The sequence below is a fragment of the Tateyamaria sp. ANG-S1 genome (genome assembly GCF_000814025.1).
Lineage (GTDB): Bacteria > Pseudomonadota > Alphaproteobacteria > Rhodobacterales > Rhodobacteraceae > Tateyamaria.
Map to the genome: position 1 here is coordinate 951,929 of NZ_JWLL01000006.1, position 56,313 is coordinate 1,008,241.

The following is a 56,313-nucleotide window of genomic DNA, read 5'->3' on the forward strand; positions in this document are numbered from 1 at the left end:
GCAGTTCCATGAAACTGCCGATGGTGACCCTGCACGGCGCGGGGTCCGTCCGCCCGACCCTGTTCCGGGTTGCCTTGCTGCGCTCAAGCACGCTCGGACAACGGCTGTATCTGCTGACGCAGGATCATCTGAAGGCGGCGGCGGAAGCGCTTGAGCAGATGAACCGCCGCCGGGTTGCCGCACGGGATGATCTTGCCGCGATCGAAGAACGATTTGTTGATCTGAACGCCTCTCTGATTGCGATGGAGGCCTTTGCACATCAGGCGTCACATGACCTGAGAACCCCGCTCAGCACAATCTCGGGGATGCTGCAGCTGTTTGCCTCGCGGTTTGGCGACAACCTACCCGAGAAGGCCCATGAATATCTGGATGTCATGCGCCGCGCGGCAGGGCAGATGGACAGCCTGACCTCGGATTTCCTGGAACATGCCCGGTCAGTGTCTGCCGAGGTCGCGGCGGAGCCCATTGACCTTCGCATCGCGCTGGAGGACGTTCGCCGGGACGTGCTGATCGGGATGACGGCCGACGAGATAGAAGTAAACATCGCGTGCCCCACCTGGACCGTGATGGCAGAACCGACATTGCTGCGCATGATGCTACAAAATCTGCTGGGCAATGCTGTGAAATATCGACATCCGGACCGTAAGCTGCGGATTGAGGTCGCGCTGGAGGCTGGTGTGGACAGCGCGCCACTGCTTACCATTTCGGACAATGGCAGCGGATTCGATCCCGGTCAGGCCAAGGGCATATTCCTGCCATTTCGACGGCTACACGCATCGGTTGAAGGCACAGGTATGGGGCTATCGACCTGCGCCGAAGTGTGCAGGCGGCACGGATGGACCATTTCAGCTTCCTCGGATGGCGAAAGCGGATCCGAATTTCATATTACTTTCAATTCTTTAAATAGAGCGTGTAACGAATTCTGAATTTTGCGATATTTTTAGAAAACATGGACTTCTTACCGCAATGGACGGTGTGTTAAACATTTTTTTAATCTGTGACACCTAGATGTCTGTTGTACGAAAGCGGAGTTGTTCATGGCTGTAGTTCTGGTGCTTGAAGATGACCCCGGCTTGCAATTCACGTTCAGCGAAGCATTGGAAGATGCGGGGCACGAAGTGCACATTGCCTCCGACAACGAACAAGCCATGAATGCGTTGCGCCGTTGCAGTCCCGATGTTCTGCTGCTTGACCTGATGGTGGATGGTGGGTTGTCGACCGATGTCGCGAACTACGCGGGCTACTCCGCCCCGGATGCCGAAGTGATCTATGTCACGGGCAGCGGGCTTTTTGCCAAGGGCGAGTTGTTCACCATGACCCGCAATGCACGGATGGTTCTACGCAAACCCGTGGATCTGCGTGAGCTGATCACCATGGTTGGCCATGTGGTGCCCGAGCCCGCCGTCCTGAGCGCGACAGCCTAAACCTGCGCTATTCCGCGGGCGTAAACCCGGAAATCAGCTGCTTCAGCCCCAGACTTGCCCCAATGAAGATGGCAACGAACGCAACCGGCGCGCTGAAGGCCAGCGTTGAGAAGGCAGAGAGCCCCTGCCCCACGCTACATCCCACAGCGAGTATGGCACCCGGTCCCATCAGCGCAGCCCCCCCGATCTGACGCCGCAACTCGCGCGGGTCTTCGCAGGCCTCCCAACGGAAATGCCCCTTGGAGTAAGAGCCCAGCGCCGCACCGATCATAACGCCAAATACCGATCCAACGCTGAAAGACAGCGTATTGCCGGACGCCGTCATCATGTAGATCAACGTGTCGCCAATGGGGGCGACGAAGCTGTGGGTCTCGATCGGTTCAGCCTCAAAGCCGGTTGTGGTGACCCAGTAGGTGCCGATCCAACCCGACACTACGGCAAGCCCAACAACCGTACCCCAGAACAGGTGCTGCGGCGACCGGCGCATGTGCGCGCTCGAAAGGCCAGCCGCGATCACAAGGGCTCCGATCACGATCCCGGTCATGGCCGCTGACAGACCGAACTGCGCCTCGATCAATTGGCTCAGCCCTTGCGGGCCGGTTGCATCCAACTCAACCGGAAACAGCCAGATGCGGGCGTGTGCCAATGGCCCTGACATCACGAAATAGGCCGACAGCCCCATGACGATCACAATGACAAAGGACCGCAAATCGCCGCCGCCCAGCCGTGCCAGAGCGCCGTAGCCGCAATTGCCGCTCAGCGCCATGCCGTAGCCGAACATCAGCCCGCCGACGATGGTACCAGCCGGGTTCCAGACACGGTCGAGATAGGCCGCTTCGGACGCCTCAAACAGCCCAAACGCCATGGCCAGATGCGTGCCGATGATGGCGACACCGATGGCCAGCGCCCACATACGCAAACGTCTGTCATCCGAGCCGTAGAGCACATCTTCGAACGCGCCGAGCGTGCAAAATCGCCCGATACGGGCAGCGAGCCCCAAGGCGATCCCGCCAAAAAGTCCAATCAAAACAACGGTGTTCGCTTCTCCAAGCGTGTCCAGCATAACGGCTTCCTCCCGAGGACCGTACGCTGGCGAAGCGTGCGATCAGTCGTCCCTGCAGAACAGGTCATAGACGACTTCCATGATTTGCTTGGGTCGGTCATCTGTCAAGCTGTAGTAAATCGCCTTGCCCTCGCGGCGGGGTTTCACGAGCCCTTCGAGCCGCAGACGGGAGAGTTGCTGGGACACCGCCGCCTGCCGCGCAGACAGCAAATCCTCAAGCTCGGTCACCGATTTTTCGCCCGACACGAGGTGGCACAGGATCATCAACCGCCCCTCATGGCTGATCGCCTTGAGGAAGTTCGACGCGGCCTGCGCGTTGCGCATCATCTTGTCCATGTCCTCGGGACACATGTCCGGGTCAAAGACAGGAAGGCGCGAAGGCGTGGTGGTCTGCGTGTCAGGTTCCGTTGACATAGCCAGCGACATACCGTGTTAACCTCTGTTGTCCAAGGGAATGTTCGCGCGCTCGAACATCATCGTGAGCAGGCCCCAGAAGAAATCCTCTCCCGGATAGCCCTCGATCCGGCCCACCTCTGCCCCGTCTTGCACCAGCACGAAAGTGGGCGTGAAATGCACCCGCTGCGTAAACGCCACATCGGGCGTTTCGGCATGCAGGTCATAGCGTTGCAGGGGGGCCGCCTGCCCCTCCACCGTCTTGGGATAGATGTGCGCAATCTCTTCGTTCCACTTGCCGCACCAATAGCACCCGTCCTCTTCAGCCATCAGCAGATAGGTGTCCGCCCACCCCCCCAGCGGCAGGCCGCCGAGGGCCGCCACTGCCATCATGCGCAAGAGTTTCAACAGACTGCTCCGATTGACGCCGTTCGACAATTAATCATAATCTAATTCTTGAATATCTCAAGACAAGGGACGCAGGGGCAATGTTTGATGTGACATTTTTGGGCGCCCTGCTGGCCGGTCTGCTGTCTTTTCTGTCGCCCTGTATCCTGCCCATCGTGCCCTTCTATCTCAGCTATCTTGCTGGCGTCGGCATGAACCAGATCTCGGCAGAGGCCGAGATTTCCCGCGAGGTGCGGATGCGTGCGTTTCTGGCTGCTTGCTGTTTCGCGCTCGGCGTCATCACGGTTTTCATGGGTCTCGGCGCCACGGCCACCGCCTTCGGCCAGATGGTCCGCGAATACTTCGACGTCCTGCGCTGGATCGCGGCGGCCGTCATCATCGCGATGGGGCTGCATTTCCTTGGCGTGATCCGCATCGGGTTCCTCTACCGCCAGTTCCGCGCTGATGCGGGCAACACGTCGAATGTCGGTCTGCTTGGCGCCTTCGTCATCGGCCTCGCCTTCGCCTTTGGCTGGACACCCTGTGTCGGCCCTGTGCTGGCCGCCATCCTGTTCACTGCCGCTGGTCAGGATACCGCGAGCCAAGGGGCGAGCCTGCTCTTTGTGTACGGGCTGGGAATGACCTTGCCCTTCATTGCTGCCGCCCTGTTCATCGGTCCGTTCATGTCGTGGATGGCCCGGTTCCGCCGCCATCTGGGCCTGATCGAAAAGACGATGGGCGCATTGCTGATCCTGTTCGGCGTCCTGATCGCCACGAATTCCATCAACTACATCGCGCAATGGATGCTGGAACACATCCCGTGGTTCAGCACCGTTGGGTAACTCTGGGAGGAGACCATGAAACACCTGATTGCACTGCTGACCACGCTCGCACTTGCCCTGCCAATCGGTGCTGCCGAACTGGGCGATGACGGCCTGCACAAAGCGCCCTGGATGCGTGACACGTTCAAGGATCTGACCGAGGATCTGGAAGAGGCAAACGCCGAGGGCAAGCGCCTGATGATCCTGGTCGAACAACGCGGCTGCATCTACTGCACCAAGATGCACGAAGAGGTGTTCGTCATCCCCGAGATCGAACAGTACATCGAGGACAACTTCTTTGTCGTGCAGATCAACATGTTCGGCGATGTAGAGGTGACGGATTTCGACGGCACCACCCTGCCCGAGAAGGACATGGTGAAACGTTGGGGCGCGCTTTTTACGCCAAACATCTATTTCTTCCCCGAGGAAGTTGCTGCCGATCAGAAGGCGAACGAGGCGGCTGTTGCCAACATGCCCGGCGCCTTTGGCCGCTGGACCACCTTCAACATGCTGAACTGGGTGGTCGAGAAAGGGTACAACAGCGACGAGCCGTTTCAGAAGTACCAAGCCCGCAAATTCGAAGCGCAGAAGGGCTGAACCCTTTCTGCACCTGCAGCCAAAATCTTGCGCCAAATGCTGCGCCTGCGAACAAATATAAAAATTCAAGTAGTTGAATTTGATGTTGCGTACACGAGAATGTGTACGATAGTGTGCAGAAAAATAAAGCCAAGAATCGACCAAGGGAGGGCGCATGAAACATGCACTTGGAGGGGTCTTCGCTGCACTGATGGCTGGAACGGTTGCCATCGCAGAAGACGTGAAACCAACCGCTGTGGCGTTTGTGGACGGCACCGTCGAACAGTCGCTGACCGGCCAGCCCGGTGATGCAGCGGAAGGCCGCAAGGTGTTCGCAAACCGCAAGCAGGGCAATTGCCTCGCCTGCCACATGAACGCCGATCTGGCCGAGGAAAGCTTTCACGGTGAAGTCGGCCCGCCCATGGACGGCGTTGCGGATCGTTGGACCGTGGCCGAACTGCGCGGCATCGTCACCAATTCCAAGATGATGTTCGAGGGCACGATCATGCCCGCCTTCTACGTCGATGCAGGATACAACCGTCCGCTCGACGACTTTGCCGGCCAATCCATCCTGACCGCCCAACAGGTCGAGGATGTGGTCGCCTACCTGATGACGCTCAAAGAGCAGTAATTTCCCGAGACCTGAGGAGACATGACATGAAACTGACACGGCGCAACCTGCTGATCCTCAGCTCCGCCGGGGTGGCCGCGACGGCCATGGGCTCCCTGCCCGCCTTCGCCTCACTGACCGATGACGCGATTACAGAACTGACGGGCGGCGCAGCCCTGGGCGAAGGGGCAATCACCCTGACCGCCCCCGAGATTGCCGAGAACGGCAATACTGTCCCGATCGAGGTCGATGCACCCGGCGCTGTGGCCATCACGCTTTTTGCCGACGGCAATCCAGTGCCCAACGTGGCGACCTTCAAGTTCGGACCGCTCAGCGCCTCGCGCAGCGCCTCCACACGCATCCGTCTGGCCACAACCCAGAACGTCGTCGCCATCGCGCAGATGGAGGACGGGTCGTTCCAGAAGGCATCGGCCAACGTCAAAGTGACCATCGGCGGCTGCGGCGGCTGATCCCAGAGATACGCGCCCTCAAACGGCGCTCAGACAATCGGAGAGAACACATGGCATCCGGCGTAAAACCCCGCGTTAAAGTCCCGAAAACAGCCTCGGCTGGCGAAACGATCACGATCAAGACCCTGATCAGCCACAAAATGGAAAGCGGTCAGCGCAAGGACGATGATGGCAACATCATCCCCCGCTCGATCATCAACCGCTTTACGGCTGACTTTAACGGCCAGAACGTCATCGACGTGACGCTCGAACCCGCGATTTCGACCAACCCGTATTTCCAGTTCGAAGCGGTCGTGCCGGAATCCGGTGAGTTTACCTTCACATGGTACGACGACGACGGCGACGTCTACGACACATCGAAAAAGATCGAAGTCTCCTGATCAACAAGGGGCACGATCCAGCCAGGCCCGCAGGGGTCAGCCAGGGAGGGACAACATGAACATGAAACCATGGATTGCCGTGGTGGTTGCAGGCATCGCCAGCACCGCCGCAGCCCAGGACCAAAACAGCCTGACCATCGAGGGTGAGGATATGGTGACCGAGGCCGCAGCCCCGGCCCATATGGAGAACCTCGACACCATCTATTCCGGCTGGCGCTTCCGCTCGGGCGAGACGCAGGCGTTGGAAACCGACGATTTCGACAACCCCGCCTTTGTCTTTGTGGATCAGGGTATTGATCTCTTTGACAAAGTTGACGGGACCGAAGGCAAGGCGTGTTCGTCCTGCCACGAGAATGTCGAGGATTTCGCGGGCCTGCGCACGCAGCTTCCCCGCGTTCAGGACGGCGAATTGGTCAGCATGGAAAACCTGATCAACGACTGCCGCACCGAACGTATGGGGGCGGAACCATGGAAGTGGTCCAAGGGCAACATGACCGCGATGACCGCCTTGATCGGTCTGCAATCGCGCGGAATGCCCATGGATGTCGCCATCGACGGTGACGCCGCCCCCTACTGGGAAAAGGGCAAAGAGCTTTACTACACCCGCGTCGGCCAGCTGGATATGTCCTGCTCGAACTGTCACGAAGACAACTACGGCATGATGATCCGCGCCGACCATCTGAGCCAGGGCCAGATCAACGGCTTTCCGACCTACCGTCTGAAAAACGCCAAGCTGAACTCGATCCACGGGCGCTTCAAGGGCTGCATGAAGAACATCCGCGCTACCCCCTTTGCCGAGGGCGGCGACGAGTTCAAGGCGCTGGAACTGTACCTCGCCTCGCGCGGTCAGGGCCTGTCGGTCGAAACACCGTCGGTGCGCAACTAACCAATCCAAGGGCCTCGCGTTTTCCAGCGCGGGGTCTTTTCTTCGCGTATAAATTCAAACATACGCATATGTATAAGGGGATAGATCACACATGATCTCGCGGCGTGATTTTCTGCAGGTGGGCATGGCGGCCTCGGCCCTTCTGGGCACATTCGGTTTCGGCAACTGGGCGCGGCTGGCCGCACAACAGACGCTGACGCAAGACCAGCTCTTGCAATTCGACACCTTCGGCAATGTGTCTCTGATCCACGTCACAGACATCCACGCGCAACTCAAGCCCATCTATTTCCGCGAACCATCCATCAACATCGGCGTCGGCGGCAACAAGGGGGCCGTGCCCCACGTCACGGGCGCCGAGTTCCGCAAGCTCTACGGCATCGAAGACGGCAGCCCCAGCCACTACGCGCTGTCGTCGGGCGACTTCTCCGCCCTCGCCCAAGGCTACGGCCGCGTCGGCGGCATGGACCGGGTCGCCACGGTGATCAAGGCAATCCGCGCCGACCGACCTGACGCCCTCCTGCTCGACGGCGGCGACACGTGGCACGGCTCCTACACCTGCCTCAAGACCCAAGGGCAGGACATGGTCAACGTCATGAATGCGCTCGAACCCGACGCCATGACCTTCCACTGGGAATTCACCCTCGGCTCCGACCGGGTAAACGAGTTGGTGGAAAACCTGCCCTTCGCCGCCCTCGGCCAAAACATCTTTGACGTCGAATGGGACGAACCGACCGACCTGTTCCCGCCCTACAAGATGTTCGAACGCGGCGGCACCAAGATCGCTGTCATCGGCCAGGCGTTTCCGTACATGCCCATCGCCAACCCCGGCTGGATGTTCCCCGAATACGCTTTCGGCATCCGGGACGAAAACATGCAGGCCATGGTGGACGAGGTCCGCGCGGCTGGCGCCGAATGCGTCGTCGTGCTCAGCCACAACGGCTTTGATGTGGACAAGAAGATGGCAACGGTTGTCAGCGGGATCGACGTGATCCTGTCGGGCCACACCCATGACGCTCTGCCCGAACCCGTATTGTCAGGCGAAACACTGATCTTCCCCTCCGGCTCGAACGGGAAGTTCGTGACGCGCATTGACCTCGATATCCGCGACGGTCGGATGATGGGCTACCGGTCCAAATTGATCCCGATCTTCTCCGACGTCATCTCTCCCGATGCCGACATGGCCACGCTGATCGACGAGCAGCGCGCGCCGTTGCAGGCCGACTTGTCAGAGGTGATCGGCCAGACCGACAGCCTTCTCTACCGTCGCGGAAACTTCAACGGCACGTGGGATGACCTGATTTGCGACGCGCTGCTGTCCGAACGGGATGCCGAAATCGCGCTGAGCCCCGGCGTCCGCTGGGGCCCGTCCCTAATCCCCGGTCAGGACATCACGCGCGAGGATATCTTCAACGTCACCTCCATGACCTATGGCAAAGCCTACCGCACGGAAATGACGGGCGAATTCCTGAAAGTCGTGCTGGAGGACGTGGCCGACAACATCTTCAACCCCGACCCCTACTACCAACAGGGCGGCGACATGGTCCGCACCGGCGGGCTTGGCTACAGCATCGACGTCAGCCAGCCACAGGGCAGTCGGATCAGCGATATGACACTGCTTTCCACCGGCGAACCCATCGACCCGGCCCGCAACTACGTGGTCGCAGGCTGGGCCTCGGTCAACGAAGGCACCGAAGGGCCGCAGATCTGGGATGTGGTCGAGAGCCACATCGCCAAGATGGGCACCGTCACCGTCAAACCCGACAATAACAGCGTAACCGTCACAGGCGTTTAACCAACGGATTCAACACCATGGATGACACATTTAAACCTTCCCGGCGAGCATTCCTGCGTGGCAGTGCGGCGGTCGCCGCAGGCACAGTGGCCGGTGCCGCCAGCGCAAACGGCCCGGACCCGCTGATCACTGAATTGCAGGACTGGGCCAGCTACACCGGCGTCGGCGTGGATGAAACACCCTACGGCATGCCGATCAGCTTCGAATCCCACGTGGTCCGCCGCAATGTCGAATGGCTGACCGCCTCGCCCATCTCGTCCATCAACTTCACACCCATCCACGCGCTCGACGGCACGATCACGCCCCAAGGCTGCGCGTTCGAACGGCACCACTCGGGCGCGATCGAGCTGTCAAAGCCCGACTACCGCCTGATGATCAACGGCCTTGTCGATCAGCCCTTGGTCTTCACCTATGACGACCTGATGCGCTTCCCGCGTGAAAACCACGTCTATTTCTGCGAATGCGCCGCCAACACCGGCATGGAATGGGCGGGCGCGCAGCTCAACGGCGTGCAGTTCACCCACGGCATGATCCACAACATGGAATACACCGGCGTCCCCCTGCGCACCCTGCTGCAAGAGGCGGGCGCGGACATCAGCGCCGACAAATGGGTCTATGTAGAGGGCGCCGATGCTTCCTCCAACGGCCGCTCGATCCCCATGGAAAAGGCGCTTGATGATGTGCTTGTCGCCTTCAAAGCCAATGGCGAGGCGCTACGGATGGAACATGGCTATCCCGTCCGCCTCGTCGTGCCCGGGTGGGAAGGCAACATGTGGGTCAAGTGGCTGCGCCGCATCGAAGTGACCGACATGGCCGTGGAAAGCCGCGAGGAAACCTCGAAATACACCGACGTGCTCGAAGACGGCACCGCCCGCAAATGGACATGGGAGATGGACGCCAAATCCGTCATCACCTCCCCCAGCCCGCAAATGCCGATCACCCATGGCAAGGGGCCGCTGGTCATCTCGGGGCTGGCTTGGTCCGGCCATGGCAAGATCACGCGCGTTGATGTCTCCAAGGATGGCGGCATCACCTGGGAAACCGCCCGTCTGGGCAAGCAGGGCGACACCAAAGCGCTTACCCGCTTCTACCTCGACATGGATTGGGACGGCGCACCGATGCTGCTGCAATCCCGCGCCATCGATGACACCGGATATGTCCAACCGACCAAGGCGCAGCTGCGCGACAAGCGGGGCGAGAACTCCGTCTACCACAACAACTGTATCCAGACCTGGTACGTGAACGCAGAAGGGATCGCCGAGAATGTCGAAGTCTCCTAACCTCCTCCTCCCCGCGCTCGGGGGTACGGCACTGGTTCTGGGCGTCGCATTCGGCGTGATGAACCGCGACTACGCCGCCGACAAGATCGACACGCTTGAGACGCGCGTGGATCAGGTGAGCGCGCAGGCGAGCGCCGCATCGGACAAGGCCAAAGCCGAAGCGACCCGCGCCGCCGAACTGGAAGCCAAAGTGGCCGAGATCCAGGCCAACACCCAAGCGCAGCTTCTGACCGCCAGCGCCACCCAACCCGCGCCACAGATGGACGGACGCTACGGCCTCGGGCGCGCGGCGCTCGCAGAAGAGATCGCCGCATGGGACGTCGATATCCTGCCCGACGGGCGCGGCTTGCCCGAAGGCAGCGGCGATGTCTGGACGGGCGAGGAAGTCTATGTCGAAAACTGTGCCTCCTGCCACGGCGACTTTGCAGAAGGGGTCGACAATTGGCCCGTCCTCGCCGGTGGCTTCGACACCTTGGGCGACAAGGACCCGGTCAAGACGGTGGGCAGCTACTGGCCGTACCTCTCGACCGTCTGGGACTATGTCCACCGCTCCATGCCCTTTGGCGCGGCAGGCACACTGACACCCGACGACACTTACGCCATCGTCGCCTACATCCTCTATTCCAACGACCTTGTGGACGATGATTTCGTCCTCAGCCGCGACACGTTCCTCGACGTGCCCATGCACAATGCGGACGGCTTTATCGTGGATGACCGGGCCGAACAGGAATACGCCAAGTGGCGGACCGAACCCTGCATGGAAAACTGCAAGGAAGAGGTCGCAGTCACCATGCGCTCCGTCTTCTTCGTCGAAACCCCGCCAGAGGGTGGGTCCAATTCGGTCATGAACCATGCGAGAACGGTCGACGACCTACCCACCTTCTCAGCCGCGGGCCCGTCCTTCATCGCCGAAGCGACGCCCAAACCCGCCACCCCTGCCCCAACAGTCACCAAGGCTGCGGTAAATGACGGCGACGCGCTCCTCACCCAAGGCAAAAAGGTCTTCCGCAAATGCTCTGCCTGCCACGCAGTCGGCGACGGGGCCAAACACAAATCCGGCCCACAACTCAACGGCGTGATGGGCCGCGCCATGGGCTCAGCCGACGGGTTCAAATACTCCGACGTGTTCCAAGAGGCCAACGCCGAAGGGCGCACATGGACGCCCGAAGACCTCGCCGCCTTCCTCGCCAAGCCCAAGGCATACATGAAGGGCACCAAAATGGCCTTCGCCGGTCTGAAAAAGGAAGAGGACCTGACCGCCATCACCGCCTATCTCGAAAGCTTCGCCGAGTGAGGGCACTCGCCGCATATCTGGCAGCGGCGGCCCTCGCCGCCCTGCCCGCGCTCGCGGACCCCGGCGACGTCGAAAAAGGCCAAAAGCTTTTCCAACAATGCAAAAGCTGCCACCAGATCGGCGCAGGCGCCACGAACCGCAGCGGCCCACATCTCAACGGCCTGTTTGGACGCAAGGCGGCGGGCCTCGACGGTTTCCGCTACTCCAAGAGCTTCCAGCGCGCAGGCGCAGGCGGCCTCGAATGGCACGCCGAAACCCTCGACACCTTCCTCGAAAACCCGCGCGCCATGACCAGCGGCACGCGGATGAGCTACCGCGGCCTGAAAAACGCCAAGGACCGGACACACCTGATCGCCTTCCTGCGGCAATACTCCGACGACCCCGCCAACATCCCCGAGGCGGACCCGACTGCTCAAGGCATCGACCACGACCTCGACCCGGCCATCCTCGCCCTCGTCGGCGACCCGGAATACGGCGCCTATCTCAGCGGCGAATGCACCACATGCCACCAGGCCGCGGGCGGCGACGACGGCATCCCGTCAATCACGCTCTGGCCCGAGGATCAGTTCGTCGTCGCTATGCACGCCTACAAGACGAAAAAGCGCAACCATCCGGTCATGCAGATGATCGCCGGGCGGCTGGGCGACGAAGAGATCGCGGCACTCGCCGCGTATTTCAAAGACCTCGAAAACTGAGGCGCATTGGGAGGAACGAACATGACATTGAATAGACGGACATTTCTGAGCACATCCGCCGTCGCGGCGGCAACCCTCGCCGCTCCGATGGTGCGCGCGCAGGGCAAACCCCGCGTCGTGGTCATCGGCGGTGGCGCGGGCGGGGCCACAGCAGCCCGCTACATCGCCAAGGACAGCAAGGGCGACATCGACACCACCCTGATCGAACCGACACGCACCTACTACACCTGCTTCTTCTCCAACCTATATCTCGGCGGCTTCAAGACTATTGACGAGATCGGGCACAGCTACGGTGGCCTCGCCGCTGCAGGCGTGAACGTCCTGCACGACTGGGCCGTGGGCGTGGACCGCGACGCCAAGACGGTTACGCTCGCAGGCGGCGGCACGCTCAACTATGACAAGCTGATCCTCAGCCCCGGTATCGACTTTGTCGACATGGCCGTCCCCGGCTGGGACATATCGGCGCAAAACGCCATGCCCCACGCCTACAAGGCAGGCTCGCAAACCGAACTCCTCAAGGCGCAGCTCAAAGCCATGCCCGAAGGCGGCACCTTTGCCATGGTCGCCCCACCCAACCCCTACCGCTGCCCGCCAGGGCCCTACGAGCGCGTCTCGATGGTCGCGCACTACCTCAAACTCAACAACCCGACGGCCAAGATCATCGTGGCCGACCCCAAGCCCAAATTCTCAAAAATGGCGTTGTTCCAGGAAGGCTGGAACAACCACTACGAAGGTATGGTCGATTGGGTGGGCGAAGACTTTGGCGGCGGCAACGTGTCCGTGGACCACGCAGCCATGACCGTCACCATCGACGATGAGGTGACCAAAGTTGACGTCGCCAACGTCATCCCCGCCATGAAAGCGGGCCGCATCGCGGACATCGCGGGCGTGACAGACGGCAACTGGGCCCCGGTCAACGCGGCAGACATGTCGTCGAAGATGGACCCGGATGTCTACGTGCTCGGCGACGCCAGCCAACAGGGCGACATGCCCAAATCCGGCTTCTCGGCCAACAGCCAGGCCAAGGTCTGCGCCAATGCCGTGCGCGGTGCGCTGACGGGGTCCAAGGTCTTCCCGGCCAAGTTCTCCAACACCTGCTGGTCACTGATCGAAACCAATGACGGCGTCAAAGTCGGTGCCACCTACGAGGCGACAGCAGAAAAGATCGCCAAGGTCGACGGCTTCATCTCGCAAACCGGCGAAAGCGCGGATGTGCGCAAAGCCACCTACGAGGAATCCGAAGGCTGGTACGCGGGCATCACCGCTGACATGTTCGGGGCCAAGGCGTAAAGCACCACATAGGGGGAAACGATGCTGCGATCCGTGTTCGCGCTGGCACTGCTGACGACGCCCACATGGGCGGAGGAAGCGCTCGTCACCCCCTATGACGGCACCTTCGACGACGCGACCTTCGCGGTCGAAACCGCCATCGTGAACCGCGGGCTGGTCATCGACTATGTCAGCCACGTGGGCGACATGCTGAACCGCACGGGCGCGGATGTCGGCAGCGACACGGTGATTTTCAGCGATGCCGACATCTTCATCTTCTGCTCCGCCGTCATCTCACGCCAGGTGATGGAGGCGGACCCGATGAACATCGTCCACTGCCCCTATGGCATCTTCGTGGCCGAAAACGCGGATGGCGTGATGATCGGCCACCGCGACTACCCCGACGGACCCATGCAAGCGGTCGAAGACCTGCTGAAAGACATCGTGGCCGAGGCAACGGATTTCTGACGTGAACTACACCGACTTCTTCAAAACCGAACTGGACACCCTGCGCGACAGCGGCAACTACCGCGAGTTCGCGGAACTGGAACGCCACCGCGGCACCTTCCCCAATGCCACCTGCCACAACGGACCGGGCGAGGTCACCATCTGGTGCTCCAACGACTATCTCGGCATGGGCCAGCACCCCGACGTTCTGGCGGCAATGCACAACGCCCTCGACCGCACCGGCGCGGGCGCAGGCGGCACGCGTAACATCTCCGGCACGACCCACGACCACGTGCGACTTGAGGCGGAACTCGCCGACCTGCACGGCAAGGAAAACGCGCTCCTCTTCACCTCCGGCTACGTGTCAAACTGGGCCACGCTCGGCACCCTGGGTGCCCGCATCCCCGGCCTCACGATCCTGTCCGATGCGCTCAACCATGCCTCGATGATCGAAGGTATCCGGCATTCGAAGGCCGCGCGGCAAATCTGGAAGCACAACGATCTTGCCGATTTGGAAGTCAAACTCGCCGCCCTGCCCCTCAACGCACCCAAACTGATCGCCTTCGAATCCGTCTACTCCATGGACGGCGACATCGCCCCGATTGCTGAAATTTGCGACCTCGCCGACCGCTACAACGCCATGACCTATCTCGATGAGGTCCACGCCGTCGGCCTCTACGGCCCACGCGGCGGCGGCATTGCCGAACGCGAAGGTCTGATGGACCGGGTGACCGTGATCGAGGGCACGCTCGGCAAAGCCTTCGGCGTCATGGGCGGCTACATCGCGGCCGACGCAGCCCTCTGCGACTACATCCGCTCCTTCGCGAGTGGCTTCATCTTCACCACCGCCCTGCCCCCGGCCGTCGCGGCAGGCGCAGCGGCAGCGGTGCGGCACCTGAAATCTAGCACCGCAGAACGCACCGCCCATCAGGCCCGCGTGGCAGAGGTCCGCGCGCGCCTCGACGCCATCGGCCTGCCGCATATCGACAACCCCAGCCACATCATCCCGGTGATGGTGGGCGACCCGGTGAAATGCAAATTCATCTCGGACACGCTGCTGCGCGACCACGGCATCTACATCCAGCCGATCAACTATCCCACAGTACCCAAAGGCACTGAACGGCTGCGCATCACACCGTCGCCCGTGCACTCGGCGGCAGACGTGGATCACCTCGTGTCAGCCTTGGAAACCCTCTGGACCCAATGCCAACTCGCGCGCCGTCCTATCGCGGCGCAGTGACCTCAAGCAAAGACAACAAGCGTCCCAATCAGAAAGATCATCGCGGCAAACCCAACGGCCGCGATGATCCAAACGAGCCGCGTCAGCAGTCTTGGCACGTCTTCAGGCCAAGCACCCGGTAGATCGGGCAGAAGTTGACGAAAGCAGTGCCGACCAGAATGGCACCGACAAAGCCCCAGACACCGATGGTGCCAAGGGCCGCCAGCACGATCAAAAGCGCGCCGATGACAAAACGGGCGATACGGTCAATCTGTCCAAGGTTGCGGGTCATGTGAAGCTCTCCATTCTGCGGTTACGGGCGCACCCTGCCCCGATCCATCGCAGCCGTCTGTGACTTCGTCACACGCCGTCCTGCAATCCGTGATTTTCCAGCGCCGCCGGGTCCAGAACGGTGATCGTCCCCCGCTCCACCGCAATCCATCCACTCCGCTCGAACGACTTCAGCGTCCGCGACACCACCTCGCGCGCCGTTCCCAACTCCTGCGCAATGTCCTGCTGCGTCCGCGCAACCTTGGCCGGTTGCCCACTCAACCACCGCGCCAGCTTCAGATCCGTGCGGTGCAGCAGCAGCGCATCAATCACATCCGTCAACTCGCCCACCCGCTGGGCAAAGCCGCGAAACACCAGCTCGCGAAAGCCCGCATCCCGGCCCATCAGCGCCTGAAACCGCGCCGCACTGATCGCCACAGCAGTCACAGCACCCTCCGCATATCCATACCCGGAGTAAGGCCGCCCCGACAAAAGACAGGTGGTCGTCAGCACGCAACTGTCGCCAGCCCGCACGCGGTACAGCACCACCGTCCGCCCCGCCGCATTCGTCTGCTCCACCCGAACCACACCGGACTGCACGATCAGAAACGCGCGCCCCTCATCACCGGGGCGAAACAGGCACGTGCCATCCGGGGCGGCAATCGGATCGCCCTGATCTGCGTAATCCGCAAGGCTTTGCTGCGTCACTCGAATTCCATCTGCTCATAGACCCGCCCCGCATTCCGCGTGGCCAGCTCTTCATAGGTATCGAGATGTAGATAGGGGCTCTGATCGACATAGTAAGCCTCTGCCAGATCACCGCCCGCATCCAGATGCGCACCGACAACCTCGCGCAGATGCACCAGATAGTCGCGCGTGTAGCGCCTTACCTGCGCCATGTTGGTCGGATGGCCGTGCCCCGGAATGACATAGGTGGCACCCAGCGGCTCAAAGCAACAATCCCACGTCTCGATCCAGTCGAGCGCAATGGTATCCTCAAAAATCGGTAACATCCGCTCGTGAAAGGCCATGTCGCCCGCAATGACCATGCCCTGCTCGGGCAGCCACACCTGCGTATCGCCGGGACCATGGGCGGGACCAAGATGCAAAACCTCGATCCGGAAGTCCCCCATCTCGATGACTTCCTTGTCCTCAAACGTCCGCGTCGGCGGCGCGACAAAGGTGCCCTCGGCCTTGTCGCGATTATACGTCTTCATCTGCTCAAGGATGCGGTTGCCCCGCTCCTTGATCTCATGCGCCGCATCCACATGGGCCAGGATCGGCACGCCTTGCTCCGCCCAATAGGAATTGCCCAGCATCGCATGGCCCTGCCCGTTCTCATCAATCACCAGCTTCACCGGCTGATCAGTCACAGCCTTGATCTCGTCATGCAGCGCCTTGGCCAGCAGATAGGCCGCCCCGCCATTGACCACGACCACCCCGTCGCCCGTGACAATAAAGCTCAGATTGTTGTTGTGCCCGCTGTTCTCATAGGTCGGCGGCGCGGTGGCGCCGATGGCGGACCACACATGCGGGATCACCTCGACCGGCTTGGAGTATAGAACCGAGCCCGGATACTGATCCGCAATATCTTCACTCGCGAAAACGGGTGCAGCGCAAAGCGCCAAAGCCACAGCACCCCGCATCATGAGCCCTCCGGCACAAACACGTACCCCTCAGATGTCCGATCCACGCGCCCCATCCCGCCCTGCGGCAGATGAAAGCCCACGACCTGCATCTGCTCGGACACGATCCGGTCAAACAGCATCGAGCGCGTCTTTGCCGCCAGTTCACCATCCTGATCCGACCCACTGATCCATTCCGGCTTGTGAAAGGCGACGTGATGATTGCCAATCGCGTCGCCCAGTATCAGGGCGGCGTCTGATCCGTTGCGCACTTCAAAACTCATATGCCCCGGCGTGTGACCATGCGTGGCAACTGCCGCGATCCCCGGCAGCACCTCCTGCCCACCGTCAAACAGCACCACGCTGTCCTCAATCACCTCCATCCGGCGCTTGGCCCCCACGGCAAAGGCCGCGCGCGCCTCGCCAATGGTATCGACGGTTTCGGGGTTCCACCAATACTCCCACTCAGCGCGGCCCATTATGTACGTCGCATCGGCAAACACCGGTTCGTCGAAATCGTCGAGCAGACCCCAGATATGATCCGGGTGCGCGTGAGTGAACACCACATGGGTAATGTCCTCGGGCGCCAGTCCAAGGGCGTTCAGACCATCCACAACGCTCCCCGCCGTCGGCATGAAATCGGGACCAGAGCCCACATCGAACAGCACAGTACGCTCCCCATCCCGGTAAAGCGCCAGATTGCACTCTGGCGTCAGTTGAGTGGACGACAGATCATAAGACGCCAGGATCGGCTGCAACGCATCCTGCGGCATCGGATCAAAGATGAAGCTGCCCGGCAGGGTAAGGCTCCCATCGCTCACAGTAGTAAGCGACGCCGCCCCCAACTCCGCCCGCGCGACCAAAGGCGACAGGCCCAAACACCCCGCAGCCGCACCGCTTTGCGCCAGAAAAGATCGCCGATCCATCCGCATCCCCCCACATTCAAATTCTCATATCTGAATGTTTCTCAAGCAAATTCATAAATCAAGATGTTTCCCGCAACGACGCAACACCGCAGGAACACTCGAAAACCTGAAGAGAGGGGAAAGAAGTGGTGCGGCCGGCGAGACTCGAACTCGCACGAGTGTTACCTCACAGCGACCTCAACGCTGCGCGTCTACCAATTCCGCCACGGCCGCACGCCTTGACTTGGTGAGCGGGGTTTAGCGACGAACGCGCGCCTTGCCAAGCCGAAAACTCAAAGAAAAACCGGGGCCTGCAAAAGGCCCCGGTTTGATCGCTCAAAGTAGGTCAGACTGGATCAGTCCGACGCGATCCCGAATGTGGGCAAGGCCACAGGCTGCACGGTCGGCTGCGCCGGTGCGACGCCCGAATTGGACACGCCCAGTTGCAACGATGCCTTGCGCAGCAGCTCCACGCGCTCGGGCTGGCCGGGCGCAAACTCCGCCTTGGCGCCAGCGTCGATGGCCTTCAGCCCTTCGGCATACCAGACACGCGCATTGTCCACACGCGGCGCGGTGCCGAACCCCTGCGCCAGATGGTGGCCCATGATCTCACCATACACATGATCACCCATAGCATACATCATCAGCGCCGATCCCAGCGCCACATCCATGTTGTCGGTGCGATACCCCACGCCCATGCAGATCTGCGCAGTGCCTTTCAACTGCGCAGGCGACATGCCGGTGGTCAGGATAAAGCTCGTGACATCCTGCACGACCTCTTGCTGCGATTTCAGCGCAAGGGCCGCCACATAGGGCTGCATGGCCGGGCCAAACTGCTCGCACTGCGCCGCGATCTGGTCGGGGGTAAAGCCCTGCACCTTCGCGATCATGTCCTCGCTTTTCGCGATGGCATAGGTGCGCGCCAGGCAGAACTGTTCGTTCAGCGCGACGTTCGGGTCGGTCATCTTGTCCGCCGTGGTAAAGCCGCCATTGGTGTTGGTCAGCAGCGACACGGTGTTGCAATGCGACGCGAGCGACTGGGCCGATCCGGTCCCGCCGAGGAAGTTCGGCAAGGCCGACGGAGCCGCAGCCACCGCCGTGGTGCCGGGCGACGCCGGGATGGCCGTCGCCACAGGCAGCGTCGCCGACTGCACCTCGGGCAGGCTCGGCGCGGGCTGTGCCGGGGCCGGTGTCGCCACGGCGACCGTTGCCCCGTCCGTCTTGGCGCAGTTGCCACGCTGACAGCTGAACATGGCCGGTGTCACGTTGAACGCCTGAAAATCGTTGCGCTCGTACCCTTCGGGGGTGGAGGCAAAGACGCGCACCGCACAGCTTTGCGCATTGCACCAAAAAGCGCTGCCGGTCACGGACGTGTCGATGACATAATCGGTCTGACCGTCGCCATTCATGTCCGCCAGCTGGATAAAGCCCGAGCGTTGCACCAACTGCTGCGCACTCGGGTCCGAGCTACGCGCAATCTCGTTGACGGACGCCGCCACTTCACGCGGCAGGCCATAGGTGTCACCCAGCGGCGCGGTCGGGCTGCCGCCGGCCAGATCGGTGCGATAGGCAATCAGCAGACCCCGGCTGCCCTGCCCCAGCGATGCAATCTGCTGCGACGCAGCCAGCGGGTCGGCCTGCGCCCGGTTATAGGCGCCGATCAGCAGGCTCTGCTCGTACGGCGTCAATTGCCCCGTGGCCGGATAGCCCAGAAAGCTCTGATAGGCCGAAATCGCATTGCGCGAGCGCTGGCCCAATTGGCCATCCACGCTGCCCGCGTTGAAGCCAAAGTAGTTGAGCGAGGTCTGGATCTGCCGCCCCTCCTGCGTCGAGGGCAGGCGCGGCTTGTAGGATTTCTTAGTATAGCTCCGCTTTGCGGACGATTTCTTTCGATTTTGGTTTGCAGCTGCCCCCACAATTCCGCCAATAATGGCCCCGGCCACAAAGTCACCGGCATCGGCGGCGACACGTGAGGCAGGTACAAAAGCAACGGAACAAGCGAGAACGGATGCGACAATCGGCTTTCTGAACATGACAAATACTCCACAGAATATGCCAAGACTGTAACAGCGTCTCCAGATTCGCGAAGTCATTAATTCCCGACCCATGCGGATTCGTTTGGCGCACTTCACACGCATATCGCGAAGTCGGGCGAGCCGACCGACCAAAACCGAAAAGGACACAGGCAGGTGAGCGCAACACGGACATGGCAAAGGCACGCAGGCTGAACAGATGGTTGAATGGATCACCACACCCGGCCTGACCGATTACCGTGACGCCGAAGCCTGGATGGACGCGCGCGCAACGGCCATCGCCGCAGGCACCGCCGACGAATGTGTCTGGCTCCTCGAACACCCGCCGCTTTACACGGCAGGCACCTCGGCCAAGCCCGAGGACCTGACCGATCCACACCGGTTTCCGGTCCACGAGACGCGGCGCGGCGGGCAGTACACCTATCACGGCCCGGGCCAGCGCGTGGCCTATACGCTTTTGGACGTGGGCAAACGCGGGCGCGACGTGCGCGCCTTTGTCCAGCAGCTCGAGACCTGGGTGATCGCGACGCTCGAGACCTTCAACGTCACGGGCGAGATCCGCGAAGGGCGCGTCGGTGTCTGGGTCACCCGTCCCGAAAAACCGCCGCAGCCCAACGGATCCACGGCCGAAGACAAGATCGCGGCCATCGGCATCCGCCTGCGCAAATGGGTCAGCTTTCACGGGCTCAGCATCAATGTCGAACCGGACCTGTCCCATTTCGACGGCATCGTGCCCTGCGGGATCGCAGAACACGGGGTGACGTCGCTGGTCGATCTTGGGCTGCCGGTGACGATGGAAGATGTGGATGTGGCACTGCGTCAGACCTTCGACACAGTGTTCGAAAAGCAGCCGTGATCCAAAGGCCGCTGCGCGACGACATTTTTTAAGGGGCGCTGCCCCCGTCCTGCGGACTCCCCCGAGGTATTTTCAGCCAGAAGAAAGACTAGTCGAGCATGCCCGCAAGTGCGCGCGCCTCGTAGCCTTTCATGACTGGGCGCACGCAGCGGCTGGCGCACATCAGAAGTTCCGGGAACAGGCGTGCGATTTCCAGGGCAACGGCCCCTTCTTCGGTGTCGCCAAACTCCACCGCCTCGACGGCCTCCCGTGTCAGGTGGAAGCTTTCGGTCGGCGCACCTTCGGCATAGATCACCTCGTGCCGGTCCATCAGGAGATGGTAGTAGGTCACATGGGGGCGCGGCACGCGGTAGATCATGTCGCCGCGCACAAGGTTGACCGCGCTCACCAGCACCTCATCCGCGCCAAAAAGCATCTGCGCCCGCCAATCCGCGATCAGCATCCGGTGGGCCGGCGATACGACCAGGTCCCGCGCATTGCCCAACGCACCGGCCGAGATATGGACCGGGGCCAGATCGCCCGACCCATCGACCCGGCGTCGCAGGACGGCCCGCACAGGCCGGTCGCCATTGTCCCAGGTGCGCAGGCGCATACCGCGCTGCAACGCCTCAACCGGCACCAGGCCCTCAGTCGTCTCAATCAGCGCACCGGCGGTAAAGCAGGCCACATTGGTGTTGTCGAAGGTCAGGTCGCTGCCGGTCACCCCTGTCAGTGTGATCGATCCACCCAGAGCCGTGTTGTCGCTATAGTCACCAACCGACTGGTTCAGCACACCATCATCGGCCAGATCGGCGCGCAGCTCGAAAATGTTGGTGTAAAAGGCGCTCAGGTCGATGAAATCGTTGTTGGTCTGATCACCGTCGTCGATCGCACCGCTGTTGCCCGCATTGAAATCCGTAATGACGTCATCGCCATCACCGGCATTGAACACATAGGTGTCGTCACCCGCCCCACCGGTCAGCGTGTCGTTGCCCGTGCCGCCCTCAAGCGTGTCATTGGCCGCATCCACCCGCACAATGCTGAAATTGTCGATTGCGAAGCTTTCATTCGCGATGCTCGAATTCAGCGTGCTGCCAAAGCCGATTGTCAGGTCTTCGGGCGGGTTCGTGATCGTGATCACGACATTCATGATCGTGTCCTGCGAATTCGACACCGATCCACCGGTCGTATAGCCCAACTCGCCCGTCTGTTCGTTCGTGAAGTCGATGGTGTAGGTCGCGCCATCGGCGCCCACGAAACTCTGGCTCGCCGGAGAGGACGTGTCACCGGCCAGATGCGCGATCCGCACCTCTTCGCCGTTGAGTGTGATCACAAAGTCTTCGCCATCCCAGCTGTCCAGCAGCAGGGCGTCGAACTCGACCTGGACCTCGTCAGTATCCGCGCCGAGTTCAAAGGTGCGTTCGGTCGCGACCAGCCCATCACCGGCACCGAAGCGACCCAGCGATGTGCCGAGGTTGGGGTCAGTTTCGGCCGTGTTGTCGGACCAGCCGCTGGCGCCGCTTTCAAAGTCGTCCTCGTAAAGCGTTGTGCTATCGGACCCGTCATCGCCGACGAGAACATCCGCGCCGTCCCCCCCGACAAGGCTGTCGGCCCCCTGCTGGCCCTCAAGCGTGTCCGCGCCGTCACCGCCCTCCAGCGTGTCGTCTCCGGTGCCACCCGTCAGAACGTCGTCTCCGCCGTCCCCGCTGACACTGTCGTTCCCGCTGCCACCATCGACACTGTCATTATCGGCCCCACCAGACAGCGTGTCATTGCCGCCATCCCCGGTGATCGTGTCGTCGCCCGCGCCACCGTCAATCACATCGTCGCCCTCGACGCCCGCAGGGCTGCCCGTGACCGAGTATTCCGGCCCCGGTGGCATCCCGATCATGGGCGAGGTCAGCAGGTTCTGAGTGGCACCACCGGTGTCCGGTCCATTGATCGTGGCCGACAGCGAATCCCCGCCGCGGTTCTCCCAATAGCGGATCTGGATCGTATAGGTCTCATTCGGATCAAGCGTGACGTCCCCGAACCGTGTGGTCGTCGCCTGGTGAAAGTCGTTGTTCAGATAGTCCAGCGTGCCGCCCGTCTGGTTGTCGAACTGAACGGGATTTCCTTCGGAATCAAAGATTTGGAGCGTGGACCCGTCATCGGACGACGTGGTCAGGCGGTACGTACCACCCGCCGTGACATTCAGGGTGCTGGTGTAGATGACGCCGAAATCTTCCGGGTTGCCGCTGGTGCCGCGCACCGTGTTGGTCAGCCCGCCCTCGTTGAAGTCGGTGACATAGCCCGAGCCCGTGCGCGTCCCGTTCTCGATGTCAAACGCCTGCCCGGCAGCCGAGGAAAAGTTAAAGTCAAACGTCTCGAAATGCCACGCGCCCTCAACCGGGCCGTCGCCTGTCAGCACATCGGCACCACCGCCACCGGTGATCGTGTCGCTGCCAAACCCGCCGGTCAACGTATCCGCACCGCTTGAGCCAGAAATGGCCTGATCACCCTGGGTGCCTGGGTTCGTGTTGTCGTTCGTTGCCATTATCCTGCACTCGGTCTTGGATGCGTCTGGGCGCGGTTGGCTCAGCAATGGCCTTGGATTCGGGCGGAACGAGGGATGAATACTGCCCCTGCGCGTCCGATATTGTGACCATTCCGTGGCTTTGCGGCGTTTCTGGAAACAATGCAGCGTTGCACGCGCTGATTGTATCGCAGCATAGCAGGCCAGCACCAACTCCAGACCGCGATGACGGCACGTGACATGACATGTGCAGCATGATTCACACGCGACAATTCATCCCGGCCTTCGGGCGTATCTTCCATTGATGCGCGCGGGCCAAAACTTTAGAACCACTCAAGAATCCGTGCGCGGAGCGGGAACCCCGTGCGCGATAAAACCAACCAGCCAGGAGGCACCGCATGGCAGACGCAGCCATTCACGGGCAAGAGCACGAAGACGAACGGGGCTTTTTCACCCGTTGGTTCATGTCCACCAACCACAAAGACATCGGGATCCTGTACCTGATCACCTCGGCCCTTGTCGGCTTCATCTCGGTCGCATTCACGGTTTATATGCGCCTTGAGCTGATGGATCCGGGCGTCCAATACATGTGCATGGAAGGCGCACGCCTGACAGCGGCTGCCGCGGGCGAATGTACCCCCAACGGGCACCTCTGGAACGTGCTGATCACCGGCCACGGCATCCTGATGATGTTCTTCGTCGTGATCCCTGCCCTCTTCGGTGGTTTTGGCAACTATTTCATGCCGTTGCAGATCGGCGCGCCGGACATGGCATTCCCGCGCATGAACAACCTGTCCTTCTGGCTCTACGTTGCGGGCACCACGCTCGCGGTCTGCTCGGTCATCGCACCGGGTGGCAACGGCCAGCTTGGCTCGGGCGTGGGCTGGGTGCTCTATCCGCCGCTCTCGACCAACGAACAGGGCATGTCGATGGACCTCGCGATCTTTGCGGTCCACGTCTCGGGTGCTTCGTCTATCCTGGGTGCGATCAACATGATCACCACCTTCCTGAACATGCGCGCACCGGGCATGACGCTCTTCAAGGTGCCGCTGTTTGCATGGTCGATCTTTGTGACATCGTGGCTGATCCTGCTGTCGCTGCCGGTTCTGGCGGGCGCGATCACCATGCTTCTGATGGACCGCAACTTCGGCTTCACCTTCTTTGATCCGGCCGGTGGCGGTGACCCCGTGCTCTACCAGCACATCCTGTGGTTCTTCGGCCACCCCGAGGTTTACATCATCATCCTGCCCGGCTTCGGCATCATCTCTCACGTGATTGCCACCTTCTCGCGCAAGCCCGTCTTCGGCTACCTGCCAATGGTCTGGGCGATCATCGCGATCGGCGCACTGGGCTTTGTCGTGTGGGCGCACCACATGTACACGGTCGGCATGTCGCTGAACCAGCAGGCCTACTTCATGCTGGCCACGATGGTCATCGCCGTGCCCACAGGGGTCAAGGTCTTCTCGTGGATCGCCACGATGTGGGGCGGCTCGGTCGAGTTCAAGACACCCATGCTCTGGGCCTTCGGCTTCCTGTTCCTCTTCACCGTGGGTGGGGTGACAGGCATCGTGCTGTCTCAGGCCGCCGTGGACCGCTACTACCATGACACATACTATGTGGTCGCACACTTCCACTACGTGATGTCGTTGGGCGCCGTCTTCGCCATCTTCGCCGGGATCTACTTCTATTTCCCCAAGATGACGGGCCGCATGTACCCCGAATGGGCAGGCAAGCTGCACTTCTGGACCATGTTCATCGGTGCCAACATCACCTTCTTCCCGCAGCACTTCCTGGGCCGCCAGGGCATGCCGCGCCGCTACATCGACTACCCGGAGCAGTTCGCCTACTGGAACGCCTGGTCGTCCTGGGGTGCGTTCCTGTCCTTCGCCTCGTTCCTGTTCTTCTTCGGGGTGATCGCCTACTCGCTGCTGCGCGGCGCCAAGGTGACGGAAAACAACCCCTGGAACGAATACGCGGACACGCTGGAATGGACCCTGCCCAGCCCGCCGCCGGAACACACGTTCGAAACCCTGCCCAAGCAGGAAGACTGGGACAAACAGCCCTCGCACTAAGTGCGGTCTGATCCAAAAAACCAAAGGGCTCCGGTGGCGACCGGGGCCCTTTTTCTTCAAAGGCAGCCGCCCTCAAATGCCAACGCCGCCCTCTATCGACGTATTCTCCTTGATATGCCTCGCTGGAATGGCAGGCGTCAGCCTCGTTCTGCATCGCAAAACCGTCCCTGCCCCGATGCACGCGGCGACCCTTGTCGCGCTTGGTATCGTCAGCATCGGCGCTTCCGTCATCTATAATACCGCGACGCTTTCGGGGCTCGCTGTCGATGGCATAGCAAACCAATTCGACGCTTTTGCCAGTCAGGCCCCGCTCCTCATTACATCGATCACAGTACCCCTTCTGGTGCTGGCGGTCCTTGGGCCATGGCAGGCGTTGACACAAAACTGGCGCGGCGCACCGCAACGCAGCACATGGTACATCCTGCACTGGACGTTGCTCGTGGGATGGCTTGCCGTTGCCCTGATGGACCCCGCCCCCCTGTTCGCAAACATCCCTCCACTTGCCGAACAATCGCCCGAAGACCGACGGGACCTGATGACCAATCTGAGCAACGCAAGACAGACCTACATGATCGCGATCATCCTCTACGCGATCGCCACAACAGGGATCTTCCTGCTCCCTATTGTCGCGCGCTGGGTGAACCCGTGGCACAAAGGCAGACCCTGACTCTGCACACCAATTGCCAAAGGCCCCCTTTCTTCTGGCTGAAAATACCTCGGGGGGCTTGGGGGGCTGGCCCCCCATCCAACACTGGATCACCTAAAGAAAACCGCCGCAAAACCGCACCCCCACCCCTATTGTTATGCAATATCACGTAACAAAACTGGGCCATCTCCCGCCCAAGACCGCGCAGAAACGCGCGAACCACCGCCCACGCGCGCGCACGGCTCCCAAACCATCTTCCCCGACACAGGCCCTGCCCCATATGCCAGTCACATAGCTGCCTGTCCCCCGTGCTGCCCGAACATCCCGGAGCCAGGCGATACGAAGAAAGGAGCAGTCATGCTGTCCAAAACATTGATCTCCGCCGCCATCGCGGCGTCACTCGCCCTCGTCCCTGCCACGCGCGCAGCAGCGGACAGCAAGGACTTTATCGCCGGCGCCCTCCTGGGTGGGATCGGCGGCGCAATCATCAACAACGAAGTGCGCAAGAACAAAGAACGCCAGGCCGCACGCAGCCGCGCCGTCGCCCCGCGCACCACGACAACCACGCAACGCGCCTACCGCGCGCCTGCACAAAAGACCTATCGCCCGTCGATCCCGGCCACGCCCGAGGGGCGCGAGATCCAGTCCTCGCTCAACTATTTCGGCTTTGACGCGGGCAGCATCGACGGCAAGGTCGGGTCCCGGACCCGCGACGCCATCGCCGACTTCCAGCGCTACATGGGCTACGAAGGCACCGGCACGCTGACCTCGTTCCAGCAGCACCTGCTGACCTCGGCCTATTTCCGCGCCGAAGCGGGCGGCAACCGGACCTTCCAGGACATCGCCTCGCATCCCGACGGCACCCGCGGCCTGCTCAAGATCTACCGCGACGATCTGGCAGCAGGCAGCACGCGGGAACGCACGCTGCGGCCTGAACCGTCCGCCTCATCATCGTCCTTCACCGACCTGTAAAAAACACCCGAGCAGCAGTTGGGGCGGCGCACTCGTGCCGCCCCGCGACATCCTGCCCTTCGACTTCGAAGCATTGCGGCATATAAACACGATATGCCCTATCGCTGGACAACAGAACCCGACGCACAGGTGCAGGAACTGCACCTCTGGCCGCACAACTCGCTGCCGCAACACGGAATGGCGGCCTTTGTCCTCGCGACCTTCACCTTCATCCTGATCCCCGCCCTGCCACTTCTGGGCTCCGTGGTCCTATGGGGCCTCCTGCCCTTCGTGATGGGCGCCGTCTGGGCGATGTATTTCGCGCTGCGCCGCAACCGCCGCGCCCGCCAGATCATCGAGGTGCTGACACTGGACGCCGATGACACGCACCTCACCCGGACAGACCCCAACGGGCAGGTGCAGGAATGGGATTGCAACCGCTATTGGACGCAAGTGACCAAATACGACGATGAGGGCCCGGTGCCCCACTACGTCACGCTCAAGGGCAAGGGCCGCGAGGTCGAAATCGGCGCCTTCCTCAGCGAAGAGGAGCGCATCGCGCTCTACGATGAGCTTCAACGCGCGCTGCGCCGTTAACCGCGGTTAACGGCCCCAATGCCCGGGCTTAGGCAAAACACGCAGTTTGCCCCCGAAAATGTGCAGTTTCGCAAAATCAGGGCAATTCCGGCCCGTTTCAGCCGCCTGAAAACACGCAGTTTGACAGGCAAACTTCGCAGTTTCCGCATCCGGGCACAGCGCCCGGCATCAAAAAAGGCGGGCATTAACCCGCCTTAACAGACCGCACGCCGCCCCGTCAGGAGGCCGCGCAGAGCCGATCCTTAACCATTGGCCCCACCGCACCGAAATCCATCTGGCCGGTGTATTTGGACTTCAGAACGCCCATCACCTTGCCCATGTCGCGGATGCTGTCTGCACCCACCTCGGCAATCGCATCATCCACCGCTTTGGCAGATGCCGCATCATCCAGTTTCTGCGGCAGAAACTCTTCGATCACCGTGGTTTCCGCCATCTCGCGCTCGGCCAGATCAAGCCGCCCACCCTCTTCATAGGTCTTGGCGCTCTCCTTGCGCTGCTTGACCATTTTCCCAAGGATCGCAAGGACTTCGCCCTCGCCTACGCCGTCATCCTGACCGGCGGCACGGGCGTCGATATCCTTGTCCTTGATGGCGGCATTGATCAGGCGCAGCGTGGATAGTCGGTCTGCATCCTTGTCTTTCATGGCCTGCTTAAGCGCGGCCGAAATCTTGGTGCGCAAATCCATTTAATGTCCATCCCCATGGGCACGTGTTGAACGCTTAAAATAGGGCATTGGCAAGAGTGAGGCAAGGGCAAGGATATGGGCTAAGTGACTGTTTTATAATCACAAAGTAAATTCATGAACGGGCTTGACCAAGCTCCGTCTCCACACTAGTTTCCGCGCAATTTGCCTGCACCCACCTGTCTCTGCTCGCCTCAGGAAGCCCTGCCATGACCCCAGCCAAACCCACCGCCTGCCTCGCCCTCGCCGACGGAACTTTGTTTTATGGTCAAGGGTTTGGCGCCACCGGCCAGACCGAGGCGGAGCTCTGTTTCAACACCGCCATGACAGGCTATCAAGAGATCATGACCGACCCCTCCTATGCCGGTCAGATCGTCACCTTCACCTTCCCCCATATCGGCAATGTGGGCGTGAACCCCGAAGATGACGAAACCGGCGATCCCGTCGCCTCCGGCATGGTGGTCAAGTGGATGCCCACCGACCCCTCGAACTGGCGCGCCGCGCAGGATCTGTCGAGCTGGCTCGCCAGCCGGGGCCGCATCGCCATCGGCGGCGTCGACACCCGCCGTCTGACGCGCGCCATCCGGCAGGCGGGCGCACCACATGTAGCGTTGTCGCACAACCCCGACGGCATATTTGACATCGAAGCGCTCGTCGCCGCCGCCCGCGGTTTCGCCGGCTTGGAAGGCATGGATCTGGCCAAAGACGTCACCTGCGCTCAGTCCTACCGCTGGAACGAAAAGCGGTGGGCCTGGCCCGACGGCTACACCCCGCAGGAAGATCCCAAGTTCAAAGTGGTTGCGGTGGACTACGGCGCCAAACGCAACATCTTGCGCTGCCTCGCCTCAGCAGGCTGCGACGTGACCGTCCTGCCCGCCACCGCCACCGCAGACGAAGTGATGGCCCACGACCCCGATGGCGTGTTCCTGTCGAACGGCCCCGGCGACCCGGCCGCGACCGGTGAATATGCAGTCCCGATGATCCGCGACGTGCTGGAGAAGGATCTTCCTGTGTTCGGCATCTGCCTGGGCCACCAGATGCTGGCGCTCGCGCTTGGGGCCAAAACGGTCAAGATGAACCACGGCCACCATGGCGCCAACCACCCGGTCAAGGATCTGGACACCGGCAAGGTCGAAATTACGTCGATGAATCACGGGTTTGCGGTCGATGCCCAGACCCTGCCCGACGGCGTGGTTGAAACACATACGTCCCTGTTCGACGGCTCGAACTGCGGCATCCGGGTCGAGGGCAAACCGGTCTATTCCGTGCAGTACCACCCCGAAGCCAGCCCCGGCCCGCAAGACAGCTATTACCTGTTCGAGCGCTTTGCCGAGGCAATGGCCTCCCGAGCAGGTTGAATTTTAAGCACACAGGGACAACCTTAACCGGTTGTTAACCACGGATTGCGATGGGTGAAGGGCCCTGATTTCAGGACCTTTTCATGAGTGATCCACTCCTACGTTTGTCATCGCCGCAGCCCGTGGCGCGGCGGCCGCGCCCCGCAGTTCCTGTGGGCCGTCAACTGGTGAACGCAGGGCTGATCACCCAGACAACCCTGCTGGATGCGCTCAGCAAGCAGCACAGGATCGACGCGCCTTTGGGCGAGATCCTTGTGGCAGACGGGCATGTGGACCCCAGCGATGTGCTGGATGCGCTGGCCGTCCAGCACGATGCCGACCGCGTCGATCTGACTATCAATCCACCCAGTCCGCTCATGGCGCAAGCCATGCCTGTGCATCTGTGTCAGAGCTTTGGCGTGGTGCCCTGGCGCTGGATCGGGAACACGTTGCTTGTGGCCACGACGCGCCCCGACCGTATCCCGGACCTGGCCCGCGCTCTCGACAAGCCACCCTGGGCCGTGCTGCCGGTCCTCGCCCCCATCGACCAAATTCATGACCAGATCACAGCGCTTTATGGCGCACACCTTGCCCATCAGGCCGCACACAAGGTGCCCGAAGATCTGAGTTGTCGGACGTGGTCCTCGCCCCTAAGCAACAGAACCTCCAGGCTCTATGCGGGTGCTGCGCTCCTCATGTTGCTGAGCTTGCTTTTTCCGGCATGGATTGCAACCGCGGCCATCGGCTGGGCGATGCTCACGCTTATCATGGCCACAACCCTGAAGCTGGCCGCCCTGATCGCGCGCTTGGTGTACCAGGTCCCTGTGCCGACCGAACCGATGCCGCCACAATTGCCCACCCGCCTGCCCCGGGTTTCAGTCATGGTGCCCCTGTTCAAGGAAGAGCGCATTGCAGAGGCACTGATCACCCGCCTGTCGCGGCTGACATACCCCAAGGCGCTGCTGGACGTCGTGCTGGTGCTTGAGGCTAAGGACAGCGTCACCCGCGCCACCCTCACCCGTACGAAACTGCCGCGCTGGATGCGCGTGATCGAGGTGCCGGATGACGGCACCATAACCACCAAACCCCGCGCCCTGAACTATGCGCTCGACTTTTGTCAGGGCGACATCATCGGCGTGTGGGACGCCGAGGATGCACCAGAAACCGACCAGATCGAAAAGGTGGTCGCGAAGTTCGCCGCAGCCGGGCCAGACGTGGCCTGCCTGCAGGGGATGCTGGACTACTACAATGCACGCCACAACTGGCTGGCGCGCTGTTTTACCATCGAATACGCCAGCTGGTGGCGCCTTGTCCTGCCGGGGGTCGAGCAGCTTGGACTGGTTCTGCCGCTTGGGGGGACGACCCTGTTCTTTCGGCGCGACATCCTTGAGGAACTGGGCGGGTGGGACGCCCACAACGTGACCGAAGATGCTGATCTGGGCCTGCGGCTTGCCCGTCGCGGATACCGAACCGAACTCATCCGCACCGTCACCTATGAAGAGGCGAACTGCCGGGCCTGGCCGTGGGTCAAGCAGCGCTCGCGCTGGCTCAAGGGCTACCTGATCACCTATTGCGTGCACATGCGGAGCCCCATGGCGCTGTTGCGCGATCTGGGCTTCAAACGGTTCTGCGGCGTGCAGGCGATGTTCCTGGCCACCGTGTCCCAATTCGCGGCCCTGCCCGTGCTGTGGAGCTTTTGGCTGCCTGCCGCGGGTCTACCGCACCCGGTCATTGTCACACTTGGTCAGGCGGTAATGTGGCCCATCGCAATCCTGTTTATTTTTGCCGAACTTCTGAACCTGACCATTGCAATGATGGCTGTGTCAGACCGGGCGCACCGCCATCTTGTCCCGTGGGCACTGACGCTGCCGCTCTATTTTCCGCTAGCCGCCCTCGCAAGTTACAAGGCGCTCTATGAAATGGTGCGCGCGCCATTCTACTGGGACAAGACGCAGCACGGCACCGCAACAGGCGACATCGTGCGGCCCATTCACAACGAAGGGGATCAGGCCGCGCCCTAGGCTTCGTCCCGGCGCGTTTCGGCGTCCTGCTTGAGACGGGTCATGAATGCGACAGAGATGTGGTCACGCAGCGCCTTGCCCGCTTCTTCGGCGTTCTTGGCCTCGATCGCGCTGACAATGCGGTCATGTTCTTCCTGTGCAATACGGGTCCGTCCGTCGGCTGCGAGCGATGTGGTCGCCATCAGGGCCATGGTCCGGTGCACCAGGTCCAGTTGCTGCACAAGATAGCGGTTGTGCGAGGCAAGGTGGATTTGCGTGTGGAACCGCCGGTTGGCGCGGGCCAGCGCGGGTGGATCATTGACCAACTCATTGTCGGCCTCGACCATCTCGCGCAAAATCCGCACCTCTTCCGCCGTCGCGTGTTGGGCTGCCAGCGATGCAGCAAGCCCCTCAAGCTCGCGCCGCACGACGTAAAGCTCGGACATCTGGTTGTGGTCCAGCGATGCCACGATCAGGCTGCGCCCATCCCGCGATAAAAGCGATTGGGTTTCGAGCCGCTGGAGCGCCTCGCGCACCGGCGTGCGGGACACGCCGAACCGTTCGGCCAGTTCACTCTCCACCAGCCGATCACCGGGGCGATACGTGCCGATGTCGATGGCCTCAAGGATCATGGAATAGGCATCGGTGTTGGTGGGACGTGGAGCAGGCATGGCATCTTCGCAAGTCGTTGAATTTCAACACCGTAGTGCGGGTATACCGCATGGCGCAACCCCAAGCCCTTGCAGATTGGCCCGGCCCCGCCTATCCACGCGGCCATGCCATCCGCTGATTTCACGCATGTCCGCACCTGGGTCTTTGACCTCGACAATACGCTGTATCCGCCCGCCGTACGGCTTTTCGACCAGATCGAAGAGCGGATGAGGGCTTATGTCATGGACGCGCTGAACGTCACGCTGGCCGAGGCGGATCGGCTCCGCGTCCACTACTGGCACACCCACGGCACGACATTGGCGGGGCTGATGCGCGAACACGATCTTGATCCAATGCCCTTTCTCGAGGACGTGCACGACATCTCTTTTGATCAGCTGACGCCGGACCCAGAGCTGGCGGCGCAAATCCGCGACCTGCCGGGGCGCAAGATCGTCTACACCAATGGCAGCGCCCCCTATGCCGCGCGGGTGCTTGAGGCCCGGGGCCTGTCCGGGCTGTTCGACGCGACCTATGGCGTGGAGCATGCGGATTTCCAGCCCAAGCCCGAGCGCGCCGCCTTTGTCCGTGTCTTCGGTCGCGACGGGCTGGCGCCAGAAGCGGCCGCGATGTTCGAGGATGAGCCGCGCAACCTCGCCGTGCCGCATGATATGGGGATGCGGACCGTGCATGTCGCCCCAGCACGCGCCGATGGCGAACATATCCATCACTACACGGACGACCTCGGCGCGTTTCTCGCGCGGCTGACAGGGTAGGACAGGATGCCGCCTTGGCCGTGCCAATGCACAGCATAGGTTGGTGATGCGGAGGAAAGAGATGACCAACACGTGTGACATTCTGATTTCCGGCGGCGGCATCGCCGGGCTTACGGCAGCGGCGGCCTTTGGCACCGCAGGGTTCAAAGTGATTTGCGTGGACCCAACCCCGCCGGTGACCAACCGCGATGCTGACGGCGCAGACATGCGCACGACGGCCATGCTGCAACCAGCGCGCGCACTGCTTGACCGTGCAGGCGTGTGGGATGCCCTCGCGCCCCATGGCGCGGCGCTTGACGTGATGCAGATCGCCGATGCCGCGACCGAGACGGGCGCTGCGCGTGAGGTCAAAGCCTTTCGCGCGTCCGACGTATCCGACCTGCCCTTCGGCTGGAACTTCCCCAACTGGCGGCTGCGGCGTGAAGTGCTGGCGCGCCTTGACGAATTGGACACCGTCGATTTCCGCCCCGGCACCGCCACGACCCGTTTCCTCGGCCGCACGGCAGAAGCCCGTGTCGGCCTAAGCGACGGCACATCGGTCAAAGCGCGCCTTGTGATCGCCGCCGACGGGCGCAACTCGCCCATGCGTCAGGCGGCAGGCATCGGCGTTACAACAAAGCGCTACGGTCAGAAGGCGCTCGCCTTCGCCGTCACGCATCCGATCCCACACGACAATGTCTCGACCGAAGTGCACCGCACCGGAGGCCCCTTCACCCTCGTGCCACTGCCCGATCACGACGGGATGCCCTGCTCGGCCATCGTCTGGATGGATGATGGCCCAAAATCGGTCGCGCGGATGGCACTGGACAAGGAGGCGTTCGAAGCCGAGATGACCGAGCGCAGCTGCCATATCCTCGGGCCGCTGAGCCTCGCCTCGCGCCGGTCGATCTGGCCCATCATCAGCCAGATCGCCGACCGGCTGAACGCAACCCGACTGGCCCTGATCGCAGAGGCTGCGCATGTTGTGCCCCCAATCGGGGCGCAGGGACTGAACATGTCGCTGGCGGATACGACAACGCTGCTGGATCTGGCGATTGCCCACCCGGACACGCTGGGCGACGCCAAAATGCTCGACGCCTATCACGCTGCACGCTACAGGGATATCCGGATGCGGGTGACGGGCATCGACCTGCTGAACCGCACCAGCCAGGCGACATCACCGCTGGCCCGCGATGCGCGCGCCATGGGTCTGAAAGCCCTGCACGAGATCGCACCGGTGCGCAAAACCCTGATGAAACTGGGACTTGGCGTTCAGGCGGCAGGCTAAGGCGGAGGACATCTCCGCCTTACGAGTGCCTCAGAGCACCTGATCAACAACGCGCTTCAAGCGCGCGACAGTACCGTCAACATCATAGAGTTTGTCGAGACCAAAAAGCCCAAGCCGGAAGGTCCGGAAGTCCGCAGGTTCATCGCATTGAAGCGGCACACCGGCGGCAATCTGCATCCCTTCCGCCGCAAAACGCTTGCCTGTCTGGATGTCGGGATCAGCAGTGTAGCTCACAACCACACCCGGCGCGCCAAACCCGTCAGCAGCGACTGATGTCACGCCCTTCTCAGCAAGCATCGAGCGCACCGCGCCACCCAAGGCCCACTGCGCGTCCTTCAGCTTGTCAAACCCATACGCCTGCGTCTCTTTCATCGTATCGCGGAAATCGCGCAGCGCGTCCGTCGGCATCGTCGCGTGATAGGCATGACCACCGCCCTCATAGGCCATCATGATCTGGTGCCACTTCTTCAAGTCAATCGCGAAGCTGTCCGAGGTTGTTTCCTCCATCCGCGCCACAGCCCGCTCCGACAGCATGACAAGCCCTGCACAGGGCGACGCGCTCCACCCCTTCTGCGGGGCCGAGATCAGTACATCGACGCCCAAGCCGCGCATATCGACCCATGCACATCCCGACGCGATGCAATCCAGCACCATCAGCGCACCCACCTCGTGCGCGGCGGCGGCAATTGCTGCGATGTAGTCATCCGGCAGGATCACACCCGCGCTGGTTTCCACATGCGGGGCAAAGACGACATCCGGCTTCTGCTCGCGGATCGCATCGACTACAGTCTCGATCGGCGCAGGCGCAAAGGGCGATGGCGACGCATTCCCGGTCTGGCGGGCCTTCAACACAGTGGTGTTGGCCGTTAGCCCACCGGTCTCAAAGATCTGGCTCCAGCGGTACGAAAACCACCCGTTGCGCACGACCAGCACATCGGCGCCGCGCCCAAACTGACGGGCAACCGCCTCCATCCCGAAGGTCCCGCCCCCCGGAACCACAACGACTGCATCGGCGGCGTACACCTCTTTCAGCATCGACGAGATGTCGTTCATCACACTTTGAAACGCGGCGCTCATATGGTTGAGCGACCGGTCGGTGAAGACGACGGAGAATTCCTCAAGACCCTGCGGGTCAATAGTATCCAGCAATGCGGGCATGGTGATGTCCTTTCTCTTTCAGCAGCACATAGCGGCTTGGGCGCGCAGGAACAAAGCCTATCACGGTATACATTCGCGGCAGTGCGGCATGGCGCGCCGCCGATGGGAAACCCCGTCAGCCAATCGGCCCCGGTCGGCGCTCTTCGCTGAGCAGCACATTCGCCTCGACCTCACCCGCACCGGGCAGGGTCATGATGCGGCGGCGCAGGACACGCTCGAAGTCCGGCAGGTCACGGGCGACGACACGCAGACGGTAATCATAGAGACCCAGAACATGCTCCACCGTTTGCACTTCGGGGATCGCCGAAACAGCGCGTTCAAAATCCTCAAGGCTCACGCGACCTTTCGTTGCCAGCTTAACGCCCAGAAAGACGGTCACCCCAAATCCTAGCTTCTCGGCATCCAGAACCAACCGCTGCCCCCGGATCACACCCGCCTCGCGCAAACGCTTGATGCGCCGCCACGCGGCAGGCTGAGACAATCCGCACGCCCGCCCAACCGCACCGGCCCCCTGCCCGGCATCTTCGGCCAACAGGCGCAAAATCGCGAAATCGGTCGCATCCAGATCGATCACAGCGGCAGCCCCTCGTCGCTTTTGATCCGCGCGACCTGCATCAACGCCTCAATGTCCGCGATATGCGGCAAGGTCAGGATGCGACTGCGATAGAGGTGCTGGTAGTGGCTCATATCCGGCGCAATGACCGACAGGCGCACATCAACGCGACCAAGAAAGGTCTGGATCTCAATGACCTCCGGCACCTCACGCGCCGCCTCAATGAACTCGTCGAACGCGCGGGATTGTGTCTTGTCCAAGGTCACGCGCAGCGACACCTCAACAGCGTACCCAAGCGCCCCCCAATCAATGACTGCCTGCACACCCTTAACCAACCCGGCCTCGCGCAACTTGGCCTGACGTCGCGCCAACTGCCCCGGACTCACCCGCGCCCGCTCCGCCAGCTCGGCAGGTGCAAGTGAAGGGTCTGCCTGCCATTGCCGCAGTATGCGCCGGTCAGCATCATCAAGCATGATATTTGCGAGTTTCCTGAATTTGACGAATGATCCAATCTTCATCTTGCCAAATAAACTCAAAACACAACGCTGACCAGAGGCAACATCGCCCGTATAACGCGCCCCAGACACAAACTCCGGAGGGAAAACCATGCGCGTTTACTATGACCGCGATTGCGACATCAACCTGATCAAAGACATGAACGTGGCCATCCTCGGCTACGGCTCACAGGGCCACGCCCACGCCCTGAACCTGCGCGACAGCGGCGCGAAAAACGTCGTCGTCGCCCTGCGCGAAGGCTCGCCCTCGATCGCCAAGGCCGAAGGCGAAGGCCTGAAAACCATGGGCATCGCCGAAGCGGCAGCGTGGGCCGACCTGATCATGTTCACAATGCCCGATGAACTGCAGGCCGAAACCTACAAGAAATACGTCCACGACAACATCCGCGAGGGTGCAGCCATCGCCTTTGCCCACGGCCTGAACGTCCACTTCGGCCTGATCGAACCCAAGCCCGGCATCGACGTGGTGATGATGGCGCCCAAGGGCCCCGGTCACACTGTGCGCGGTGAGTATGTCAAAGGCGGCGGCGTGCCCTGCCTCGTGGCTGTCGACAACGACGCCTCCGGCCGCGCGCTGGAAATCGGCCTGTCCTACTGCTCCGCCATCGGCGGTGGTCGTTCGGGCATCATCGAGACAAACTTCCGCGAAGAGTGTGAAACCGACCTCTTCGGCGAACAGGCCGTGCTCTGCGGTGGTCTGGTCGAGCTGATCCGCATGGGCTTCGAAACCCTCGTGGAAGCCGGCTACGCCCCCGAGATGGCCTATTTCGAATGCCTGCACGAGGTGAAGCTGATCGTGGACCTAATCTACGAAGGCGGCATCGCAAACATGAACTACTCGATCTCGAACACGGCCGAGTATGGCGAATACGTCTCCGGCCCGCGCGTGCTGCCCTATGACGAGACGAAGGCGCGCATGAAAGCGATCCTGACCGACATCCAGACCGGCAAGTTCGTGCGTGACTTCATGCAGGAAAACGCGGTCGGCCAGCCCTTCTTCAAAGGCACACGTCGCATCAACGACGAACACCAGATCGAAGCCACAGGTGAGACCCTGCGCGGCATGATGCCGTGGATTTCGGCCGGCAAAATGGTCGACAAATCAAAGAACTAAAACCCGTAGGGTGCGCATTCACTGCGCACCGCTACCCGACGTCTGGAAAGGCCGCTGCAAAAGCGGCCTTTCCTTTTTCCGTCACCAGCACGGCCCGACTGCCTGTATCCCGACGCATCCACGCCTGATCTTCCATACGTTTCAGAATGGCACGCCCCAAAGACCCAGCCAGATGATTGCGCCGCTCCGACCAATCCAGACAGGTCCGGCACATGCGCGCCCGTCCCGCCTCCAACCCGGCGACATCAACACCGAACCAGGTGACAAAGTCGCGCCCCGCGCCTGTTAGCGCCACATCCTCACCGTGCTCGGCCAGCAATCCGCGCGCGACAAGGCTGCGATACATCTGCACGCCCATCCGCCCAGCCAGATGGTTGTAGCACACCCGCGCCACCTGCATCTGCGCGTCCTTCGGCCCGGTGCGTACCCGCGTGGCCCCCTTGCGCGCCGCAAGCCCCATCAGCGCCTCAAGCACACCAGCGACCTCGGCATCCGCCAGATTGAAGTACTTGTGCCGCCCCGATTTGCGCGGTGCGATCAACTCGGCATCCGCCAGCTTCGACAAATGCCCACTGGCCGTCGATAGGCCCACACCCGCCTCCTCCGCCAATTCAGACGCGGTCAACGCCCGCCCATCCATAAGCGCCGTCAGGATGTTCGCCCGCGCCGGATCACCGATCAGCGCCGCGATGTGAGAGATGTCTGGACCTTCCTTCATAGTTCGACCGTAGCCGAAGCATTCCCGTCCGTCAAAGTGCTAGCCAATGCGCAGCAACGAAAGGACAACACATGCTCACCTGCATCATCCAGTATCAAATCGACCCCACCAAACGCGCAGCGTTCGCTGAATACGGCGCACGCTGGGGCCAGTGCATCCCCCGCTGCGGCGCCGACCTTGTGGGATATTTTGCACCATACGAAGGGTCCTCTACCCTCGCCTACGGCATCTATCACATTGAAAACCTTGCCGCTTATGAACAATACCGCGCCCGCCTCGCAGCCGACCCACAAGGACGTGAAAATTACCTGTTTGCACAATCCGAGAAATTCATTCTCAAGGAAGACAGGACATGGCTGCAAAACGTGTCCGCACCACAGGGAGGCTCCACATGATTGCTGTTATCTTCGAGGTCTGGCCGAAGGACGGCCACCGCACGCCCTATCTGAACCGGGCCGCAGCCCTCAAGGACCACCTGAGCGACATCCCCGGCTTCATCTCGGTCGAACGTTTCGAAAGCCTTGTCGAGCCGGGCAAGCTCCTGTCGCTATCCTTCTGGGAGGACGAAGCCGCACTGGAACACTGGCGCAAACTCCCCGAACATCGCGTTGCCCAAAGCGCGGGTCGCGACATTCACTTCGACAACTACCGGCTGCGTGTCGCTGGCGTCATCCGCGACTACGGCATGACCGAACGCGATCAGGCGCCGACCGACAGCAAGGCCCTGCATGACCGATAGCCCTAAGATCACGGGCACAAGCTGGCTGATGGTTGCCATCCTTGGGTTTACCTGGGGTGGCACGTTCCTTGTGACGGAAATCGCGCTGCGCGGGATCACGCCGTTCTGGCTGGCGGCCGGGCGCATCTGCTTTGCCGCCGTCCTGATGGTGGCGATCTGGCAGGCGCTCGGCGGCAAGCTGTTCAAAAACCCAACTACACCAGACACTTGGACAGCAGTGGTGGCCATAGGCGCCTTCAGCTCGGCCATCCCCTTCATGCTGCTTGCCTGGGGTCAGCAATACGTCACCTCGGGCTTCGCAGGCGTCTCAATGGCCTCCGTGGCGCTGATCGTGTTGCCGCTCTCGCACTTCTTTGTCCCTGGCGAACAGATGACGTGGCGGCGCTGCCTTGGCTTCATTATCGGTTTTGTCGGCGTCTGCATCCTGATCGGCGGACAAGCGTTCGAAACCAGCGGCGCACAGCTTGAGGCAGCGGGCCGCATCGCCTGCATCAGTGCCGCCTGCTGCTACGGCATCTCCTCCATCCTGATGCGTCGCCTGCCTGCGGTGGATCCCATCGGCCTCTCTACGGTACTGCTTTTGATCGCCGCCTGCATCACCCTGCCCGCCGCATGGATCGTCGAGGGGCCGCCACCCCTACCCGACACACAAACCCTGATCGTCATCGCCTGCCTTGGCCTGATCCCTACAGCAGCAGCCAACATGCTGCGCGTCTTGGTGATCCGCAGCGCAGGCCCGGTGTTCATGTCGATCACGAATTACCAGGTACCGGTCTGGTCCGTGGTCATGGGCGCTCTGATCCTGAACGAGCCGCTGCCAGCAAGCCTCCTTTCGGCTATGGTACTCATCCTCGCAGGCGTCGGCCTCAGCCAATATGGCGCGCTCAGCAGGCTCTTTCCGCGCTGATCCACACCTTCATCTTGCAAGATAAACTCCCCCCGGAGGGTCGGTCAGCCTATTGTGTAATGGCCGCCTCCACCGCGCTGACCACATGATCCACGCTTGCGGTCAGCACAGCTTCATCCTCGCTCTCGGCCATCACACGGATCAGTGGCTCGGTCCCAGACTTGCGGATCAAAAGCCGCCCGTTGCCGTTCAATTGCCCTTCCGCTTCGGAAATCGCGGCTTTCACACTCTCCACCTCAAGCGGGGTTTGCCCCGCGGCAAAGCGCACATTCTTCAAAAGCTGCGGCACCGGGTCAAAGACGTGCAGCACTTCGCTCGCTTTTTTGCCGGATTGCACCAGCTCCGCGAGGAATTGCAGCCCGGCCATCAATCCGTCACCGGTGGTGGCATAGTCGGTCATCACAATATGACCCGACTGCTCGCCGCCCAGGTTGAAGTCGCCCTGCCGCATCCGCTCGACCACATAGCGGTCACCGACACCCGTGCGCTCCAACCGCACGCCATGTCCCTGCAAGAACCGCTCAAGACCAAGGTTCGACATCACCGTCGCCACCAGGGCGTTGTTCCGCAACCGCCCTTCTGACGCCCAGCGGGCGGCCATCAGCCCCATGAACTGGTCGCCATTTCCGACGCGCCCCTTTTCATCCAGCAGGATCACACGGTCCGCGTCGCCATCAAGGCAGATGCCAACGTCAGCGCCATGCGCCACCACCGCCTCGGCCGCGGTTTGCGGATGCATCGAGCCGCAGCCCTCATTGATGTTATGCCCATTGGGCGACACACCCACAGGGATCACGGTCGCGCCAAGTTCCCACAACGCTTCGGGCGCCACGCGGTAGGATGCGCCATTCGCGCAGTCCACCACCACCTTCAGACCATCCAGCCGCATCTGTCGGGGAAACGAGGATTTCACCCGCTCCACATAGCGGAACCGGCCGTCGTCAATGCGCTTGGCGCGCCCGATTGTCCCCGCGGGGACAGGCTCAACCCCTTGGGACACAAGGTTTTCTATTTCGGCTTCGGCCGCGTCGCTCAGCTTGTAACCATCGGGGCCAAAGAACTTGATGCCGTTGTCGTGGGCCGGGTTGTGGCTGGCGGAAATCATCACGCCCAGGTCAGCGCGCATGGATCGGGTCAGCAGCCCAACCGCGGGTGTCGGCACTGGACCCAAGAGCAGAACATTCATACCCGTACTGGTCAGCCCAGCCGTCAGCGCGTTTTCGAACATGTAACCAGACAGGCGCGTATCCTTGCCGATGACCACGCGGTGCACGCTGTCCCCGTCCCTGCGAAAGTACCGCCCCACAGCCGCACCGATGCGCAGCGCCATCTCGGCCGTCATGGGGGCCAGGTTTGCCGTGCCCCGGACGCCGTCCGTCCCGAAGAGTTTTGTCATGTCAGGGATGTGCCACGGATGCGCGCCACAGCGCAATGGCCTGCGCATGGTCGGCGACGTCATGCGCACGGATGATCTGCACGCCTTGGGCGATGGCAGCGAGGGCCACGGCGACGGACCCGGGCGTCCGCGCGGATGCCTCGGGCGCGTTCCCGAGTGTCCCGATAAACCGCTTGCGCGACGCCCCCAGCAGGATCGGCACACCTAGGCTGTGGAACAAGCTGATCCGGTTCAGAAGGGCCAGGTTGTGGTCCAGTGTCTTGCCAAAGCCGATGCCGGGATCGGCGATGATCCGGTCCTTGGCAACGCCTGCGGCCTGCAAAACTTCGATCCTTTCGGCGACGAAGTCGTACACATCCAGCAGCACATCGTCATAGGTCGGATTGTCCTGCATGGTCTGCGGATCGCCCTGCGCATGCATGACGCACACAGGCACGCCACGCGCGGCACAGAGTGGCGCGAGATCGGGATCATAGGTGAAGCCAGATACATCGTTGACGATGCTGGCACCCGCATCCAGTGCCGCCTCGGCCACCGCCGCCTTGCGCGTATCAATGGAGATGGGCGTGGTGACACCTGCGGCACGCAAATCGCGGATCACGGGCGCGGTGCGTGCGATTTCCTCTTCCACATCGACGGTCTGCGCACCGGGTCGCGTGCTTTCGCCCCCGATATCGAGGATCTCCGCCCCCTGCCCGATCAGCGCCTGCCCGTGCGCCACAGCATCACTGCGCGCATTGTGTTGGCCACCGTCCGAGAAACTGTCTGGCGTGGTGTTCAGGATGCCCATGATTTGCGGCGCGTCCCACGTCCGATCAAACGCCGCCCGCTCGGCAGTGGTCAACTCGGACACCGGCACCACACGCGGCGCGGTATCGCGCGACAGCAGCTCCACATCCGTAAACCAACAGCCGCCACATGGGATCGCACCCGCCGGTCGGGCCGGACCGACCTGCATCAACGGACGGACGTTCCGCATCAGAGCGTGGCCTGATCCGCAGGCATGGCGCGCAGCGCAACGGGCGCGTCGATGGGGCCGTCATCGCCAATGACCAGCATCTCGCGCACATCGAAGGTCGCGGCAAACCACGACGCCAGCGCAACAGCGTCCGCACCCTTAGCCGAAGGGCCGTCAACGGCATCCAGCACGATCTTGGACGGCGCCCAGACGCAAGCCTGCCCGTTGCGCATGGCCCAGTCGAGTTCGGTCCGCGTGTCCACCACCTTGCAGCGCGCATCGCGGGCCGCCAGCACCCAGGCGTTCTGTTCGATGGCCAAGAGGTCGATGCGCCGCTGCGCAAGTGGATGGCTGGCCTGCGGTGCGTCGATGTCTGCAGGGCCGACGCAGAAGATCAGCGGGCGGCCCATAGCTTCAAGCTGGTCGATCCAGCCGCTCAGGTGGTCCGAGGCGATGGCCGCGTTCGACAGATACACCAGCTCGGGGTGCATCACGTCCTCTTCCATATCCTCCGCCGCCACAGGCCGCGCTGTGCCCCGGCTGCGCACAATCTCGACGCCCAGAGCACCGGGGCCCCGGTCCAGCTTTTCGATGCGGACAAAGACGCGCATCGCCTGTGGCTCGATCAGGATGCGGTCGGCCACACGTTCGGCGAGAGTTTCCAGCAGGTTGAGACGTTCTGCGGCCAGTTCATATGTGATCGCCTCGGTCACCTTGTCATAGGACAGGATGCGGTCCACGTCGTCGTCAATGGGGCCGGTGAGCGGACGCACCTCAACAACGATGTTGAAGCAGATACGCTGGGTCACACCGCGCTCGGCCTGAAAGGCACCGATTTCGACGTCGACCGTATGATCGCGGACCGAAATGCGGTCGAGCGGGGCGGAGGTTGCCGTCGCCTCTGACCGTTCGGAAGGATGGGAAAAAGCGAGACGTATTTCGGATGCCATGGGAGCGCGGCCTTTGCAGAGGAACTCGCGCCCTTCTATCCAAGCTGTCCCCGCGGGGACAGGGGCAAAGACGCCGCCCCTGCGCCCGAAAACGTCAGTTCGACGCGGTCTGGAATGTGTGGCGGTAGAACACGTGCACACCGATGGCAGCGGTCCGGGTGTAAACGCGGCTCCAGCGCGGGCGGACGGCGGTGGTGTGATAGTGGGTTGCCCCCTCGGTCAGGTCGGGGGCGCGGCCGTCAAGCACGGCACGGGCAACCTTGCCCACGCGCTCAAACGCGCGGGGTTCGTGGATCGTCTCGGGGTTGCCATCGCAGGTGTAGGTAAACTGGCACTGGTAGCGCTTGCCCGTGCCCTGGTTGATCACACCGCACACATTGTCGGGAAAGCGCGCGCTGCGCACGCGGTTCATGATGACCTCGGCCACGGCAAACTGGCCTCGGACCGTTTCGCCACGCGCCTCAAAGTAAAGCGCTTCGCTCAGGCATTTCCAGTGTGCGCCGCCCTTGGCAGAGGGCTGTGCGTCAAGCCAGTTTCGTGTGAAGGACACATTCGTTGCTTGCGCCGGTGGGGTCAGAAGATCCCCGAGCCGCGCCTGCGAAATTCCGCGCAGACCGCGCGCCTCGGCCGCCCGCAGCGCGTCGCCGGTGGCAGCCGGACCGTCCGCGTCAGATGCAAAAAGCGGTGTGGCCGCGCAGATAAAGAACGCGAGAAGCGCCTTACCCAAACGTTGCATGGATCACCCCAGGATCATTGTCGATCCGCGGCATTTAGGGAAAAATCGACGAAACGTCCAGTTTTAGGGCGTTTTGGTCGCACATGGCCGCTATGCGTTGGCGAGATATGGCTTGTGGCGGCCTACGCCATACAGGCGTTTGGACCCGCTCAGCTACTCTATTTTGTGGGCGATTGCCAGTTGAGCGGACGCCAGCCGAGCCACCGGAACGCGAAACGGAGAGCAGGAAACATAGTCAAATCCCGCATTCCGACAGAATGCAATCGATTCGGGATTGCCCCCATGTTCGCCACACATCGACAGCGTGATGTCGGGCCGCGCCGCGCGCCCCCGCTCCGATCCGAGTGTCAGCAATTCGCCCACCCCGTCGATGTCGAGAGAGTGGAAAGGGTCCTCTACAAACACCTCTTGCCGCACATAGTCGGACATGAACCGGCCCGCGTCATCGCGCGACAGGCCGTATGTCATTTGCGTCAGATCATTGGTGCCGAAGGACAGGAAACTACAATGCTGGGCAATGTCACCTGCGCGCAGTGCGGCGCGCGGTGTCTCGACCATCACGCCCAGCTTGTAGTCAAATGCGGCGCCCGCCGTCATGGCCACGGTTGTGGCGACCGCATCCACGCGCGCGCGCACCAGTTCAACCTCGCGCTTGGCGCTGACGAGTGGGATCATGATCTCGGGCACGACCGGCTCGCCGTCGCGGCTGGCTTCAATGGTCGCCTCAAAGATGGCACGGGCCTGCATCTCGTAGATCTCGGGCAGCGTCACGCCAAGGCGCACGCCGCGCTGGCCCAGCATCGGGTTGTATTCCATCAGCGCCTCGATCCTGCGCGTGACGTCAGAGAGGGGCAGGTTCAGGGCGTCCGCCAGCGCACGTTGCCCGTTCCGATCCGTGGGCAGAAACTCGTGCAAGGGCGGATCAAAGAGCCGGATGCAGACCGGTTTACCCTGCATGATCCGGAACAGCTGGATGAAATCCGCGCGCTGCATGGGCAGGAGCCGTTCCAGCACCGCGCGGCGGTCATCACTGGTGGCGGCAAAGATCATCTCGCGCATCACCGTGAGCCGCCCGGGTTCGAAAAACATGTGTTCCGTCCGGCACAGCCCGATGCCTTGGGCATTGAAATTGCTGGCCGTTTGCGCATCTGCGGGTGTGTCGGCATTGGCGCGGATGCCGATGTCACGTTCCGCATCGGCCCAGTCCATCAGGTCGTTGAACGCATCATCAAGGGCCGCTTCCTGCATCTCGGGCGCACCGAAAAGGATGGTGCCGTTGGTCCCGTCCACGGTCACGATCTCGCCCGCCTTGATGACGCGCCCATCTTGCGTGACGATCTGCCCCTTGCGGGTCTGAAAGCGCATATCACTTACGCCCACCACGCAGGGCAGGCCGATACCGCGCCCGATCACCGCCGCGTGGCTGGTGATACCACCCCGTTCGGTGATGACAGCGCTGGCGGCGTGCATGCCGCGGACATCCTCGGGCGAGGTTTCGCGACGGACGAGGATGCAATCCTCGCGTCGGGCAGCACTTGCTTGCGCGTCGTTGGACGAAAAGACGAGGCGCCCGGTGGCCGCACCCGGGCTTGCCGCGATGCCGGTTCCGAGGATGTCACGCTTGGCATGGCGGTCGACCTGACGGTGCAGAAGCTCGTTCAATGTGCGCGGTTCGATCCGCATCAGCGCCTCTTGTCGCGGGATGATGCCGTCGCGCGCGAGCTGCACGGCGATGCGCACCGCAGCGCGGGACGAGCGTGTGACGCGCACACCGTCAAGGATATGCAAGTGCCCGTTTTCAATGGTGAATTCCACCTGCATCTCTTCGCGCAGCTTGACGCGCATCAGACGCGCATGTTCCACAAGCTGGGCAAATCCGTCGGGCACCTGATCCTCAAGCGAGGGGCCACGGGGGTCACGGCTGATGAAGAGGCTGTTGGCGTCGGTGCGGAGCGCATCGCGGCCCTGGCTTTGGCGCAGGTAGCGCCCGGTGATCTGGGGCATCCCGGTCTTTGAGGACACAAGCTGGAGGACACCGGAGCCGCTTTCGCCATGCCCCACACCGAAGGCCATCTGCTGGACCACGAGGCCGAGCCCCGCGTCCGCGGGCGCGCCCTTGGCCTGGCGTAAGAGCCGGGCGGAGGTGCCTTCCCATGCGCGGGCCATGGATTTCAGCACCCCGGCCAGTTGTTCGGCGCGGGTGGTCGGAAACGGGATTTCCGTTTCGTTTTCATAAGCTTCGAGGGTTTGTTGCAGGGCCTCTGGCCCCTCGCCGGTCACGTCGTCGAACATGTCGGGATCGAGCCGATCCACGTGGATGGCGTAGCTTTGCACGAAGCGGGTGAAGAGCGTGGCCGCCGCATCGGTTCCAAGCGTCGCGCAGAGTGCTTCGAACCGCGTGTCGTTCATGCCGACGTTGAGGATGGCCGAGGGGCCGCCCCAATCCGGGTCCTCGGATGAGGGGCGCACGCAGAGCAGTGCCTCGTCCGGGAATTCACCTAAAATCGCTGGAATATCAGGGAGATGGCCGTTTGCGATGTCGTGCACGGCATCGAAAGACAAGGCCACCGTAGCCGGCACCGGCAGGTCCAGCCGCTTGAGCCGTTGCAGGCATTTGGCCCGCCCGCCATGGGTCTGCGTCGCAATGGGCGCGGTGGGGGTGACCAGGGTTGTATGCGGGTTATTCTGCACTGCGGCATGGCTCCTCTGCGAGGCGCAGCATAGCCTGAAAGCCTGCCCGCACAAGGGTTTAGGTCTGCGACTTTCGGCCTGTGACAGGGTGGCACCATGCGTACACACCCCGTGCACCCCCTGTACACCGGCTGCGGGCGCAGAAAGCAGGGTTTGCGCAACGGTTTAGTCGCGTGAAACAGGGGGGCCAGCCCCCTTACCCCCCGGAGTTTATCTGGCAAGATGAAGAGGATCAGCCTTCGATCTTTGTCAGGTCCGCGACGGAGAGGCAGAGCGCGCGGATGCGGCTGAGCAGGTTGAGCCGGTTGCGGCGGACGGTCTGGTTGTCGGCGTTGATTTGGACCGCTTCGAAGAAGGCGTCGATAGGGCCTCGGAGTGTTGCCATGGCCTGCATGGCGGATGCGAAGTCCTGTGCCTCCATCGCCGGGGCGATTTTGGCTTCGGCGGCGTCCAGCGCTTCGAACAGGGCCTTTTCCTCGGCTTCCTCGGCGAACTTGATGTCGGCGCCGTAGGAGTATTCGACGCCGTCCGCTTCCTCGGCCTGGGTGAGGATGTTGTTGGCGCGTTTGAAGCCCTGGATCAGGTTTTCACCATCGTCGGTGGCGAGGGTTTCGGAGAGGGCTTTGGCCCGCTTGACCAGCAGGGTGAGGTCGTCGTTTTGCGGCATCGCGATACAGGCGTCGATGATGTCGTGGCGGATGCCTTGGTCGCGGAGGTAGACTTTGAGCCGGTCGTGGAAGAAGGAGAGGAGGTCGGCTGCCAATTGTTCCGTAGTGAGCAGTGGGGAGACCTGATAGTTGCGGTCAAGATGCAAATCCACATCGACTTCCCAAGCCAAGTTCCCCGCGTCCAGCTTACCCTTCAACACTTCCCGATTCATCTGCAATGATGGGTTTTCCACGTCACCTGAATAACCTGAAGTCCAAAAATTCTGATTTCGTTCTGCGCCCGAAACGAAGTGCGAAATCATATACGGTATACGGTAAATATCCCAGACTACGCCGTAGTACGAATTCTTAATGACTTGCCGAAGGCTGAAAGAGTACTGAGCTGTCAACAAAAGCCGAATAACACCCAACGCTGCACGACGCAGCGCAAACGGGTCCTTCGATCCCGTCGGCTTCTCATCAATCGCCCAGAAGCCTGTCAACGTATCCAGCTTGTCGGCCAAAGCCACCGCGACCGAAACAGGTGCAGTAGGCACATCATCAGACGGCCCCAATGGCGAGTAGTGTTCTTGGGCGGCAGCGGCGATGGCGGTGTTTTTCTCGGTTTCGCCGATGTAATACCGCCCCATAAGCCCTTGAAGTTCTGGGAATTCGTAGACCATTTCGGAGCTGAGGTCGGCTTTGGCCAGGCGGGCGGCCTCTTCGGCTTGGGCCTCATCGGCGCCGACGATGGGGGCCAGTTCCTTGGCCAGTGCTGCGATGCGGTTGATGCGGTCGGCTTGTGACCCAAGCTTGTTGTGGAAGGTCACGTTTTCAAGGGCTTGCGTCCAGACGCTCATGTCGGACTTCGCGACGCGCAGGTCATTTTCCCAGAAGAACTTGGCATCTGCCAGCCGGGCGCTCAGCACCTTTTCGTTGCCTGCGAGGATCGTGGCGCCGTTGTCTGCCGTTTCGCGGTTCGCCACGGTGATGAACCGTTCGATGCGGCCCGTTTTGGGATTGCGGACGGAAAAGAACTTCTGGTGCTCTTTCATCGAGGTTTGTAGCACTTCGGGCGGCAGGTCGAGGAAGTCGTCACCGATCTTGCCCATCAGGACCACAGGCCATTCGACAAGACCCGCGACCTCGGCCAAGAGGCCTTTGTCTTCGACCACTTCGAGGCCGCTCGCGAAGGCCGCGTTGGTCGCGTCGTGCCAGATGGCTTCAGACCGGTCGGCGGCGTTCAGAATCACATGAGCGCGCTTGAGCTTCTTCTCGTAATCCTCGAAAGAGGTTACGGAAAAGCGGCCCGGGGCCATGAAGCGGTGGCCTTCGGTCGTGTCGGTGAAGGCGATGCCGTCGACCTCACCCGGCACGACTTCGGTCCCTGCCTCATCGCTCAGGATGCAAAGGATCGAGTGCAGCGGGCGCACCCATTTGAGCGCGCCCGACCCCCAGCGCATGGATTTGGGCCAAGGGAAGGTGCGGACGGTCTGGGCCAACACCTCGGCAATGATCTCAGCCGCCGGGCGGCCTGGCTTTTCGATCACGGCGAAAAGGACGTTGCCCTTGGGCGTCTCGCGCTCTTCGACTTGATCGCGGGTCAGGCCCGCGCCGCGCAGGAACCCTTCGATCGCCTTTTCCGGCGCGTCGGCCTTGGGGCCCTTGCGCTCTTCACGGGTCGTGGGGCTTTCCGCCAGCAGCCCCTCGACCGTCAGCGTCAGGCGGCGGGGCGTGGTGAAGGCGGCGGCGGAGGCGTAGGTCAGCCCGGCCTCGACAAGACCGTTCGTGACCAGCTTTTGCAGGTCTTCACCGGCGCGCTTTTGCATGCGCGCGGGGATTTCTTCGGAGAAGAGTTCGATCAGGAGGTCAGGCATTAGTTTGTTTCTCGTTCCGGGCATTCTTCGCCGACGATGGTCCCGTCATAGGCTTTTTCGCCGCAATCATTGAGTTCGTGCCAGACATAGCCGCGCCCGTCTTCGGTGATGGCGACGATGCGGTCGACGCCGAAATCGACGTTTTTCTGGCCCAGGAAGGGGAGTGCCGTGCCTGCGTCAAGCTCGGCAGCGATGGCGGCGGCGTCGAAGCAGTCGAACCAGCCGGGGGCGTTACGGGGGGTGGCGTCTTCGAGACCCACATAGGTCTCCGTCAGCAGGGACAGCGACAGGTCGGTGGTAAAGCAGGCCCGGTAGCGAATGGGCGAGCTTTCGGCGTCGATGGCCTGGAAGTTGTCGAAGGGGATGGGTTCGGGTGCGTCCGTGACGACCGAGACAAGCTGGACGTCCGCCTCGACCACCTCTTCGTAGAAGCCGTAGACTTGCAGGTAGTAGAGGGCCGCGCCCGCGATGATCCCACTCAGCACGATGACAATTCCAATGATTTTTCCGCTCACGCTGCGTCCTCGGGTTGCCAGCCGCCTGCGCGGGTCTGGACGAAGGCGTCGGCGCATTGCTTGGCCAGTGCGCGGACGCGGCCGATATAGGCCTGACGTTCGGTAACCGAGATCACGCCGCGCGCGTCGAGCAGGTTGAAGATGTGGGACGCCTTGATGCACTGGTCATAGGCCGGGTGGGCCATGATGATGCGCTTGCCGGTCTTAGGGTCGTCGTGTTCGGCGGCGAGGATCGCCCTGCACTCGTTTTCGGCCTCCACGAAGTGGTCCAACAGCACCTCAGTGTTCGCGGTGTCGAAATTCCAGCGGGCGTATTCCTCTTCCGTTTGTTTGAAGATGTCGCCGTAGCTGAGCGCGATGGGTGTTTGCGGGTCGTTGAAGGGCATGTCCATGACGTGATCGACACCGAGGATATACATCGCCAGACGTTCGAGCCCGTAGGTCAACTCACCCGAGACCGGATGGCAGTCATGGCCGCCAACCTGTTGAAAGTAGGTGAATTGCGACACTTCCATGCCATCGCACCAGACCTCCCACCCGAGGCCCCAGGCGCCGAGCGTGGGGCTTTCCCAGTCATCCTCGACAAAGCGTATGTCGTGCAGGTCCATGTCGATGCCGATGGCACGGAGCGAGCCGAGGTAGAGGTCCTGCAGGTCCGGCGGGCTGGGTTTGATCAGCACCTGGTACTGGTAGTAGTGCTGAAGCCGGTTGGGGTTCTCACCATAGCGCCCATCGGTTGGACGGCGCGAGGGCTGGACATAGGCGGCGGCCCAGGGCTGCGTGCCAAGTGACCGCAGAGTTGTGGCCGGGTGGAACGTCCCTGCCCCGACTTCCATGTCATAGGGTTGCAGCACGGCGCAGCCCTTTGCTGCCCAGTAATTCTGCAGGCGCAGGATGATCTCCTGAAAGGATTTGGGCGTGGTGACGGTGTCGGACATGATCGGGCTGCCATCGGTTGGATTTGCCTGCCTTACCTACGGCCCACCCCCCGAATGGTCAATTGCGCGCGAGGGGGCTTTTTGCGGGTATTCCACCATTTCCATTGCGGCGAAATCCTGCTTAATCTGCGCCGCAGGACAAGTATGGCACCAAGACCAACCAAGGGGATATGGGCGGATGTTAAAGCGTGTGATGCTGGCGTGGGTGATGGTACTTGCGTCGGCTGTCGGGGCCTTTGCGCAGGAGGATCCGGTCTGGATCCAGATTGAGGCGCAGCCGAACCTGAATGCAGCCACCGACCGCGCCCGCGTCTATGCCGCGGAACTGCCCGATGTGAACGGTTTTGCGCTGGGTGGCGGATGGTATGGCATCGCTCTTGGGCCCTATGCGCGTTCGGATGCAGAGCAGGTTTTGCGGGTCTACCGGTCCGAAGGTGTGATCCCCCGTGACAGCTATATCGCGTTGAGCTCCGCCTTTCGGCAGCAGTTTTGGCCGGTGGGAGCGAATGTGCTGAACCGTGGCGTGGTGGAAGCGCCCCTGCCAGCGGCCCCTGCAACACCCGAACCGACGGTCGAGGGCCCTGCCACCGAACCTGCCGATGAAACGCCGGCACAGGCGCAACGTAGCGAACGACAACTGACCCGCGCCGAGCGCGAGGACCTGCAAATTGCCCTGCAATGGGCAGGCACCTATCAGGGGGCCATCGATGGCGCCTTTGGCCGCGGCACGCGCAACGCGATGGCCACCTGGCAGGAACGCAAGGGCTTCGACGTGACCGGTATCCTGACCACGCGCCAGCGCGTCGTGCTGCTGCAGGACTACAATTCCGTGTTGGATGGCCTGGGTCTTCAGGTTGTCCGCGACGAGACCGCGGGTATCGAGATGCTGATGCCGACCGGCGTCGTTGCCTTTGAGAAATACCAATATCCCTTCGCGCATTACAGCGCCTTGGGTGATATTGAGGCGACCGTGCTGCTGATCAGCCAGGCGGGGGATCAGACGACACTGTTTGGCCTTTATGACATCATGCAGACGCTCGACATCGTGCCGCTCGACGGCCCGCGCGAACGGAAGGACCGGTCGTTCACGCTGGTGGGACAGGATGCAACGCGCGTGTCCGAGACCCGCGTTACGCTGGAAGATGGGCAGATCAAAGGATTCACCGTTGTTTGGCCCGCAGGCGACGAAGAACGCCGTACGCGGCTGATGGACGAGATGGAAAAGAGTTTTGCCCGGACCGACGGCACCATCCCGGTCAGCGCGGGTACATCCGAGCAGGCCATTGATCTGGTGTCTGGCTTGGAGATCCGCACACCACGCCTGTCGCGGTCCGGTTTTTTCGTGGATCGCCGCGGCACGGTTCTGACCACGGCAGAGGCCGTCAACAGTTGCACCCGCGTGACCATTGATTCTGATGTTGAGGCTGAGGTCTCGGTATTGGACGATGCGCGCGGTGTTGCGGTGCTGAAGCCCGAGACGACTCTGGCACCCCGCGCCGTGGCACGCTTTGCCGAAGTGCAGCCCCGTCTGCAATCGGAAGTGGCCGCAGCCGGTTTCAGCTTTGAAGGGGTGTTGGGTGCGCCGTCCATGACCTTTGGCACGCTGAGTGATGTGCGTGGGCTGAATGGCGAGCCGGACCTGGCGCGCTTGTCCGTGAACACGCTGCCGGGTGATGCGGGTGGCCCTGTACTTGATGCAGGCGGCGGTGTGCTTGGGATGCTGTTGCCCGAGACGCAGACGGGCCGTGCCCTGCCCGACGGAGTGCGCTTTGCCCTGGATCGGGAGGTGTTGCAGGATGTTCTGGCGCAAGCTGGCATGGCAGCGGCTGGAACCAACAGCGCGGCACCAATTGATCCCATTGATTTGTCCGAAGCCGCAACCGGCATGACCGTCCTTGTGAGCTGCTGGGACTGACGGCAATTCATTAAAATCATGTGCATTCCGAGATGACCCGTTAGCCGTCTGTTAAGGGGACAGGCGCCACGTTGCAGGCAAGGCGTGGGGGCGTCTGACCGTGTTCAGTGATCGGAGTGTGTCATGTTCAAATCCCTTGTGAAAACCGTGGCTGCGGCCGCGTTCGTCATCGTGCCAGCCGCTGAGGCCGTGGCCGCCACCGCAGTTGCAAAACCGCCCGCGTCGCATCAGGGACAATGGTGGACGCATCCCTTGGGCTGCGAATACAGCCGTGCAGGCCGTCCGGGCGAGACCATGTGGTTCCTCATCGTCAACACCCGCAAAAAGGGCTGCCCGAGCTACATTTCAGGCAAGACCTGGGGCGGTATCTACCGTGCCGAAGGATCCAAGATGTGATCCAAAGGCCGCTTGCGCGACGCTATGTTTTAGGGGGCTCTGCCCCCGCCCGTGCCGGGCTCCCCCGAGGTATTTTCGGCCAAGAGAAAGCTACTTCGCGTTTGATATGTCTGGCGTGAGATAGATGAGTGTCGGGCCGTTTGCGTCGAATGCTGCGCGGACTTTGGTTTGCATGTCTGACAGTGTTTTGGGTGCGGCGGCATGAGCGCCGAAAGCTTCGGCGAGTTTGCAGAAGTCCGGATTGCGGGCGACGACAGCATTGGGCGCGATCTGGGCGCGGACCATGCTTTCCTCGATTTCTTTCAGCTTGCCGTTGTCCCACAGGATGATGGGCAGCGGCAGGCCGAGTTCGACGGCGACGCCGAGTTCCTGCATGGTGTAGTGGAACCCATAGTCGCCGATGATAGCCATAGTGGGCTTGCCCTTGCGCGCGACAGCGCCGCCGATGGCGGCTGGCGTGGCATAGCCGAGGGTACCGAAACCCGTAGGATGATGCCAATGGCCGGGTCGGTCCATGTCCCAGACCTCTTTCGCGGTGTAGGCGAACTGGGTCATGTCGGAATAGATCATGGTGCCTTCGGGCAGGCAGTCACGCAGGGCGTCGCAGACAGGGACAATGCCGGGGCGTTCGGCGTCAACCTCGGCGCGCCATTGTGCGCGCATGTCGGCCACCTTTGACGCCTGCCATGCGGTTTGCGCAACCATGGACCTGTCTTGCACGCTATCGTGTAAGTCCCCCAAGACCTCTTCTGCGGTGAGTTTCAACGCGCAGCCATTCTGCGGCACGGACGAAAGATTCGTAGCGTCTATATCGATGCGCCAGATTTCACCTGATATGCCTGACGTATCGCGCCACGTGTCGACCTCGGCCAGTTCGGTGCCGATCACGACAGTCACGTCAGCCTTAGCCAGCACCTCCGCGCTGGACGGACGTGCCAGAGTTGACCCGAAGTGCAAGGGCGCGTCATGCGGCACAATTCCGCGTCCGGCATATGTCGTGAAGCTGGCAGCACCAAAGGCCTTCAAAACGGCGCCAACCTCTTCGGGCGGGAGTGCATCCGCGGCTCCGCCGCCAAAGATAAAGAGCGGGCGGTCCGCGCCCTCCAGCGCGCTTACAAGAGCGGCGATCACCCCCGGCGCCGGGACCACGCGCGATACCGATAAAGGCTGTGACGGTGCAGGAGGTGCTAGTTGTTGAAGCACAGATATCGGTACTTGGATGTGCTTGGACTTTGGCCGGGCGGTTTGAAACTCCGTCAGCGCCCGATCAATCAGCACATAGGCCGCCTTTGCCGTCCGCGCCTCTTCCGACCAGTCACAAACCGTCTCAGCCGCAGCGCGCTGGTCCTTCATCTGGTGCAATTGCCCCTTGGTTGCCACCGTTTCATCCAGGCAGCTTGAGATCACCAGCATAGGCACGCTGTCTGAATACGCCTGACCCATGGGCGTCATGATGTTGGTCAGGCCCGGCCCGGTAATGACATAGGCCACCCCCGGATTGCCCGTCGCCCGCGCGTAGCCGTCGGCCATGAACCCCGCGCCCTGTTCGTGCCGCGCCAGCACGTGGGTGATCCCCGCCTCTTCGATCCCACGGTACATTTCCTGATTGTGCACGCCGGGAATGCCAAAGATCACGTCGACCCCGCGGTCCTTGAGCATGTGGGAAATCTGTGCGCCCAAGGGCCGAGTTTGCGTCATCACGCTCTCCAGAATTGAATGGTAAAGATCACGTAGACGGCCATCAGCTCCAGCCGTCCGATCAGCATGGCCGCTGCCAGCAGCCATTTGGCAGTGTCATTAAGGCCCGCGAAATTGCCCGACGGGCCGATCTGGTCGCCGAAGCCGGGGCCGATATTGGCGAGCGCTGTGGCCGCGCCCGACAACGACGTGACGAAGTCGAGCCCTGTCATGGCGAGGGCCACGGACAGGACACCAAGGGTCACGACAAAGAACATGAAGAAGGACATGACCGAGTTCAGGACATCTTCGCCCACCGGTCGGCCCGCGTAGCGTGGGGTGAAGATGCCGTGCGGGCTGCGGGTTTTCTGCAGTTGCGCTTTGATCGAGGCGAACAGGAGTTGGTAGCGGAACACCTTGATCGAACAGGCGGTCGAGCCCGCGCAGCCGCCGATGAGGCCGGTGAAGAACAGCACCGCCACAGCAAAGCTGCCCCATTGGCCGTAGTCGGCGTTGGCGTAGCCGGTGCCCGTCATCAGCGACACAGTGTTGAAGAGGGCCGCGCGCACCGCGCCTTCGTTCACCGCGTTCTGTTGCCACAGGTTCCAGCCTGCGATCACGGCGACGATTGTGAACGCTGTGATCAGGAAGACATGGATTTGCCGGTCTTGCAGCAAGGGCCGTGCCGTGCCCGCGCTCAGTTGTACGAAACGGACGAACGGCAGGGCTGCGAGGATCATGAAGACCGTTGCCACGTAGGATGGCGCGGGCCCGAACGCGCCAAAGGACGCATCGTAATTCGCGAACCCGCCGGTCGCGATTGTCGTCATCGCGTGTACGGTCGCGTCGAACGCGCTCATGCCGGCAGCGATATAGCAGAGGGCGCAGATCAGGGTGAGCGCCACGTAGATGACCGAGATGCGGCTTGCGATCTCCGTCGCGCGGGGCAGAATTTTCCCAAAGGTGTCAAAGGCTTCAGTGCGGAAGATTTGCATCCCTCCCACCCGCAGCTCGGGCAGGAACACCATTGCGACAACGATGATGCCGATGCCACCCAGCCATTGCAGGATGCCACGCCACAGCAAGAGGCCCTTGGGCAATGTATCAAGGCCCGACAGCACGGTTGAACCCGTGGTGGTCAGGCCCGACATTGCCTCGAAAAACGCATCGACGTAGCGCGCCTCGGTCGCGCCGAAAAAGAATGGCAGCGCGCCGAAGACGGGCAGCGCCAGCCACACACCGGTTGTCAGGAGGAAGGTCTGCTGGATCGTCAGCCCTTCGCGCACGCCGTTCTGACAGCTCAGCGCGATCATACCACCAGTCAGGACAGTGATCAGGGCACATTCAAGGAAAACCGGCCAGTGCCCCCGCCCCTCCGCCACATCGACGAGCATCGGCAGGATCATGGCCAGTCCAAGCACGGCCACCAGCAGGCCGATCACATATCCAACGGGGCGCAAGTCGATCATTACGCTCAGCGTTGGCGGGGTGCGCGGGCGGTGTCAAGCAACTGGCACCGCACCGTCAGGTCAGCCTGTGCGCGGCACTGACGAGCGCCGCAAATGGGTCACAGGTGCATCATGTCCCGGAACACATAGGCCGCGATGTCTTCGCGACGCAGGTTCATGGCGGCCAGTTCTTCGTCGGACTTGGCGCGCAGGGCTTCAATGCGCTGGAAGCGCGCTTCGGCAGCGGCGGACATGGCAGCGGAATGACCCAGAGCCGTGAAGAATGCTGTGACGCGATCG

General features: G+C 62.0%; 55 protein-coding genes, 1 tRNA gene and 1 pseudogene (2 of these 57 only partly in view). 30 read left to right on the plus strand and 27 right to left on the minus strand.

All coding sequences use genetic code 11. The features are described from left to right. Positions 1-926, plus strand: the 3' portion of a protein-coding gene (locus RA29_RS16055) for a PAS domain-containing sensor histidine kinase (protein ID WP_052249683.1). The gene continues 310 nt to the left of window position 1, outside the view; only the last 926 of its 1,236 coding nucleotides appear in the window; its start codon lies beyond the left edge, outside the window; it ends in the stop codon at positions 924-926. A gap of 111 nt (positions 927-1,037) precedes the next feature. Then, positions 1,038-1,424, plus strand: coding sequence for a response regulator (locus RA29_RS16060; RefSeq protein ID WP_052249684.1), 387 nt, complete (start codon positions 1,038-1,040; stop codon positions 1,422-1,424). 7 nt (positions 1,425-1,431) lie between these two features. Here the strand turns inward: RA29_RS16060 and RA29_RS16065 are convergent, their stop codons facing one another. The 3 genes from RA29_RS16065 to RA29_RS16075 are packed head-to-tail and all read right to left on the minus strand — an operon-like array spanning position 1,432 to position 3,273. Then, positions 1,432-2,487, minus strand: a complete 1,056-nt coding sequence (locus tag RA29_RS16065) for a YeeE/YedE family protein (RefSeq protein ID WP_039687558.1) — start codon at positions 2,485-2,487, stop codon at positions 1,432-1,434. A 42-nt stretch (positions 2,488-2,529) separates the two neighbouring features. Further along, positions 2,530-2,901, minus strand: coding sequence for a metalloregulator ArsR/SmtB family transcription factor (locus RA29_RS16070; protein ID WP_052249709.1), 372 nt, complete (start codon positions 2,899-2,901; stop codon positions 2,530-2,532). Between the two features lie 18 nt (positions 2,902-2,919). After that, positions 2,920-3,273 carry a hypothetical protein gene (locus RA29_RS16075; RefSeq protein ID WP_039687560.1) on the minus strand — a complete coding sequence of 118 codons (354 nt, stop codon included), beginning with the start codon at positions 3,271-3,273 and terminating at the stop codon, positions 2,920-2,922. A gap of 95 nt (positions 3,274-3,368) precedes the next feature. Between RA29_RS16075 and RA29_RS16080 the strand changes: the two genes are divergently transcribed. The 13 genes from RA29_RS16080 to hemA all read left to right on the plus strand — a co-directional run bounded on the left by RA29_RS16080 (position 3,369) and on the right by hemA (position 15,027). Next, complete coding sequence (locus RA29_RS16080) at positions 3,369-4,109, plus strand: cytochrome c biogenesis protein CcdA (RefSeq protein WP_039687562.1); 741 nt, start codon at positions 3,369-3,371, stop codon at positions 4,107-4,109. A 15-nt stretch (positions 4,110-4,124) separates the two neighbouring features. Beyond that, complete coding sequence (locus tag RA29_RS16085) at positions 4,125-4,685, plus strand: thioredoxin family protein (protein ID WP_052249685.1); 561 nt, start codon at positions 4,125-4,127, stop codon at positions 4,683-4,685. 154 nt (positions 4,686-4,839) lie between these two features. Next, positions 4,840-5,295, plus strand: coding sequence for a sulfur oxidation c-type cytochrome SoxX (soxX, locus tag RA29_RS16090; RefSeq protein ID WP_039687564.1), 456 nt, complete (start codon positions 4,840-4,842; stop codon positions 5,293-5,295). 26 nt (positions 5,296-5,321) lie between these two features. Continuing rightward, positions 5,322-5,744, plus strand: a complete 423-nt coding sequence (soxY, locus tag RA29_RS16095) for a thiosulfate oxidation carrier protein SoxY (RefSeq protein ID WP_039687566.1) — start codon at positions 5,322-5,324, stop codon at positions 5,742-5,744. A 50-nt stretch (positions 5,745-5,794) separates the two neighbouring features. Continuing rightward, positions 5,795-6,124, plus strand: a complete 330-nt coding sequence (gene soxZ, locus RA29_RS16100; protein ID WP_039687568.1) for a thiosulfate oxidation carrier complex protein SoxZ — start codon at positions 5,795-5,797, stop codon at positions 6,122-6,124. A gap of 55 nt (positions 6,125-6,179) precedes the next feature. Beyond that, complete coding sequence (gene soxA / locus RA29_RS16105; protein ID WP_039687573.1) at positions 6,180-7,010, plus strand: sulfur oxidation c-type cytochrome SoxA; 831 nt, start codon at positions 6,180-6,182, stop codon at positions 7,008-7,010. Positions 7,011-7,101: 91 nt separating this feature from the next. After that, positions 7,102-8,802 (plus strand): thiosulfohydrolase SoxB, encoded by a 1,701-nt coding sequence (gene soxB, locus RA29_RS16110; RefSeq protein WP_039687587.1) that lies wholly within the window; start codon positions 7,102-7,104, stop codon positions 8,800-8,802. 17 nt (positions 8,803-8,819) lie between these two features. Further along, entirely contained in the window at positions 8,820-10,082 is a 1,263-nt protein-coding gene (soxC, locus tag RA29_RS16115; protein WP_039687589.1) for a sulfite dehydrogenase, read from the plus strand. After that, positions 10,066-11,376, plus strand: a complete 1,311-nt coding sequence (locus RA29_RS16120; protein WP_039687591.1) for a c-type cytochrome — start codon at positions 10,066-10,068, stop codon at positions 11,374-11,376. The genes soxC and RA29_RS16120 overlap by 17 nt, the downstream gene beginning before the upstream one ends. Continuing rightward, positions 11,373-12,071, plus strand: coding sequence for a c-type cytochrome (locus RA29_RS16125; protein ID WP_039687593.1), 699 nt, complete (start codon positions 11,373-11,375; stop codon positions 12,069-12,071). Before RA29_RS16120 ends, RA29_RS16125 begins: the two co-directional genes overlap by 4 nt. 21 nt (positions 12,072-12,092) lie before the next feature. Then, entirely contained in the window at positions 12,093-13,361 is a 1,269-nt protein-coding gene (locus tag RA29_RS16130) for an NAD(P)/FAD-dependent oxidoreductase (RefSeq protein WP_039687594.1), read from the plus strand. A 21-nt stretch (positions 13,362-13,382) separates the two neighbouring features. Further along, positions 13,383-13,808: a hypothetical protein gene (locus RA29_RS16135; RefSeq protein ID WP_039687595.1), complete on the plus strand. Its 426-nt coding sequence runs from the start codon at positions 13,383-13,385 to the stop codon at positions 13,806-13,808. Position 13,809: 1 nt separating this feature from the next. After that, positions 13,810-15,027, plus strand: coding sequence for a 5-aminolevulinate synthase (hemA, locus tag RA29_RS16140; protein WP_039687596.1), 1,218 nt, complete (start codon positions 13,810-13,812; stop codon positions 15,025-15,027). Between the two features lie 82 nt (positions 15,028-15,109). Here the strand turns inward: hemA and RA29_RS16145 are convergent, their stop codons facing one another. The 6 genes from RA29_RS16145 to RA29_RS16170 form a co-directional block, all read right to left on the minus strand. Then, positions 15,110-15,298: a DUF2892 domain-containing protein gene (locus tag RA29_RS16145; RefSeq protein ID WP_039687598.1), complete on the minus strand. Its 189-nt coding sequence runs from the start codon at positions 15,296-15,298 to the stop codon at positions 15,110-15,112. A gap of 68 nt (positions 15,299-15,366) precedes the next feature. Beyond that, positions 15,367-15,984, minus strand: coding sequence for a Crp/Fnr family transcriptional regulator (locus RA29_RS16150; RefSeq protein WP_052249686.1), 618 nt, complete (start codon positions 15,982-15,984; stop codon positions 15,367-15,369). After that, complete coding sequence (locus tag RA29_RS16155; RefSeq protein WP_039687599.1) at positions 15,981-16,925, minus strand: MBL fold metallo-hydrolase; 945 nt, start codon at positions 16,923-16,925, stop codon at positions 15,981-15,983. The genes RA29_RS16150 and RA29_RS16155 overlap by 4 nt, the downstream gene beginning before the upstream one ends. Continuing rightward, complete coding sequence (locus tag RA29_RS16160; protein ID WP_039687600.1) at positions 16,922-17,833, minus strand: MBL fold metallo-hydrolase; 912 nt, start codon at positions 17,831-17,833, stop codon at positions 16,922-16,924. The genes RA29_RS16155 and RA29_RS16160 overlap by 4 nt, the downstream gene beginning before the upstream one ends. A gap of 120 nt (positions 17,834-17,953) precedes the next feature. After that, positions 17,954-18,040: transfer RNA gene (locus RA29_RS16165), tRNA-Leu, on the minus strand. 122 nt (positions 18,041-18,162) lie between these two features. Beyond that, complete coding sequence (locus RA29_RS16170) at positions 18,163-19,839, minus strand: peptidoglycan-binding domain-containing protein (protein WP_039687601.1); 1,677 nt, start codon at positions 19,837-19,839, stop codon at positions 18,163-18,165. Between the two features lie 196 nt (positions 19,840-20,035). Here RA29_RS16170 and lipB point away from each other — a divergent pair. Continuing rightward, positions 20,036-20,695 (plus strand): annotated as a pseudogene (lipB, locus tag RA29_RS16175) (lipoyl(octanoyl) transferase LipB); the annotation flags it as partial. An 88-nt stretch (positions 20,696-20,783) separates the two neighbouring features. Here the strand turns inward: lipB and RA29_RS16180 are convergent. Beyond that, on the minus strand, positions 20,784-23,210 hold the full coding sequence (locus RA29_RS16180) for a Hint domain-containing protein (protein ID WP_039687603.1): 2,427 nt from the start codon (positions 23,208-23,210) through the stop codon (positions 20,784-20,786). Between the two features lie 377 nt (positions 23,211-23,587). Here RA29_RS16180 and ctaD point away from each other — a divergent pair, with 377 nt between their 5' ends. The 4 genes from ctaD to RA29_RS16200 all read left to right on the plus strand — a co-directional run bounded on the left by ctaD (position 23,588) and on the right by RA29_RS16200 (position 27,455). Next, entirely contained in the window at positions 23,588-25,261 is a 1,674-nt protein-coding gene (gene ctaD / locus RA29_RS16185) for a cytochrome c oxidase subunit I (RefSeq protein WP_039687604.1), read from the plus strand. Positions 25,262-25,337: 76 nt separating this feature from the next. After that, a complete protein-coding gene (locus RA29_RS16190; protein WP_193743543.1) occupies positions 25,338-25,928 on the plus strand; it encodes a hypothetical protein in 591 nt (196 codons plus the stop codon). A gap of 336 nt (positions 25,929-26,264) precedes the next feature. Next, on the plus strand, positions 26,265-26,879 hold the full coding sequence (locus RA29_RS16195; protein ID WP_052249687.1) for a peptidoglycan-binding protein: 615 nt from the start codon (positions 26,265-26,267) through the stop codon (positions 26,877-26,879). A gap of 93 nt (positions 26,880-26,972) precedes the next feature. After that, entirely contained in the window at positions 26,973-27,455 is a 483-nt protein-coding gene (locus tag RA29_RS16200) for a DUF2244 domain-containing protein (protein ID WP_039687607.1), read from the plus strand. Between the two features lie 217 nt (positions 27,456-27,672). Here RA29_RS16200 and RA29_RS16205 read toward each other — a convergent pair whose 3' ends face one another. Beyond that, a complete protein-coding gene (locus RA29_RS16205) occupies positions 27,673-28,140 on the minus strand; it encodes a GatB/YqeY domain-containing protein (protein WP_039687608.1) in 468 nt (155 codons plus the stop codon). A 206-nt stretch (positions 28,141-28,346) separates the two neighbouring features. On the opposite strand from RA29_RS16205, the gene carA reads away from it, so the two are divergent. Together carA and RA29_RS16215 are read left to right on the plus strand one after the other, a co-directional pair. Beyond that, on the plus strand, positions 28,347-29,495 hold the full coding sequence (gene carA, locus RA29_RS16210; RefSeq protein ID WP_039687609.1) for a glutamine-hydrolyzing carbamoyl-phosphate synthase small subunit: 1,149 nt from the start codon (positions 28,347-28,349) through the stop codon (positions 29,493-29,495). A gap of 83 nt (positions 29,496-29,578) precedes the next feature. After that, entirely contained in the window at positions 29,579-31,495 is a 1,917-nt protein-coding gene (locus RA29_RS16215; RefSeq protein ID WP_052249688.1) for a glycosyltransferase, read from the plus strand. Here the strand turns inward: RA29_RS16215 and RA29_RS16220 are convergent. Continuing rightward, positions 31,492-32,145 (minus strand): GntR family transcriptional regulator, encoded by a 654-nt coding sequence (locus tag RA29_RS16220; protein WP_039687610.1) that lies wholly within the window; start codon positions 32,143-32,145, stop codon positions 31,492-31,494. The two genes, RA29_RS16215 and RA29_RS16220, sit on opposite strands and share 4 nt — an antisense overlap. Positions 32,146-32,250: 105 nt before the next feature. Here RA29_RS16220 and RA29_RS16225 point away from each other — a divergent pair, with 105 nt between their 5' ends. Both RA29_RS16225 and RA29_RS16230 read left to right on the plus strand, forming a co-directional pair. Further along, on the plus strand, positions 32,251-32,898 hold the full coding sequence (locus tag RA29_RS16225; RefSeq protein ID WP_039687612.1) for a pyrimidine 5'-nucleotidase: 648 nt from the start codon (positions 32,251-32,253) through the stop codon (positions 32,896-32,898). Between the two features lie 61 nt (positions 32,899-32,959). Continuing rightward, positions 32,960-34,165 carry a UbiH/UbiF family hydroxylase gene (locus RA29_RS16230; RefSeq protein ID WP_039687614.1) on the plus strand — a complete coding sequence of 402 codons (1,206 nt, stop codon included), beginning with the start codon at positions 32,960-32,962 and terminating at the stop codon, positions 34,163-34,165. Between the two features lie 30 nt (positions 34,166-34,195). Here the strand turns inward: RA29_RS16230 and RA29_RS16235 are convergent, their stop codons facing one another. The 3 genes from RA29_RS16235 to RA29_RS16245 form a co-directional block, all read right to left on the minus strand. After that, positions 34,196-35,323, minus strand: coding sequence for an aminotransferase class V-fold PLP-dependent enzyme (locus tag RA29_RS16235; protein WP_039687616.1), 1,128 nt, complete (start codon positions 35,321-35,323; stop codon positions 34,196-34,198). A gap of 115 nt (positions 35,324-35,438) precedes the next feature. Further along, the gene (locus tag RA29_RS16240; RefSeq protein WP_039687618.1) at positions 35,439-35,897 is read right to left on the minus strand and encodes an Lrp/AsnC family transcriptional regulator; all 459 of its coding nucleotides are present in this window, start codon (positions 35,895-35,897) and stop codon (positions 35,439-35,441) included. After that, positions 35,894-36,349, minus strand: coding sequence for an Lrp/AsnC family transcriptional regulator (locus RA29_RS16245; protein ID WP_039687953.1), 456 nt, complete (start codon positions 36,347-36,349; stop codon positions 35,894-35,896). Before RA29_RS16245 ends, RA29_RS16240 begins: the two co-directional genes overlap by 4 nt. A 133-nt stretch (positions 36,350-36,482) precedes the next feature. Between RA29_RS16245 and ilvC the strand changes: the two genes are divergently transcribed. Then, complete coding sequence (gene ilvC / locus RA29_RS16250; protein ID WP_039687620.1) at positions 36,483-37,505, plus strand: ketol-acid reductoisomerase; 1,023 nt, start codon at positions 36,483-36,485, stop codon at positions 37,503-37,505. A gap of 31 nt (positions 37,506-37,536) precedes the next feature. On the opposite strand, the gene RA29_RS16255 is transcribed toward ilvC, so the two are convergent. Next, on the minus strand, positions 37,537-38,223 hold the full coding sequence (locus RA29_RS16255; protein WP_039687622.1) for a winged helix-turn-helix domain-containing protein: 687 nt from the start codon (positions 38,221-38,223) through the stop codon (positions 37,537-37,539). Between the two features lie 71 nt (positions 38,224-38,294). Between RA29_RS16255 and RA29_RS16260 the strand changes: the two genes are divergently transcribed. The 3 genes from RA29_RS16260 to RA29_RS16270 are packed head-to-tail and all read left to right on the plus strand — an operon-like array spanning position 38,295 to position 39,869. Then, positions 38,295-38,618, plus strand: coding sequence for an NIPSNAP family protein (locus tag RA29_RS16260; RefSeq protein WP_039687623.1), 324 nt, complete (start codon positions 38,295-38,297; stop codon positions 38,616-38,618). Further along, positions 38,615-38,962, plus strand: coding sequence for an antibiotic biosynthesis monooxygenase (locus RA29_RS16265; protein ID WP_039687625.1), 348 nt, complete (start codon positions 38,615-38,617; stop codon positions 38,960-38,962). The genes RA29_RS16260 and RA29_RS16265 overlap by 4 nt, the downstream gene beginning before the upstream one ends. Further along, the gene (locus tag RA29_RS16270; RefSeq protein ID WP_039687627.1) at positions 38,952-39,869 is read left to right on the plus strand and encodes a DMT family transporter; all 918 of its coding nucleotides are present in this window, start codon (positions 38,952-38,954) and stop codon (positions 39,867-39,869) included. Before RA29_RS16265 ends, RA29_RS16270 begins: the two co-directional genes overlap by 11 nt. Before the next feature lie 49 nt (positions 39,870-39,918). On the opposite strand, the gene glmM is transcribed toward RA29_RS16270, so the two are convergent. The 8 genes from glmM to RA29_RS16310 all read right to left on the minus strand — a co-directional run bounded on the left by glmM (position 39,919) and on the right by RA29_RS16310 (position 50,577). Further along, positions 39,919-41,265, minus strand: coding sequence for a phosphoglucosamine mutase (glmM, locus tag RA29_RS16275; RefSeq protein ID WP_039687629.1), 1,347 nt, complete (start codon positions 41,263-41,265; stop codon positions 39,919-39,921). A 1-nt stretch (position 41,266) separates the two neighbouring features. Continuing rightward, on the minus strand, positions 41,267-42,244 hold the full coding sequence (gene folP / locus RA29_RS16280) for a dihydropteroate synthase (protein ID WP_039687631.1): 978 nt from the start codon (positions 42,242-42,244) through the stop codon (positions 41,267-41,269). Continuing rightward, entirely contained in the window at positions 42,244-43,173 is a 930-nt protein-coding gene (locus tag RA29_RS16285; RefSeq protein ID WP_039687633.1) for a dihydroneopterin aldolase, read from the minus strand. The genes folP and RA29_RS16285 overlap by 1 nt, the downstream gene beginning before the upstream one ends. Positions 43,174-43,267: 94 nt before the next feature. Continuing rightward, complete coding sequence (locus RA29_RS16290; RefSeq protein ID WP_039687635.1) at positions 43,268-43,909, minus strand: cell wall hydrolase; 642 nt, start codon at positions 43,907-43,909, stop codon at positions 43,268-43,270. A gap of 153 nt (positions 43,910-44,062) precedes the next feature. After that, positions 44,063-46,600: a putative PEP-binding protein gene (locus RA29_RS16295; RefSeq protein WP_039687637.1), complete on the minus strand. Its 2,538-nt coding sequence runs from the start codon at positions 46,598-46,600 to the stop codon at positions 44,063-44,065. A gap of 232 nt (positions 46,601-46,832) precedes the next feature. Continuing rightward, on the minus strand, positions 46,833-49,124 hold the full coding sequence (gene glyS / locus RA29_RS16300) for a glycine--tRNA ligase subunit beta (protein WP_039687639.1): 2,292 nt from the start codon (positions 49,122-49,124) through the stop codon (positions 46,833-46,835). Continuing rightward, on the minus strand, positions 49,124-49,639 hold the full coding sequence (locus tag RA29_RS16305) for a DUF6446 family protein (RefSeq protein WP_039687641.1): 516 nt from the start codon (positions 49,637-49,639) through the stop codon (positions 49,124-49,126). Before RA29_RS16305 ends, glyS begins: the two co-directional genes overlap by 1 nt. After that, complete coding sequence (locus RA29_RS16310; RefSeq protein WP_039687642.1) at positions 49,636-50,577, minus strand: glycine--tRNA ligase subunit alpha; 942 nt, start codon at positions 50,575-50,577, stop codon at positions 49,636-49,638. Before RA29_RS16310 ends, RA29_RS16305 begins: the two co-directional genes overlap by 4 nt. Before the next feature lie 178 nt (positions 50,578-50,755). On the opposite strand from RA29_RS16310, the gene RA29_RS16315 reads away from it, so the two are divergent. Further along, positions 50,756-52,492, plus strand: a complete 1,737-nt coding sequence (locus tag RA29_RS16315) for a serine protease (RefSeq protein ID WP_039687644.1) — start codon at positions 50,756-50,758, stop codon at positions 52,490-52,492. Positions 52,493-52,615: 123 nt separating this feature from the next. Next, positions 52,616-52,888, plus strand: coding sequence for a hypothetical protein (locus RA29_RS16320; protein ID WP_039687646.1), 273 nt, complete (start codon positions 52,616-52,618; stop codon positions 52,886-52,888). Positions 52,889-52,978: 90 nt separating this feature from the next. Here RA29_RS16320 and RA29_RS16325 read toward each other — a convergent pair whose 3' ends face one another. The 3 genes from RA29_RS16325 to RA29_RS16335 all read right to left on the minus strand — a co-directional run. Further along, positions 52,979-54,586 (minus strand): 5-guanidino-2-oxopentanoate decarboxylase, encoded by a 1,608-nt coding sequence (locus tag RA29_RS16325; RefSeq protein WP_082029555.1) that lies wholly within the window; start codon positions 54,584-54,586, stop codon positions 52,979-52,981. Next, complete coding sequence (locus RA29_RS16330; protein ID WP_052249690.1) at positions 54,586-56,034, minus strand: TrkH family potassium uptake protein; 1,449 nt, start codon at positions 56,032-56,034, stop codon at positions 54,586-54,588. Before RA29_RS16330 ends, RA29_RS16325 begins: the two co-directional genes overlap by 1 nt. Before the next feature lie 98 nt (positions 56,035-56,132). Next, on the minus strand, positions 56,133-56,313 hold the 3' portion of the coding sequence (locus tag RA29_RS16335; protein ID WP_039687652.1) for a hypothetical protein. Its footprint extends 47 nt past the window's final position; only the last 181 of its 228 coding nucleotides appear in the window; the start codon falls outside the window, past its right edge — the gene reads right to left on this strand; its stop codon occupies positions 56,133-56,135.

What these genes read in the sequence shown, in the direction of transcription:
- RA29_RS16060 (WP_052249684.1), top strand. Translation starts at nt 1,038, where the DNA reads ATGGCTGTAGTTCTGGTGCTTGAAGATGACCCCGGCTTGCAATTCACG.
- RA29_RS16065 (WP_039687558.1), bottom strand. Translation starts at nt 2,487, where the DNA reads ATGCTGGACACGCTTGGAGAAGCGAACACCGTTGTTTTGATTGGACTT.
- RA29_RS16070 (WP_052249709.1), bottom strand. Translation starts at nt 2,901, where the DNA reads ATGTCAACGGAACCTGACACGCAGACCACCACGCCTTCGCGCCTTCCT.
- RA29_RS16075 (WP_039687560.1), bottom strand. Translation starts at nt 3,273, where the DNA reads ATGATGGCAGTGGCGGCCCTCGGCGGCCTGCCGCTGGGGGGGTGGGCG.
- RA29_RS16080 (WP_039687562.1), top strand. Translation starts at nt 3,369, where the DNA reads ATGTTTGATGTGACATTTTTGGGCGCCCTGCTGGCCGGTCTGCTGTCT.
- RA29_RS16085 (WP_052249685.1), top strand. Translation starts at nt 4,125, where the DNA reads ATGAAACACCTGATTGCACTGCTGACCACGCTCGCACTTGCCCTGCCA.
- soxX (WP_039687564.1), top strand. Translation starts at nt 4,840, where the DNA reads ATGAAACATGCACTTGGAGGGGTCTTCGCTGCACTGATGGCTGGAACG.
- soxY (WP_039687566.1), top strand. Translation starts at nt 5,322, where the DNA reads ATGAAACTGACACGGCGCAACCTGCTGATCCTCAGCTCCGCCGGGGTG.
- soxZ (WP_039687568.1), top strand. Translation starts at nt 5,795, where the DNA reads ATGGCATCCGGCGTAAAACCCCGCGTTAAAGTCCCGAAAACAGCCTCG.
- soxA (WP_039687573.1), top strand. Translation starts at nt 6,180, where the DNA reads ATGAACATGAAACCATGGATTGCCGTGGTGGTTGCAGGCATCGCCAGC.
- soxB (WP_039687587.1), top strand. Translation starts at nt 7,102, where the DNA reads ATGATCTCGCGGCGTGATTTTCTGCAGGTGGGCATGGCGGCCTCGGCC.
- soxC (WP_039687589.1), top strand. Translation starts at nt 8,820, where the DNA reads ATGGATGACACATTTAAACCTTCCCGGCGAGCATTCCTGCGTGGCAGT.
- RA29_RS16120 (WP_039687591.1), top strand. Translation starts at nt 10,066, where the DNA reads ATGTCGAAGTCTCCTAACCTCCTCCTCCCCGCGCTCGGGGGTACGGCA.
- RA29_RS16130 (WP_039687594.1), top strand. Translation starts at nt 12,093, where the DNA reads ATGACATTGAATAGACGGACATTTCTGAGCACATCCGCCGTCGCGGCG.
- RA29_RS16135 (WP_039687595.1), top strand. Translation starts at nt 13,383, where the DNA reads ATGCTGCGATCCGTGTTCGCGCTGGCACTGCTGACGACGCCCACATGG.
- RA29_RS16145 (WP_039687598.1), bottom strand. Translation starts at nt 15,298, where the DNA reads ATGACCCGCAACCTTGGACAGATTGACCGTATCGCCCGTTTTGTCATC.
- RA29_RS16155 (WP_039687599.1), bottom strand. Translation starts at nt 16,925, where the DNA reads ATGATGCGGGGTGCTGTGGCTTTGGCGCTTTGCGCTGCACCCGTTTTC.
- RA29_RS16160 (WP_039687600.1), bottom strand. Translation starts at nt 17,833, where the DNA reads ATGCGGATGGATCGGCGATCTTTTCTGGCGCAAAGCGGTGCGGCTGCG.
- RA29_RS16170 (WP_039687601.1), bottom strand. Translation starts at nt 19,839, where the DNA reads ATGTTCAGAAAGCCGATTGTCGCATCCGTTCTCGCTTGTTCCGTTGCT.
- RA29_RS16180 (WP_039687603.1), bottom strand. Translation starts at nt 23,210, where the DNA reads ATGGCAACGAACGACAACACGAACCCAGGCACCCAGGGTGATCAGGCC.
- ctaD (WP_039687604.1), top strand. Translation starts at nt 23,588, where the DNA reads ATGGCAGACGCAGCCATTCACGGGCAAGAGCACGAAGACGAACGGGGC.
- RA29_RS16190 (WP_193743543.1), top strand. Translation starts at nt 25,338, where the DNA reads ATGCCAACGCCGCCCTCTATCGACGTATTCTCCTTGATATGCCTCGCT.
- RA29_RS16195 (WP_052249687.1), top strand. Translation starts at nt 26,265, where the DNA reads ATGCTGTCCAAAACATTGATCTCCGCCGCCATCGCGGCGTCACTCGCC.
- RA29_RS16200 (WP_039687607.1), top strand. Translation starts at nt 26,973, where the DNA reads ATGCCCTATCGCTGGACAACAGAACCCGACGCACAGGTGCAGGAACTG.
- RA29_RS16205 (WP_039687608.1), bottom strand. Translation starts at nt 28,140, where the DNA reads ATGGATTTGCGCACCAAGATTTCGGCCGCGCTTAAGCAGGCCATGAAA.
- carA (WP_039687609.1), top strand. Translation starts at nt 28,347, where the DNA reads ATGACCCCAGCCAAACCCACCGCCTGCCTCGCCCTCGCCGACGGAACT.
- RA29_RS16215 (WP_052249688.1), top strand. Translation starts at nt 29,579, where the DNA reads ATGAGTGATCCACTCCTACGTTTGTCATCGCCGCAGCCCGTGGCGCGG.
- RA29_RS16220 (WP_039687610.1), bottom strand. Translation starts at nt 32,145, where the DNA reads ATGCCTGCTCCACGTCCCACCAACACCGATGCCTATTCCATGATCCTT.
- RA29_RS16225 (WP_039687612.1), top strand. Translation starts at nt 32,251, where the DNA reads ATGCCATCCGCTGATTTCACGCATGTCCGCACCTGGGTCTTTGACCTC.
- RA29_RS16230 (WP_039687614.1), top strand. Translation starts at nt 32,960, where the DNA reads ATGACCAACACGTGTGACATTCTGATTTCCGGCGGCGGCATCGCCGGG.
- RA29_RS16235 (WP_039687616.1), bottom strand. Translation starts at nt 35,323, where the DNA reads ATGCCCGCATTGCTGGATACTATTGACCCGCAGGGTCTTGAGGAATTC.
- RA29_RS16245 (WP_039687953.1), bottom strand. Translation starts at nt 36,349, where the DNA reads ATGCTTGATGATGCTGACCGGCGCATACTGCGGCAATGGCAGGCAGAC.
- ilvC (WP_039687620.1), top strand. Translation starts at nt 36,483, where the DNA reads ATGCGCGTTTACTATGACCGCGATTGCGACATCAACCTGATCAAAGAC.
- RA29_RS16255 (WP_039687622.1), bottom strand. Translation starts at nt 38,223, where the DNA reads ATGAAGGAAGGTCCAGACATCTCTCACATCGCGGCGCTGATCGGTGAT.
- RA29_RS16260 (WP_039687623.1), top strand. Translation starts at nt 38,295, where the DNA reads ATGCTCACCTGCATCATCCAGTATCAAATCGACCCCACCAAACGCGCA.
- RA29_RS16265 (WP_039687625.1), top strand. Translation starts at nt 38,615, where the DNA reads ATGATTGCTGTTATCTTCGAGGTCTGGCCGAAGGACGGCCACCGCACG.
- RA29_RS16270 (WP_039687627.1), top strand. Translation starts at nt 38,952, where the DNA reads ATGACCGATAGCCCTAAGATCACGGGCACAAGCTGGCTGATGGTTGCC.
- glmM (WP_039687629.1), bottom strand. Translation starts at nt 41,265, where the DNA reads ATGACAAAACTCTTCGGGACGGACGGCGTCCGGGGCACGGCAAACCTG.
- folP (WP_039687631.1), bottom strand. Translation starts at nt 42,244, where the DNA reads ATGCGGAACGTCCGTCCGTTGATGCAGGTCGGTCCGGCCCGACCGGCG.
- RA29_RS16285 (WP_039687633.1), bottom strand. Translation starts at nt 43,173, where the DNA reads ATGGCATCCGAAATACGTCTCGCTTTTTCCCATCCTTCCGAACGGTCA.
- RA29_RS16290 (WP_039687635.1), bottom strand. Translation starts at nt 43,909, where the DNA reads ATGCAACGTTTGGGTAAGGCGCTTCTCGCGTTCTTTATCTGCGCGGCC.
- glyS (WP_039687639.1), bottom strand. Translation starts at nt 49,124, where the DNA reads ATGCCTGACCTCCTGATCGAACTCTTCTCCGAAGAAATCCCCGCGCGC.
- RA29_RS16310 (WP_039687642.1), bottom strand. Translation starts at nt 50,577, where the DNA reads ATGTCCGACACCGTCACCACGCCCAAATCCTTTCAGGAGATCATCCTG.
- RA29_RS16315 (WP_039687644.1), top strand. Translation starts at nt 50,756, where the DNA reads ATGTTAAAGCGTGTGATGCTGGCGTGGGTGATGGTACTTGCGTCGGCT.
- RA29_RS16320 (WP_039687646.1), top strand. Translation starts at nt 52,616, where the DNA reads ATGTTCAAATCCCTTGTGAAAACCGTGGCTGCGGCCGCGTTCGTCATC.
- RA29_RS16325 (WP_082029555.1), bottom strand. Translation starts at nt 54,586, where the DNA reads ATGACGCAAACTCGGCCCTTGGGCGCACAGATTTCCCACATGCTCAAG.
- RA29_RS16330 (WP_052249690.1), bottom strand. Translation starts at nt 56,034, where the DNA reads ATGATCGACTTGCGCCCCGTTGGATATGTGATCGGCCTGCTGGTGGCC.